The organism is Streptomyces lomondensis, from assembly GCF_014651035.1.
Lineage (GTDB): Bacteria > Actinomycetota > Actinomycetes > Streptomycetales > Streptomycetaceae > Streptomyces > Streptomyces lomondensis.
Window position 1 is genome coordinate 1 of sequence record NZ_BMWC01000021.1, and the last position, 56,421, is coordinate 56,421.

At 72.9% G+C, this 56,421-nt stretch carries 47 protein-coding genes and 2 pseudogenes (1 of these 49 only partly in view); 17 read left to right on the forward strand and 32 right to left on the reverse strand.

The genetic code is table 11. The features are described 5' to 3' along the window. Positions 1 to 106 precede the first annotated feature (106 nt). A complete protein-coding gene (locus IE255_RS37420) occupies positions 107 to 565 on the forward strand; it encodes a pyridoxamine 5'-phosphate oxidase family protein (protein WP_190054897.1) in 459 nt (152 codons plus the stop codon). Between the two features lie 194 nt (positions 566 to 759). On the opposite strand, the gene IE255_RS37425 is transcribed toward IE255_RS37420, so the two are convergent. From IE255_RS37425 to IE255_RS37435, 3 genes are all read right to left on the reverse strand, one after another. Further along, entirely contained in the window at positions 760 to 1,668 is a 909-nt protein-coding gene (locus IE255_RS37425) for an oxidoreductase (RefSeq protein WP_190054898.1), read from the reverse strand. Positions 1,669 to 1,730: 62 nt separating this feature from the next. Then, positions 1,731 to 2,621: a glycoside hydrolase family 19 protein gene (locus IE255_RS37430; protein WP_190054899.1), complete on the reverse strand. Its 891-nt coding sequence runs from the start codon at positions 2,619 to 2,621 to the stop codon at positions 1,731 to 1,733. A 198-nt stretch (positions 2,622 to 2,819) separates the two neighbouring features. Beyond that, complete coding sequence (locus IE255_RS37435; protein WP_190054900.1) at positions 2,820 to 3,257, reverse strand: MarR family winged helix-turn-helix transcriptional regulator; 438 nt, start codon at positions 3,255 to 3,257, stop codon at positions 2,820 to 2,822. A gap of 80 nt (positions 3,258 to 3,337) precedes the next feature. On the opposite strand from IE255_RS37435, the gene IE255_RS37440 reads away from it, so the two are divergent. Further along, the gene (locus IE255_RS37440) at positions 3,338 to 4,441 is read left to right on the forward strand and encodes a substrate-binding domain-containing protein (RefSeq protein ID WP_190054901.1); all 1,104 of its coding nucleotides are present in this window, start codon (positions 3,338 to 3,340) and stop codon (positions 4,439 to 4,441) included. Here IE255_RS37440 and IE255_RS37445 read toward each other — a convergent pair. Further along, complete coding sequence (locus tag IE255_RS37445; RefSeq protein WP_190054902.1) at positions 4,416 to 5,645, reverse strand: RNA polymerase sigma factor; 1,230 nt, start codon at positions 5,643 to 5,645, stop codon at positions 4,416 to 4,418. The genes IE255_RS37440 and IE255_RS37445 overlap by 26 nt on opposite strands. Continuing rightward, the gene (locus IE255_RS37450) at positions 5,645 to 5,995 is read right to left on the reverse strand and encodes a YciI family protein (protein WP_190054903.1); all 351 of its coding nucleotides are present in this window, start codon (positions 5,993 to 5,995) and stop codon (positions 5,645 to 5,647) included. Before IE255_RS37450 ends, IE255_RS37445 begins: the two co-directional genes overlap by 1 nt. 106 nt (positions 5,996 to 6,101) lie before the next feature. On the opposite strand from IE255_RS37450, the gene IE255_RS37455 reads away from it, so the two are divergent. Next, positions 6,102 to 7,151: an acyl-CoA dehydrogenase family protein gene (locus IE255_RS37455; RefSeq protein WP_190054904.1), complete on the forward strand. Its 1,050-nt coding sequence runs from the start codon at positions 6,102 to 6,104 to the stop codon at positions 7,149 to 7,151. Here IE255_RS37455 and IE255_RS37460 read toward each other — a convergent pair. From IE255_RS37460 to IE255_RS37475, 5 genes are all read right to left on the reverse strand, one after another. Further along, positions 7,148 to 8,347 carry a serine hydrolase domain-containing protein gene (locus tag IE255_RS37460; RefSeq protein WP_190054905.1) on the reverse strand — a complete coding sequence of 400 codons (1,200 nt, stop codon included), beginning with the start codon at positions 8,345 to 8,347 and terminating at the stop codon, positions 7,148 to 7,150. The genes IE255_RS37455 and IE255_RS37460 overlap by 4 nt on opposite strands. Positions 8,348 to 8,446: 99 nt before the next feature. Beyond that, on the reverse strand, positions 8,447 to 9,595 hold the full coding sequence (locus IE255_RS37465; RefSeq protein ID WP_190054906.1) for an LLM class flavin-dependent oxidoreductase: 1,149 nt from the start codon (positions 9,593 to 9,595) through the stop codon (positions 8,447 to 8,449). Positions 9,596 to 9,648: 53 nt separating this feature from the next. After that, positions 9,649 to 10,203 carry an NADPH-dependent FMN reductase gene (ssuE, locus tag IE255_RS37470; protein ID WP_190054907.1) on the reverse strand — a complete coding sequence of 185 codons (555 nt, stop codon included), beginning with the start codon at positions 10,201 to 10,203 and terminating at the stop codon, positions 9,649 to 9,651. A gap of 224 nt (positions 10,204 to 10,427) precedes the next feature. Beyond that, entirely contained in the window at positions 10,428 to 10,511 is an 84-nt protein-coding gene (locus tag IE255_RS40520; RefSeq protein WP_350710819.1) for a putative leader peptide, read from the reverse strand. Positions 10,512 to 10,666: 155 nt separating this feature from the next. Further along, the gene (locus tag IE255_RS37475; protein WP_505016486.1) at positions 10,667 to 10,831 is read right to left on the reverse strand and encodes a DUF8839 family protein; all 165 of its coding nucleotides are present in this window, start codon (positions 10,829 to 10,831) and stop codon (positions 10,667 to 10,669) included. 259 nt (positions 10,832 to 11,090) lie between these two features. On the opposite strand from IE255_RS37475, the gene IE255_RS37480 reads away from it, so the two are divergent. Together IE255_RS37480 and IE255_RS37485 are read left to right on the forward strand one after the other, a co-directional pair. Then, positions 11,091 to 11,528, forward strand: a complete 438-nt coding sequence (locus tag IE255_RS37480; RefSeq protein ID WP_190054908.1) for an SPW repeat protein — start codon at positions 11,091 to 11,093, stop codon at positions 11,526 to 11,528. Positions 11,529 to 11,686: 158 nt separating this feature from the next. Further along, complete coding sequence (locus IE255_RS37485) at positions 11,687 to 11,950, forward strand: GlsB/YeaQ/YmgE family stress response membrane protein (RefSeq protein ID WP_190054909.1); 264 nt, start codon at positions 11,687 to 11,689, stop codon at positions 11,948 to 11,950. Positions 11,951 to 12,089: 139 nt separating this feature from the next. On the opposite strand, the gene IE255_RS37490 is transcribed toward IE255_RS37485, so the two are convergent. Then, positions 12,090 to 12,866: a GNAT family N-acetyltransferase gene (locus IE255_RS37490; RefSeq protein ID WP_190054941.1), complete on the reverse strand. Its 777-nt coding sequence runs from the start codon at positions 12,864 to 12,866 to the stop codon at positions 12,090 to 12,092. Between the two features lie 158 nt (positions 12,867 to 13,024). Here IE255_RS37490 and IE255_RS37495 point away from each other — a divergent pair, with 158 nt between their 5' ends. The 3 genes from IE255_RS37495 (at position 13,025) to IE255_RS37505 (ending at position 18,691) form a co-directional block, all read left to right on the forward strand. Beyond that, positions 13,025 to 13,510 carry a nucleoside deaminase gene (locus IE255_RS37495; RefSeq protein ID WP_190054910.1) on the forward strand — a complete coding sequence of 162 codons (486 nt, stop codon included), beginning with the start codon at positions 13,025 to 13,027 and terminating at the stop codon, positions 13,508 to 13,510. A gap of 162 nt (positions 13,511 to 13,672) precedes the next feature. Next, a complete protein-coding gene (locus IE255_RS37500; RefSeq protein WP_190054942.1) occupies positions 13,673 to 17,950 on the forward strand; it encodes an aminotransferase class I/II-fold pyridoxal phosphate-dependent enzyme in 4,278 nt (1,425 codons plus the stop codon). Between the two features lie 6 nt (positions 17,951 to 17,956). Further along, positions 17,957 to 18,691 carry a class I SAM-dependent methyltransferase gene (locus IE255_RS37505; protein WP_190054911.1) on the forward strand — a complete coding sequence of 245 codons (735 nt, stop codon included), beginning with the start codon at positions 17,957 to 17,959 and terminating at the stop codon, positions 18,689 to 18,691. 313 nt (positions 18,692 to 19,004) lie between these two features. Here the strand turns inward: IE255_RS37505 and IE255_RS37510 are convergent, their stop codons facing one another. Further along, positions 19,005 to 19,667 (reverse strand): chaplin, encoded by a 663-nt coding sequence (locus tag IE255_RS37510; RefSeq protein ID WP_190054912.1) that lies wholly within the window; start codon positions 19,665 to 19,667, stop codon positions 19,005 to 19,007. Between the two features lie 259 nt (positions 19,668 to 19,926). Here IE255_RS37510 and IE255_RS37515 point away from each other — a divergent pair, with 259 nt between their 5' ends. Continuing rightward, on the forward strand, positions 19,927 to 21,498 hold the full coding sequence (locus tag IE255_RS37515) for an alpha/beta hydrolase (RefSeq protein WP_190054913.1): 1,572 nt from the start codon (positions 19,927 to 19,929) through the stop codon (positions 21,496 to 21,498). Positions 21,499 to 21,575: 77 nt separating this feature from the next. On the opposite strand, the gene IE255_RS37520 is transcribed toward IE255_RS37515, so the two are convergent. After that, complete coding sequence (locus IE255_RS37520; protein WP_190054914.1) at positions 21,576 to 21,932, reverse strand: hypothetical protein; 357 nt, start codon at positions 21,930 to 21,932, stop codon at positions 21,576 to 21,578. 112 nt (positions 21,933 to 22,044) lie between these two features. On the opposite strand from IE255_RS37520, the gene IE255_RS37525 reads away from it, so the two are divergent. Together IE255_RS37525 and IE255_RS37530 are read left to right on the forward strand one after the other, a co-directional pair. Next, a complete protein-coding gene (locus IE255_RS37525; RefSeq protein ID WP_190054915.1) occupies positions 22,045 to 23,139 on the forward strand; it encodes a baeRF3 domain-containing protein in 1,095 nt (364 codons plus the stop codon). A 272-nt stretch (positions 23,140 to 23,411) separates the two neighbouring features. After that, positions 23,412 to 24,821: a PP2C family protein-serine/threonine phosphatase gene (locus IE255_RS37530; protein ID WP_190054916.1), complete on the forward strand. Its 1,410-nt coding sequence runs from the start codon at positions 23,412 to 23,414 to the stop codon at positions 24,819 to 24,821. A 5-nt stretch (positions 24,822 to 24,826) separates the two neighbouring features. Here the strand turns inward: IE255_RS37530 and IE255_RS37535 are convergent, their stop codons facing one another. Further along, a complete protein-coding gene (locus IE255_RS37535; protein ID WP_190054917.1) occupies positions 24,827 to 26,320 on the reverse strand; it encodes a DNA-binding protein NsdB in 1,494 nt (497 codons plus the stop codon). 234 nt (positions 26,321 to 26,554) lie between these two features. Between IE255_RS37535 and IE255_RS37540 the strand changes: the two genes are divergently transcribed. Then, entirely contained in the window at positions 26,555 to 27,694 is a 1,140-nt protein-coding gene (locus tag IE255_RS37540) for an aminoglycoside phosphotransferase family protein (protein WP_190054918.1), read from the forward strand. Between the two features lie 65 nt (positions 27,695 to 27,759). Here the strand turns inward: IE255_RS37540 and IE255_RS37545 are convergent, their stop codons facing one another. From IE255_RS37545 to IE255_RS37580, 8 genes are all read right to left on the reverse strand, one after another. Continuing rightward, positions 27,760 to 28,257, reverse strand: coding sequence for a hypothetical protein (locus IE255_RS37545; protein WP_190054919.1), 498 nt, complete (start codon positions 28,255 to 28,257; stop codon positions 27,760 to 27,762). 92 nt (positions 28,258 to 28,349) lie between these two features. Continuing rightward, positions 28,350 to 28,949: a CGNR zinc finger domain-containing protein gene (locus IE255_RS37550; protein WP_190054920.1), complete on the reverse strand. Its 600-nt coding sequence runs from the start codon at positions 28,947 to 28,949 to the stop codon at positions 28,350 to 28,352. A gap of 53 nt (positions 28,950 to 29,002) precedes the next feature. Then, complete coding sequence (locus tag IE255_RS37555) at positions 29,003 to 29,905, reverse strand: universal stress protein (protein WP_190054921.1); 903 nt, start codon at positions 29,903 to 29,905, stop codon at positions 29,003 to 29,005. A 163-nt stretch (positions 29,906 to 30,068) separates the two neighbouring features. After that, positions 30,069 to 30,311, reverse strand: a complete 243-nt coding sequence (locus IE255_RS37560; RefSeq protein WP_031118613.1) for a DUF397 domain-containing protein — start codon at positions 30,309 to 30,311, stop codon at positions 30,069 to 30,071. A gap of 83 nt (positions 30,312 to 30,394) precedes the next feature. After that, the gene (locus IE255_RS37565) at positions 30,395 to 31,561 is read right to left on the reverse strand and encodes a thiolase family protein (protein WP_190054922.1); all 1,167 of its coding nucleotides are present in this window, start codon (positions 31,559 to 31,561) and stop codon (positions 30,395 to 30,397) included. Then, a complete protein-coding gene (locus tag IE255_RS37570) occupies positions 31,558 to 32,622 on the reverse strand; it encodes a thiolase family protein (protein ID WP_190054923.1) in 1,065 nt (354 codons plus the stop codon). The genes IE255_RS37565 and IE255_RS37570 overlap by 4 nt, the downstream gene beginning before the upstream one ends. Continuing rightward, the gene (locus tag IE255_RS37575) at positions 32,619 to 33,560 is read right to left on the reverse strand and encodes a Zn-ribbon domain-containing OB-fold protein (protein ID WP_190054924.1); all 942 of its coding nucleotides are present in this window, start codon (positions 33,558 to 33,560) and stop codon (positions 32,619 to 32,621) included. The genes IE255_RS37570 and IE255_RS37575 overlap by 4 nt, the downstream gene beginning before the upstream one ends. 18 nt (positions 33,561 to 33,578) lie before the next feature. Next, positions 33,579 to 34,379 (reverse strand): crotonase/enoyl-CoA hydratase family protein, encoded by an 801-nt coding sequence (locus tag IE255_RS37580; protein WP_190054925.1) that lies wholly within the window; start codon positions 34,377 to 34,379, stop codon positions 33,579 to 33,581. A gap of 176 nt (positions 34,380 to 34,555) precedes the next feature. Here IE255_RS37580 and IE255_RS37585 point away from each other — a divergent pair, with 176 nt between their 5' ends. Next, the gene (locus tag IE255_RS37585) at positions 34,556 to 36,175 is read left to right on the forward strand and encodes an acyl-CoA synthetase (protein WP_190054926.1); all 1,620 of its coding nucleotides are present in this window, start codon (positions 34,556 to 34,558) and stop codon (positions 36,173 to 36,175) included. Positions 36,176 to 36,806: 631 nt separating this feature from the next. Next, complete coding sequence (locus IE255_RS37590) at positions 36,807 to 38,705, forward strand: alkaline phosphatase family protein (protein WP_229906779.1); 1,899 nt, start codon at positions 36,807 to 36,809, stop codon at positions 38,703 to 38,705. Positions 38,706 to 38,857: 152 nt separating this feature from the next. Here the strand turns inward: IE255_RS37590 and IE255_RS37595 are convergent. The 3 genes and pseudogenes from IE255_RS37595 to IE255_RS37605 all read right to left on the reverse strand — a co-directional run. Continuing rightward, positions 38,858 to 39,259: pseudogene (locus IE255_RS37595) on the reverse strand (alpha/beta fold hydrolase); the annotation flags it as partial. A 72-nt stretch (positions 39,260 to 39,331) separates the two neighbouring features. Beyond that, positions 39,332 to 39,937, reverse strand: a pseudogene (locus IE255_RS37600) (alpha/beta fold hydrolase); the annotation flags it as partial. Then, on the reverse strand, positions 39,936 to 41,453 hold the full coding sequence (locus IE255_RS37605) for an acyl-CoA synthetase (RefSeq protein WP_190054927.1): 1,518 nt from the start codon (positions 41,451 to 41,453) through the stop codon (positions 39,936 to 39,938). The pseudogene IE255_RS37600 and the gene IE255_RS37605, both read right to left, overlap by 2 nt. 168 nt (positions 41,454 to 41,621) lie before the next feature. Between IE255_RS37605 and IE255_RS37610 the strand changes: the two genes are divergently transcribed. Further along, a complete protein-coding gene (locus IE255_RS37610) occupies positions 41,622 to 44,084 on the forward strand; it encodes a penicillin acylase family protein (RefSeq protein ID WP_190054928.1) in 2,463 nt (820 codons plus the stop codon). A gap of 42 nt (positions 44,085 to 44,126) precedes the next feature. Here IE255_RS37610 and IE255_RS37615 read toward each other — a convergent pair whose 3' ends face one another. The 3 genes from IE255_RS37615 to IE255_RS37625 all read right to left on the reverse strand — a co-directional run bounded on the left by IE255_RS37615 (position 44,127) and on the right by IE255_RS37625 (position 48,155). Then, on the reverse strand, positions 44,127 to 45,383 hold the full coding sequence (locus IE255_RS37615; RefSeq protein ID WP_190054929.1) for a DUF418 domain-containing protein: 1,257 nt from the start codon (positions 45,381 to 45,383) through the stop codon (positions 44,127 to 44,129). Positions 45,384 to 45,495: 112 nt separating this feature from the next. Then, on the reverse strand, positions 45,496 to 47,049 hold the full coding sequence (locus tag IE255_RS37620) for an acyl-CoA synthetase (protein WP_190054930.1): 1,554 nt from the start codon (positions 47,047 to 47,049) through the stop codon (positions 45,496 to 45,498). Further along, the gene (locus IE255_RS37625; RefSeq protein ID WP_190054931.1) at positions 47,046 to 48,155 is read right to left on the reverse strand and encodes an NAD(P)H-dependent flavin oxidoreductase; all 1,110 of its coding nucleotides are present in this window, start codon (positions 48,153 to 48,155) and stop codon (positions 47,046 to 47,048) included. Before IE255_RS37625 ends, IE255_RS37620 begins: the two co-directional genes overlap by 4 nt. Before the next feature lie 126 nt (positions 48,156 to 48,281). On the opposite strand from IE255_RS37625, the gene IE255_RS37630 reads away from it, so the two are divergent. Continuing rightward, the gene (locus IE255_RS37630) at positions 48,282 to 50,051 is read left to right on the forward strand and encodes a serine hydrolase domain-containing protein (RefSeq protein ID WP_190054932.1); all 1,770 of its coding nucleotides are present in this window, start codon (positions 48,282 to 48,284) and stop codon (positions 50,049 to 50,051) included. Between the two features lie 10 nt (positions 50,052 to 50,061). Here the strand turns inward: IE255_RS37630 and IE255_RS37635 are convergent, their stop codons facing one another. From IE255_RS37635 to IE255_RS37650, 4 genes are all read right to left on the reverse strand, one after another. Then, positions 50,062 to 50,253 carry a DUF2795 domain-containing protein gene (locus tag IE255_RS37635; protein WP_190054933.1) on the reverse strand — a complete coding sequence of 64 codons (192 nt, stop codon included), beginning with the start codon at positions 50,251 to 50,253 and terminating at the stop codon, positions 50,062 to 50,064. Between the two features lie 83 nt (positions 50,254 to 50,336). Continuing rightward, positions 50,337 to 51,929 (reverse strand): phytoene desaturase family protein, encoded by a 1,593-nt coding sequence (locus IE255_RS37640; protein WP_190054934.1) that lies wholly within the window; start codon positions 51,927 to 51,929, stop codon positions 50,337 to 50,339. 131 nt (positions 51,930 to 52,060) lie between these two features. After that, entirely contained in the window at positions 52,061 to 54,289 is a 2,229-nt protein-coding gene (locus IE255_RS37645; RefSeq protein ID WP_190054935.1) for a serine/threonine-protein kinase, read from the reverse strand. A gap of 65 nt (positions 54,290 to 54,354) precedes the next feature. Further along, positions 54,355 to 55,203, reverse strand: a complete 849-nt coding sequence (locus tag IE255_RS37650; RefSeq protein WP_190054936.1) for an oxygenase MpaB family protein — start codon at positions 55,201 to 55,203, stop codon at positions 54,355 to 54,357. A gap of 207 nt (positions 55,204 to 55,410) precedes the next feature. On the opposite strand from IE255_RS37650, the gene IE255_RS37655 reads away from it, so the two are divergent. Then, positions 55,411 to 56,421, forward strand: partial view of an ABC transporter substrate-binding protein gene (locus IE255_RS37655; protein WP_190054937.1) — the 5' portion only. It continues 513 nt past the right edge of the window; only the first 1,011 of its 1,524 coding nucleotides appear in the window; the start codon lies at positions 55,411 to 55,413; its stop codon lies beyond the right edge, outside the window.

Sequence of the window (56,421 nt, forward strand, 5' to 3'; positions counted from 1 at the left end):
ATGGTCACCCTCGCCTGCCTACAACTCTGGCTCCCCTGACATTGCGGACACGACCTAGGCCCACAGCCCGAGGCGCGATGCCCGGCCGCCCGCTAGCGTCCCGGGCATGAAGATCACCGAGCCACCTCGCACCCCCGCGCAGCGCAAGACGGACCTGCTGGCGCGTCTGGAGCGGGAGATCGACATCTGGGTCGCCACGGCGGACGCCGACGGGGTGCCGTGTCTGGTCCCTCTGTGGTTCGTCTGGCACGAGGAGGCCGTGTGGCTGTGCACCCGGCTGACCAACCCCACCGGCCGGAACCTGCGGGACGGCCGACGTGCCCGGCTGGCCTTCGGGGACACCCGGGACGTCGCGCTCGTCGACGGTGACGTGGAGACCTTCACGGCCCGGCAGGTGCCGCCCGCGGCGGCCGAGGCGTTCCGCGCGAAGACCGGCTGGGATCCGCGCGAGGACCACGCGTCGTACGCCTTCTTCCGGGTGCGGCCGCGGGCGGTCCAGGCGTGGTGCGAGGAGCACGAGCTGCCGCGCAGGCACCTCATGCGGGACGGGGTCTGGGCGGTCTAGGGGGCTGTCGTTTGGATCAGGTCGCAGGGAAGTGACGGTACTTTTCAGCGCCGGTGAGCGGGGTCTGGTGCGTGCAGCTGCAAGGCGGAGGAGGGCGTCGACGCGGAGCGTCGGCAACCGACGACAACGCGGCAGATGTGCGTGCCAGACCCCGCGTCTGCGGCGTGATCCAAACGACAGCCCCTAGGCCTCGCTCAGCCGGCCTTCTCCCGCAGCTTGCCGAGCCGTTCCAGTTCCTCGGTGGTGAGGCGGATCGCGCCCGCGGCGACGTTCTCCGTGAGGTGGTCGGGGTTGCCGGTGCCGGGGATGGCGAGGACGTGGGGGCCCTGGTGCAGGGTCCAGGCGATGCGGATCTGGGCGGGGCTCGCGCCGTGCGCCCGGGCCACCGCGCGGACCTCCTCGTCGTGGGCGGCGGTGGCGCCGTGCTCACCGGCCTCGCCGGCGACGGCGTAGAACGGCACGAAGGCGATGCCCTGTGCGCCGCAGACGCGGAGGAGTTCGTCGCTGTCGGGGTCGGGCCGGTCGATGGCGTACCGGTTCTGCACGCAGACCACGGGCGCGATGGCCTGGGCCTCGGCGAGATGCCGGGCTGTGACGTTGGAGATGCCGAGGTGCCGGATCAGGCCCGCCTCGCGCAGTTCCGCGAGGGCGCCGAAGTGCTCGGCGATCGAGTCGTACTTCGGCATCCGGCGCAGGTTGACCACGTCCAGGTGGTCGCGGCCGAGCTGGCGCAGGTTCTCCTCGACGTGGCCGCGCAGTTCGTCGGGGCGGGCCGAAGTGCCCCACTCCCCCGCCCAGTTCCGGTACGGGCCCACCTTGGTGACGATGACCAGGTCGTCGGGGTAGGGCGCCAGCGCCCTGTTGATGAGTTCGTTGGCGGAGCGCAGCGACGAGAAGTAGAAGGCGGCCGTGTCGATGTGGTTCACGCCGAGGTCGATCGCCTTGCGCAGGACGGCGATCGACCGGTGGCGGTCGCCGGGTGTGCCCTGGTGGAAGGCGGCGCTGCCCGTCAGCCGCATCGCGCCGAAGCCGAGGCGGTGGACGGGCAGGTCGCCGAGTTTCCAGGTGCCCGCGGCGTCCGCGGTGATCGTCTGTGAGGTCATCGAGGGAGTCTCACACACGCCGCGCGGACCGGTGCGGTGGTTTTACGGAAACGCGCACGAGGTCAGCAGTAGAGATTGCCGCCGGGTGACGTCCCCAGGATCTGCGTGAACCGCTGGTAGTTGTTCACGCGGCTCTGCACCTGCGCCGGGTTCTTGCCGTCGCACTCCAGGGAGCCGTTGATGCTGCGGATGGTCTGGCCGAAACCGGCGCCGTTCACCATGGCGTGGTGCGGGGTCATGGTGCCGGGGCCGGTCTGGGTGTTCCAGTACCACAGGGCGGTCTTCCAGGCGACGGCGGAGTCGTTCTGGACCAGCCAGGGGTTGTTCAGCAGGTCGATGCCGAGCGCGTCGCCCGCGGCCTTGTAGTTGAAGTTCCAGCTCAGCTGGATCGGGCCGCGCCCGTAGTAGGCGGCCTGGCCGGCCGGACAGCCGTAGGGGCGGCTCCAGTCGCAGTAGTGCGGGTAGTTGGCGGTGTTCTGCTCCACCACGTGCACCAGGCCGCCGGTCTCATGGCTGACGTTGGCGAGGAAGGCGGCGGCCTCCTGCTTCTTCACCGTGTCGCTGCCGGTGTCGGCGAAGCCGGGGTAGGCGCTGAGGGCCGCGGTGAGCCCGCTGTAGGTGTAGAAGGGATTCCGGTTCGGGAACATCTGGTGGAACTGCGCCTCGGTGACGACGAAGCGGGCGTCGGGCGTACCGGGACCGCTGTCACAGGCGTACGGCTCCCAGTACCAGGTGCTGATGACCGGGTCGTAGCCCGGGTTGGCGTGCTCGGCGATGTACGTCTTGCCGTCGGTGTAGCGGACGATGTCGCCGGCGGCGTATGCCTTTCCCGCCACCCAGTTCGGGTAGCTGGAGCACGCGGCGGCGGAGGCGTTCGAGGCCGGCAGGAGCACCGGCGCGGTGCCCGCGAGGGCGAGGGCGGCCAGGACGGCGGAGACTCGGCGTCTCGACACGGGGTCAACTCCTTTGCTGAGCACGGCCGCACCCTGCCGAGGGCAGGGCTGGGCAGAGCCTGCACCGCACGCACCGGTGGACCGGTCACGGCGTGGGCGCGGCCGTGGTGGGGGGTTGTGGAGGCACACTCAACCGCTTTGGTCTGTACCAGTCAAGGGTGTAGACCAGTCATCCGTGCGCGGGGTCCCGCTCCGGGCTCACACGTGTGCCTGCTGCTCCAGCGTCGCCGCGAGCCGGTCCAGCAGGGACCGCAGCAGCTCGTCGTCGCCCGCGCCGAGCGGGGGCCAGCCGGCGCGGACCGCGCGGTCGACGCGCTGCCAGTACTCCTGGCCGCGCGGGGTGAGGTGGGCGAGGACGCGGCGGCGGTCGAACGGGTCGACCCGGCGGTGCACGAGGTTCTGGTCGACGAGCTGGTCGACCAGCTTCGTCAGGGTCGGAGGCGGCAGGAAGGCGGCCTCCGCGATCGCCGTCATGTGCTGCCCCTCGCCGTCGGACAGCAGCGCCAGCACCCGCCACGCGTCGAGCGAGCAGCCCTCTTCCGCCAGGACGGCCTGGAGCCGGCGGGCCGCGAGCCGCTCGGCCCGCGTCAGCAGCTGCACCAGGTCGTCGGGCCGACGCGGGGTGGGGGTGGGCATTCCCTGCTCCTAGGTCACGGGGGGTGTCCATCGTAGGAGACGCACTGGAGTTCGTCCGACGGAGCCGGAATCATGACGCCATGTTCCGGCACGACCTCCCCGCGCCCGAGTGGTTCACGGCCGACGACTCCGTGCTCGGCGTGGCCCTCGTCTTCCCCCTCCAGGGGCCGGCCGGGATCTTCGGGCCGACCTGCGAGCTGTGCGCGCGGCTGGCCGCCGAGGAGGTCAACCGGGACGGCGGCGTGCTGGGCAGGGAGCTGCGGCTACTGCCGGTCGACGGCTCGGGCGCGCCGGGCCGGATCGCCGACCAGGTCGAGACGCTGGTGGACCTCGGTGTCGTGCAGGGCGTCACCGGCTGGCACATCTCGTCGGTGCGCCAGGCGCTGGCGCCGCGGATCGCGCACCGCGTCCCGTACGTGTACACCGCGCTGTACGAGGGCGGGGAGGACACGGCGGGCGTGTTCCTGACCAGCGAGACGCCGCGCGACCAGCTGCGGCCCGCGATGGACCTGCTGGCGCGCGAGCGCGGGGTGCGGCGGTGGTTCGTGGTGGGCAACGACTACGTGTGGCCGCGGCACACGGCTCGCTCGGCCCGGGCGTACGCCCGCGCGTCCGGCGGGTGTGTCGCCGGTGAGGCCTATCTCCCGCTCGGCACCCACGACTTCGAGCCGGTACTGCGCCGGGTCGAGCGCTCGGACGCGGACGCGGTGCTGATGCTGCTCGTCGGCAGCGACGCGGTGCGCTTCAACCGGGCCTTCGCGGCGTACGGCCTGCACGCGCGCTGTCTGCGGCTGAGCACCCTGATGGACGAGAACATGCTGATGGCGAGCGGCCCGGCGGCCACCGAGGACCTCTACAGCACGGCCGGCTTCTTCGCCTCGCTGGCCAACCGGGACACCCTCGACTTCCATGGGCAGTACGCGGCCCGCTACGGCGTCCAGGCGCCCGCCCTCGGCAGTCTCGGCGAGTCCTGCTACGAGGGGGTGCTGCTGCTGGCCGCGTTGCTGAAGCGCGCCGGGTCGCTGGACGTGACGGCGATCGGCGCGGCGGCGGGCGCGGTGTCGTACGAGGGCCCGCGCGGCCTGCTGCACCTGCGCGACGCCCATGTGCGCCAGCGGATCTACCTGGCGCGCGCCGACGGGCTCGACTTCGACGTGCTCACGGAGCTGGATTCCCGTCCCTGACGGGGCTGTCGGGCCCGCGCCGGGTGAGCGCCCGCCTGCGGCGGTCGAGGAACGCGCGTTCCGCCGGGTTCTCGGCGAGCGCGACGGCCGCCTCGTACGCCCGGACGGCCTCGGTGCCGCGGCCCAGGCGGCGCAGCAGGTCGGCGCGGACGGCGTGCAGGACGTGGTAGCGGTCGAGGCCCAGGGTGTCCACGAGGGCGAGGGCCTGCTCGGGGCCGTCGGTCTCGGCGACGGCGACGGCCCGGTTCAGTGCCACGACCGGGCTGGGGGCGATCGCCATGTGCTGGTCGTACAGCTGCCGGATCTGCGCCCAGTCGGTGGCGTCCGCGGTGGGCGCGTCGCTGTGGACGGCCTGGATGGCGGCCTGGATCTGGTAGGGCCCGGGCCGGTTCCGGCGCAGGCAGCGGCGGACGAGGTCCTCGCCCTCGGTGATCAGGCCGCGGTCCCAGCGGGTCCGGTCCTGCTCGGGGAGCGGCACGAGCTCGCCCCGTTCGTTCACGCGGGCGTCCCGGCGCGACTCGACGAGGAGCATCAGCGCGAGCAGGCCGGTCACCTCGGGCTCGTCCGGCATGAGTTCCTCCAGCAGCCGGCCGAGCCGTACGGCTTCGGCGCACAGGCCGGGCGAGCCCTCGTACCCCTGGTTGAAGATCAGGTAGACGACGGCGAGGACCCCGCCGAGCCGGTCGGGCAGGTCGGCGTCGCGGGGCACCCGGTACGGGATGCCGGCGTCGCGGATCTTCGCCTTGGCGCGGACCAGTCGCTGCGCCATGGTCGCTTCCGGCACGAGGAAGGCGCGGGCGATCTGGGCCGTGGTGAGGCCGCCGAGCAGCCGCAGGGTCAGGGCGACCCGGGCCTGGAGGGCGAGCGCGGGGTGGCAGCAGGTGAAGATCAGGCGGAGCCGGTCGTCGCGCACGGGGCCCTCCTCGGGCGGTGCGTCGGGGGCGTGCAGCAGGGCGGCTTCGGCGTGCCGGGCCGGCCGGGCGGACTCGCGGCGCAGGCGGTCGATCGCCCGGTTGCGCGCGGTGGTGATGATCCAGCCCGCCGGGCTCGGCGGGACGCCGGTCTCCGGCCAGCGCTGCAGGGCGGTGGTGAAGGCGTCCTGGACCGCTTCCTCGGCGAGGTCGATGTCGCCCAGGAAGCGGACCAGGACGGCGACCGCGCGGCCGTACTCCGCGCGGAAGACCGCCTCGACGTCCACGCCCATCAGCCGGCGTCCCCCATGAAGGGGCGCACCTCGATCGGCAGGGTGGTGGCCAGGGCCGCCTTGCGCCCCCACTCCAGGGCCGCGTCCAGATCGGGCGCCTTGACGAGGCAGATGCCGCCGAGCATCTCCTTGCCCTCGGCGTACGGGCCGTCGGTGATCAGGACGTCACCGTCGCGGGGCCGCAGCACGGTGGAGGACTCCGGGCCGTGCAGCCCGCCGGCGAAGACCCAGGCGCCCGCCTCGCGCAGCTCCCGGTGGAAGGCGTCGAGGTTCCTGCCGATCTCCGCCAGCACCTCGGGGGCGGGCGGGTCGCCGACCGGCTGCATCACGCTGAGCAGGTAGTACTTCATGACGGCCTCCTCGGCCTCTCGGTGTCCGGGTGTCCCTGCACCTCCTACACGAACGACACACCCCCGGATCGACACCCCGCGCCGCGCGACCGCGAGAATTTCTCCCATGACCTCGACGCCCCACCCCCTCGTCACCCGCGCCCGACGACTGGCGCACGACCTCCTCGTCCCGCACGCCGAGCGCGTCGACCAGGAGGGTGTGCCGGAGAGCCATGTCGAGGCGGTGAAGCGGTCGGGGCTGCTCGGGGTGGGCGCGCCGCGGGAGTACGGCGGTGCGGACGCGCCGGTCGCCGTGGCGCGGGAGACCGCGGAGATCCTGGCCGGGGCGTGCTGCTCCACATGGTTCGTACAGACACAGCACCACACACCGGTGAAGCTGCTCGCCACCTACGACTCGCCCGCCCGGGAGAAGTGGCTGCGTCCGCTGGCGTCGGGAGAACTGCTGGCCGGCATCGCCTTCGCCCACGTCCGCGCCTTCCCCCGGGTCCCGGTGCGGGCCGTGCCCGAGCGGGGCGGCTGGCGCTTCGCGGGGACGGTGCCCTGGTACACGGGCTGGGGTCTGAACGACGTGCTGCTGCTGGCCGGGGTGACGGACACGGCCGAGGTGGTGTTCGTGGTCGCCGAGGCCCGTGCGCAGCCGGGCCTGTCCGCGTCGGAACCGATGCGGCTCGCGGCCCTCACCGCCGCCCGTACGGTCTCCCTGGAGCTGGACGGCCTGTGGGTGCCGGAGGAGGCCGTCGTGCTGCGCGCCTCGCAGGAGGAGTACGCCCTGGTCGATCTTCCCAGGGCCGCCAACGCCAGTCCGGCCGTGTTCGGGGTGGCGGACGCGGCGCTGGACCTGGTGGCCGGGTCCCCGGACGGCGAGGAGACGGCGCGGTCGCTGCGGGCCCGGCTCGACCGGGTCCGGCGCGAGGCCTACGCGCTGGCCGACCACCCCGTCCCGCAGGAGTGCGTCCCGGAGCGTCTGGCGGTGAAGACACGGGCGTACGACCTGATGCGCGCGGCCACGACCGCGGCGATCGTGGCCGGGGGCGGCCGGTCCATGGGCCTGGGCAGCCGGGCGCAGCGGCTGGCGCGCGAGGGGATGTTCCTGCTGGTGCAGGGCCAGACGGCCGAGGCGCGCCGCACGCACCTCGGCGCGCTGGCGTCCGGCTAGCCGAGCTCGGGCAGGTCCGGCTTGCCGGTCCGGGAGGGGGCCTTGCCGCAGAACTCCGCCTCGATCACGCCGATGTAGAGCGACGGGTCGGGGAGCCAGTCGCCGTTGACGTTGAAGGTCAGCTGGTGCTTCCCGTCCCGGGTGCCGAACATGGCGGACAGGGAGCCGTTCGTCCGGCCGGTCTTGCCCACCACCCCCACCCCGCAGGACAGCGTCGCGACCTCGACTCCGAGTCCGAACCCGAGCCCGTCCCCCGTCGGGACCTCGTCGAGCATCGCCTTCATCTGCTTCGGGGGCAGCAACTCGCCCTGGATCAACGCCCGTTGGAAGCGGTTGAGGTCGCCGCTGGTGGAGATGACGTCGCCGGCCGCGCCCAGCCAGGTCATGTTCTGCTCGGTGGCGTCGTGGATCGGGGCGTCCGGCGCGCCCTGGTGGAGCCGGGAGTAGCCGACAGGATGTGGCTTCGGCATGTGGGGTGACGTGCCGGGGAACGAGGTCCCGCGCAGCTTCAGCGGCCGCAGGATGCGGCGGGTGACCTCCTGCGCGTAGAAACGGCCCGTCGCCTTCTCGATGACCATCCCGGCGAGCACGAAGTTGGTGTTGGAATACGAGGCTGCCGCCCCCGGCTCGTTCACGGGCGGGTGCTTCAGCGCGATCGCCACGAGGTCCTCGGGCGTGTGCGTGTCGTACCGGTGCTCGGGGAACCCGGGGCCGGCGGCGTTGTGGAGGAAAGCGGGGTCGTCGGTGTAGTTCGCGATGCCGCTGGTGTGGTTGAGGAGCCCGCGCAGAGTGATCCGGTTGCCGTCGTAGCCGTTGCCCCGCACCAGGCCGGGCAGCCAGCGCTCGACCGTGTCGTCCAGGCTCAGTCTCCCCTCCGCCTCCAGCTGGAGCAGGACGGTGGCGACGAACGTCTTGGTGATGCTGGCGCCGCGGAAGTGGTCGCCCGGGGAGCGCTTGCGGCCGGTTCCGGTGTCCGCGTGACCGGCCTCCGCGAACCAACTTCCCTCACTGTCCCGGACCTTGGCGGCCACTCCGGGCAGGCCGCCCTTCTCGACCAGGTCGCGCAGGGCGGCCCGGGTCGCTTCGTGGCCGTGCTCCGGCCGCGCCGCGTGCGCGGGCGGAGCGACGGCCACGGCTCCGGTCGACAACGCCACCGCCAGTGCGTACGAGACGGTCCGTGCGGCCCGCTGCTCCATAGGGTCTGTGCCTCCCGTTCACCGAGGGGCGGGGTCGCCCCTTGGTGCGGATGACGCCGAACTCGGGCCGGGAGGTTGATCGTTGACGCCCGGAGCGGTCTAACTGGCGAAGGGCACGGGCGTGGAGGCCGGAGCGGCGGCGTCCTGGCCGGAGGGGTGCCGCCACAGTCCCGCCGCGGCCAGGCGCGGCAGGACGCCCTCGCCGAACCAGTACGCCTCCTCCAGGTGCGGATAGCCGGAGAGGATGAACTCCTCGATGCCGAGGGCGTGGTACTCCCTGATCCGCTCGGCGACCTCGTCGTGGCTGCCGACCAGGGCGGTGCCCGCGCCGCCGCGCACCAGGCCGATACCGGCCCACAGGTTGGGGTGGATCTCCAGGCGGTCGCGCCGGCCGCCGTGCAGGGCGAGCATGCGCCGCTGTCCCTCGGACTCGCTGCGGGCGAGTCCGGCCTGCACCGACGCCACGGTCTCCGGGTCGAATCCGTCCAGGAGGCGGTCGGCCTCGGCCCAGGCCTGCCCGGCGGTGTCGCGGGTGATGACGTGCAGCCGGATGCCGAAGCGGAGGGTGCGGCCCTGCCCGGCGGCCAGCGACCGGATCCGGGCGATCTTCTCGGCGACCTGGGCGGGCGGTTCGCCCCAGGTGAGGTAGACATCAGCGTGCCGGGCGGCGATCTCGCCGGCGACGGGTGAGGAACCGCCGAAGTACACCTGGGGGACGGGGTCGGGCACGCGGGCGAGCCTCGCGTCCTGCACCCGGAGGTGCTCGCCGTGCAGGTCGACGGAGTCGCCCGCCCACAACGCCCGTACGATCTCCAGGAATTCGCCGGTCCGCCGGTACCGGCTGTCCTTGTCGAGGAAGTCGCCGAAGGCGCGCTGCTCCTGGTTCTCGCCGCCGGTGACGACGTTGAGCAGCAGTCGTCCGCCGGTCTGGCGCTGGAAGGTGGCGGCCATCTGCGCGGCGAGCGTGGGCGAGATCAGTCCCGGCCGGAAGGCGACGAGGAACTTCAGGCGTTCGGTGTGCCGGCTGACCATCGCGGTGGTGAGCCACGCGTCCTCGCACCAGGCGCCGGTGGGCGTGAGGGCGCCGGCGAAGCCCACCTGCTCGGCGGCGCGGGCGATCTGGCTCAGATAGGCGACCGTCGGCGGCCGGTCCCGCCCGGACGCGGTGGCCGGGGTGCCGTGGCCGCCGCCGACGACATGGCGGCTGTCGCCGTTGGTGGGCAGGAACCAGTGGAAGGTGAGGGACACGGGGATCTCCGATCGATGGGGAACGTCCGCGGGTGCGGCGGGGGTGGGAGGGGTCAGCCCGCCACGGCCAGCAGCGGGGTGCGGCCGAGCGCCGCGGAGAACTGGTCGACCACCTGGGTGAGCGCCTCGGCGGCGGCCGGCGCGATGCTCAGGGAGCCGTCGTCGTGGACGGTGATGTCCTTGTCGAGGGTGAACCAGCCCGGCACGGTGTGGGCCGCGCCCATGGAGGTGAGCACCGGGCGCAGGGCGTAGTCGATGGCCAGGACATGGGCGATGCTGCCACCGGTGGCGAGCGGCAGCACCGTCTTGCCGGTGAGGGCGTACTGCGGGAGCAGGTCCAGCAGGGCCTTGAGGACGCCGGAGTAGGAGGCCTTGTAGACGGGCGTGCCGACGACGACGCCGTCGGCACGGGCGACCAGCTCGGTGGCCTCGACGATCGCGGGGTGCCGGAAGTCCCCGCCGAGCAGGGCCTCGGCGGGCAGGGTGCGGACGTCCAGGGGGATCACGTCGTGGCCCTGGGCGACCAGCCGTTGATCCAGGTGGCGCAGCAGTCGGCTGGTGCGGGAGGAGGCGGAGGGGCTGCCGGAGACGGACAGGACGGTGGCCATGGGCTCTCTTTTCCGGAAGAAGGCGCGACTGCGCGCGGACAAAGCCGAATTCGCGGGCTCCTTGCTCAACAGGTGTGACTGAGCGCCGAATTCAGGCGTGGGGAAACAGCACCGCGCGGGGCGAAGGGCAATTCACCGCGTGACGTCCGTCGGCGCGAAACGGCGCAACAGGGCGCGGCCGAAGGCGGATACGGCGGTGTGGGAGGGGCGGCGAGCCGGAGGGCTCAGGCTGCGGCGCGACAGGAGGCGCTGGATACGCGTGCGAGGTCGACGTGGCGTCGCCGCGTGAGATCCAGTCGCATGGTCATGCCATGGATCGTGGCAGCGGGAGCCGAGGGCCGTCAAGGAAATCGCGGCTCATCTCGTATCCCGGACCACGGATTTCGGAATGCGTGCCCCGGATCGTGGTGCGTCCGGTTCAGAGGCCCTTGTGCGTCCGGTTCGCAGGCCTGGTGCGTCCGGTTCAGTCGTCGTCCGACGGAACCACCACGAGGAAGGCGTCCGACTCCAGGTCCATCACGACGGTGGCGTCCTGTCCCTCGGCGCGGCGTCGAGCCGCGTACTCCTCCGCCGGCCACGATCCGCGCGGAGCTCCCGCCGGGAACCGCTCCAACACCTTCGCGCTCATGGCCGTGGACACGTCCGCTGCCCTCCCCTGTCCTGCGCCGCCTCCCGGGCGGCGACGGTCGGTCATTGTCGTACCCATCCGGTTGCCCCCGATCCATCCGGACATGTACGGCAGGGCGAAACGTCCTGCTTGTCCCGACCTCTACGCATAAACCCGACCTCTACACATAAAGAAGAAATAAGCGCAAAATGAGCCTTACGCGGCGCTTACCGCATACCCCACCAGACGCGGTCGCCCTGCAAGACGAAGGAGACGAGTCATGGCCAACGTCTCGCCCACCAGAGGTGACATCACCAGCCATCCCGATGCCTCCGAAATGCGGGCTCGGTACGCCCGCATGCTCGGTGGTCGCGATGTGGCGCTCGTGGACGGACCGGTGTTCCTGCTCGGTCTGTACTGTGCCGCCTCGCCGTGGATAGTCCACTACACGACCAGTCAGCCGCCGCTCGTGACCCACAACCTGATCATGGGCATCGCGATCGGCCTGCTGGCGCTCGGGTTCACTCGCGCTCCGGAGCGTATGTACGGCCTGAGCTGGGCCATGTGCGCCCTCGGGGTGTGGTTGATCATCTCGCCGTGGGTCGTCGGCGAAAGCCCGGACGCCGGCGTCGCCTGGAACAACATCATCATCGGCGCACTGGCCGTGATCCTGGGGCTGGTGTGCGCCGGCACGGCGGCGAAGGCCTCGAAGCCGTAGCCCCGCCGGAAAGGAAACCGAAGGCCGGTCCGCGCCCCGGACCGGCCTTTCCCTGTCCGCACCGGGCCGCGAGCGGCGGCCGAAGCCCGGAACCGGAGTGTCCCGGCCGCAAGGGGGCACCCGCACTGCAGCGGAGATCCTGAAGAGAAGGGGCGGAGATGGAGATCGACGGGATCATCAGTGCGATCGTGATCGGTATCGTCATCGGCATCCTGGGCCGGCTCGTGGTCCCGGGCCGTCAGCGGATCGGCATCCTGTGGACGATCGTCGTCGGCATCATCGCCGCGCTGATCGGTTCCGCGCTCGCCGCCGCGTTCGGCGTGGCCGACACCAAGGGCGTCGACTGGGTCGAGTGGCTCATCCAGATCGGTCTCGCCGCACTCGGCGTCATCGCGCTGGACCGCTCGAAGGCAGGCCGCTGACGGCGTACCGAAGTACGGCACCGCACCACCTGGTCCGCGCGGCCGGCCGGCCGCGCGGCCTCATGCCCGGGTCCGGCGGCGTCCGCCGGCGGCGGGCACGGTGCCGCGGGCGGCCGGGGCAGGGCGGCGCCGTGGCCGGTCACGGCGTGTACACGTACGGCGTCGTCGTGGTCAGCGGCAGGAAGCCGAGGCGTTCCAGGATGGGGCGGCTCTGGCCGGAGGCGTCGACCTGGAGGTAGCGGAAGCCGCGGGCCGCCGCGGCACGGGCGCGGTGGGCCACCAGGGCGCGGTAGATGCCGCGGCCGCGCCAGGCCTCGACGGTGCCCCCGCCCCACAGGCCGGCGAACCGCGTGCCGGGCACGAGTTCCATGCGGGCCGCGCTCACCGGCTCGTCGCCGGCCATCGCCACGACGGCGACGACGGTGTCCGGGTCCGCCGCCAGCCGGGCGAGAAGCTGATCGCGCAGCCAGGAGCTGTCCTCGCCGAACGCCTTCTCGTGGACGTCGGTCACGAGGTCGACGCCCGGCGCGTCGGTGACCGGCACGACGCGGACACCCTCCGGCGGTTCGGCGTCCAGGATCTGCCCGCCGGCCTCGCCGATCATCAGCGTCTCCTGAGGCCCGGGCGTGAACCCCGCCGCGCGCAGCCGCCGCCCGAGGTCCGCCGGCCGGTCGTGTCCGTACAGCTTCCACTCGAAGGCCAGGCCGAGCCCGGTGTAGTGGCGGATCTGCTCGGCGATCGCCGCCTCCGCTCCGGCCTCGTCGAGGTCGGACCACACGACGCCGTTCCAGCCCTGCCCGGTGGCGACCTGACGGACCACGTCGCCGGTTCGCTCGACGCGGGCGCCGGGGCCGTCCGGCCGCGCCCCCGCACGCAGGTCGCGGTCGAACAGGGCGAGCAGCGCGGCATGATCCAGATGTTCCATGGGTGCACTCCAGCATCAACCGGCCGGTCCGGCAACGCCTTTTCCCGGTACGGCAACACCCCTCGGCGCCCGGCCACGCCGTTCCTTCCCCCATGGGGGCCGGGGCCATAGGGTCCTGGTGATCACACCGTCACGGGAAGGCGCACACCATGGTCGTGAAGGACACGGAACTGCCGTATCTGCGCCGCTGTGTGGAACTCGCCGCCGAGGCACTGCGGGCCGGGGACGAACCGTTCGGATCGGTCCTGGTCGGCGGGGACGGCACGGTCCTCGGCGAGGACCACAACCGGGTGGCGTCCGGCGATCGCACCCGGCACCCCGAGTTCGAACTGGCCCGCTGGTCGGCGGCCCGCCTCACCCCCGAGGAGCGGGCGGCGGCCACGGTCTACACCTCCGGCGAGCACTGCCCGATGTGTGCGGCCGCGCACGCCTGGGTCGGTCTGGGACGCATCGTCTACGTCGCCTCCTCCGCGCAACTCGCATCCTGGCTGAGCGAGTTGCGGGTCCCCGCGCCACCGGTCCGGACACTCCCCGTCCACGAGGTCGCACCCGGTGTAGTCGTGGACGGACCCGTGCCCGAACTCGCGGAACAGGTGCGGGAGTTGCACGTCCGGTTCCATCGCGGACGCCGCTGAGGCACGGGACGCCCCGGCCGGGCGGGCTCCGTCGGACGCCCGTGGCCGGGCCGCCCGAGATGCAGGGCCACACTGGCGAACGTACGATCGAATTCAACCAAACCAGACGCCCCGGTCCCCGATGGGGGGAGGCGCATATCCTTGCTGCCGGCGCGGCGGCTGATGGCCGCCTACATCGCCCTGGTCACGGCCGTCACGATCGTGTACATGACCATCCCGGTGGTGGCTCCCGCGCTGTGGGCCGTCATCGGGCTGGCCGGCGTCACCGCCGTACTGGCCGGCGTGCGCGTGCACCGGCCCGCCCACCAGTGGCCCTGGTGGTTCCTGGCCGGTGGGCTGCTCACCTTCATCGCGGGCGACACGTACTACAACGTGATGGAGGAGTACTTCGACGCCTCCAACCCCTTCCCGTCCCCCGCCGACGCCTGCTACCTGGCCACCTATCCGCTTTTCGCGATCGGCCTGTCGGGGCTGGTGCGCCACCGGTGGGCCGACCGCGACCTGCCGAGCCTGCTCGACGCGCTGATCGTCACCGCGGGCCTCGCGCTGCCCGTGTGGGTGTACCTGGTCCAGCCGCTGACCGTGGTGGAGGGGCTGACCTGGGAGCAGCGCGCCTTCAGCATCGCCTATCCCCTCGGCGACGTCCTCGTGCTGGCCCTGCTGGCCCGGCTGCTGACCCCGAGCCCGGTCAACGGGCTTAACCGCGCCGTGCAGCTGCTGGTCGTCGGCACCGTGACGCTGCTCGGCTTCGACATCGCCTACGGGATCCTCCAGCTGAACGCCATGTGGCAGACGGGCACCCTGCTCGACACCGGGTGGATCGCCTTCTACACCGCCTGGGGCCTGGCCGCCCTGCACCCCTCGATGGTCGAACTGACCGCCTCCGTACCGCAGCGTGAGTCCCTGCTCCCGCCGCCGCGCCGGCTGGTCATGCTCGCCGTGGCCACGCTCATCGCACCGGGGATCCTGCTGTACGAGGGGCTGAGCAACCAGCCGCGGGACGCCGCCGTGATCGCGGCCTTCTCCGGGGTGCTGTTCCTGCTGGTGATCCTCCGGCTGGCGGGGATGGTCGTGGCCCATCGCCGGGCCGTGACCCGGGAGCTCGCGCTGCGCGGGGCGGCTGCCTCACTGGTCTCGGCGTTCCGGCAGGAGGAGGTCGACCAGTCTTGCCGCACGGCGGTCGACCGGCTGATGGGGCCCGACATACCGCACCGGACGATGCTGCTGCCGGCGGAGCGCGGGGCGGACCTCGGCGCGCGCGGCACCCACCTGGTGAGCCCGGCCGCCCTCGACCCGGGCATCGCCGCCGGCCTCGACGCTCTGCCCTCCGTCCTGGTGTGCCCCATGACCCAGCCGGACCGTCCGGCGGGAGCGGTCCCGGGCGTCCTGCTGGTCGGCGGCCCGGAGCGGCAGCTCACCGAGACCTGGGGCTCCCTGGAGATCCTGGCGTCGCACGCGGGCCTGGCCATGGAGCGGGTCAAGCTGCGCCAGGAGGTGGTCCGGCGGGAGAACGAGGCGTACTTCCGCACCCTGGTCCGCAACGCCTCCGACGTGATCCTCATCCTGGAGGACGACGACACCATCCGGTACTCCAGCCCGTCCGCGCGGTCCGTGTTCGGCACCGACGACCTCGTCGGCGTGTCCCTGCCGGAACTGGTCGACCCCGGGGACCGGGAGCGGGCCGCGCGGGAGCTGGCCGCCGTACGGGAGAGGGGGGCGCGGGCCGGGCACGACCACTGGTGGGTACGGCGTGGAGAAGGGCGCGTCGAGGTCGAGGTGCGGTGCAGCGACTTCCGGGACGAGCGGACCGTGTCCGGCCTGGTGGTGACCCTGCGGGACGTGACCGAGCAGCGGCGGCTGGAGCAGGAGCTGACGCAGCGGGCCTTCCACGACTCGCTGACCGGTCTGCCCAACCGGACGCTGCTGCTGGAGCGGATCGAACGCGCGCTGCTGCGCGGCCGCCGCGAGTCCTCGCTGACCTGTCTGCTCTTCATCGACCTGGACGACTTCAAGCTGGTCAACGACACGATGGGGCACCGGGCGGGCGACCATCTGCTGGTCGCCGTCGGCAACCGGCTCTCCCGGACGCTGCGGCGCTCCGACACCGCGGCCCGGCTCGGCGGTGACGAGTTCGCCGTCCTGATGGAGGACGCCAAGCAGCCGCTCGACGCGGAGCTGCTGGCGGCCCAGGTGATCCAGACGCTGAGCAGGCCGTTCGACCTGGCCGACGAGTCGGTGACGGTGTCCGCCAGCGTGGGCGTGGCCACGGCGCGCGACAGCACGGACGCGGAGGAGCTGCTGAGCCACGCCGACCTCGCGCTGTACGCGGCGAAGGCGGCGGGCAAGCGGCAGTGGCGCCGTTTCCGGCCGCTGCTGCGCAGCCGCATGGTCGAGCGGCACGACCTCCAGTCCCAGCTGGCCCAGGCGGTCGCCGACAAGGCGTTCGCGCTGCGCTACCAGCCCGTCGTGGACATCACGGCGGAGGATGTCGTGGGGTTCGAGGCGCTGGTCCGCTGGCCGCACGAGCAGCGGCCGTCCGTCGCGCCGGAGGAGTTCATCAGCCTGGCCGAGGAGACCGGGCACATCGCCCCGCTGGGGTCGTGGGTGCTGGAGAACGCGGTCAGCGACATCGTGGGCCTGCAACGGCTGCCGGGGCCGTCTCGTCCGCCGTACGTGAGTGTGAACGTCTCCGCCCGCCAGTTCCGCGACGCGGGGTTCGTCGAGCAGGTCGGCCAGGCGCTGAGCACGCCGGGGCTGGAGCCGGGGTCGCTTCAGCTGGAGCTGACGGAGACGGTGCTGCTGCACCGCGACGACCGTCTCCAGACGGTGCTGCACACGCTGAAGGAACTCGGCGTGCACATCGCGGTCGACGACTTCGGCACCGGTTTCTCCTCGCTGCGCTATCTGCGGGACTTCCCCATCGACGTGCTGAAGATCGACAAGTCGTTCATCGACGACATCGCGCGCGACGCCCAGCAGGTCGCCCTGGTCGAGGGCATCGTGCGGATCGCCGACACCCTGGGCCTCCAGGTCATCGCGGAGGGCATCGAGGACACGGCGCAGCGGGACCTGCTGGCCGGGATGGGATGCCGGTTCGGGCAGGGCTACCTGTTCGCCCGGCCCATGACGGTGGAGCAGAGCGCGCACGTGCTGCGGCAGCCGAGCGCCCGCCCCTTCGCGCCGCCCCGTGCGCGGCGGCCGCGCGTGGACGCCGCCCGGGGACGCCGGGAGGCGCGCTGGGCGGACCTGGAGCATCTGCGGCGCACCAGCCCCATGAGCGACGCGGTCCTCGACGAGGTGCGCGGCCGGCACATCCGCAGCGGCGACCACTGGCTGATCGACTTCGCGTCCTGCAACTACCTGGGCTTCGACTGGGACCCGGAGATCATGGAGGCCGTCGATCCCGCGGTACGCGCGTGGGGCACGCACCCCAGCTGGTCGCGGCTGCTGGGCAGTCCCCGGCTGTACCCCGAGATCGAGGAGCGGCTCGCCGCGCTGCTGGGCGCGCCGGACACGCTGCTGCTGCCCACGCTGACGCTGGTGCACGCGTCGGTGATCCCGGCCATCGCCGAGGACGGGCACGTCTTCGTCGAGGCGACCGCGCACCGGACGGTGTACGACGGCTGCGTGGTGGCCCGTGCGCAGGGCGCCACCCTGCACCGCTTCCACGGCGGGCGGCTCGACGAACTGCGTGCCCTGCTGTCCGGGGTGCCGCCGGGCACACCCCGGCTGGTGTGCCTGGACGGCGTCAACAGCATGACCGGCAACATCCCCGACCTGCCCGCGCTGGCGGCGGTGTGCCGCGCCGAGGGCGCGACGCTGTACGTCGACGACGCGCACGGCTTCGGCGTGATCGGGGAGCGCGGGCCGGGCGAGACGTCCCCGTACGGCATGCGCGGCAACTGCGTGGTGCGGCACACCGGGGAGTCGTACGACGGGATCGTGCTGGTCGGCGGCTTCTCCAAGGCGTACTCGTCCCTGCTGGCGTTCCTCGCGCTGCCGTCGGAGCTGAAGAACCGCCTGAAGACCGCGGCGGCTCCGTATCTGTACTCGGGACCGTCCCCGACGGCCTCGCTGGCCACCGCGCTGGCCGGGCTGGACGTCAACGAGAGCCGGGGAGATGTCATCCGGGCCGACCTGTACCGCAAGACGGTGCGGGTGCTCGATCACCTGGACGGCCTGGGGGTGAGCACCCTCAACACGGACCGGCTGCCCATCGTGGAGGTTCCGCTGTCGAACCCGGCGGACCTGGACGCGGTCGCCGCGTTCCTGTGGGAGGAGGGCATCTACGTGACGCTGGCCGCCTACCCCCTGGTCCCCCGCGACAGGGTGGGCTTCCGCGTCCAGCTCACCGCGCTCAACTCGGACGAGGACATCGACCGCCTGAACGGGACCCTGACCCGGCTGTCCGAACGCTTCCCGCTGCGGCTGAAGGGCTAGACGGCCATGACGACGCACAACGACGACGTGGACTGGGACCGCTGGCCGGTCGCCGACTACCTGGCGGAGAACTACCGCGAGGTGCACCCCTCGGACGCGGCGGTCATCGCGCACCACTCCGCCTTCTACCGGCGCCTGCCGCCCGGTGGCGTCGCCCGCTCGGTGGAGTTCGGTGCGGGCCCGAACCTCTACCCGCTCATTCTGGCGTCCGCCGTGAGCCGCAGGATCGACGCGGTGGAGGCGGGGTCGAGCAACGTCGCCTACCTCCAGGAGCAGATCTGTGACCGCCCCGACGCGAGCTGGCTGCCCTTCCACGCGCTGTGCCGGCGGCTCAACCCCGCCGTGCCCGCGACCCTGGCGGGGGCGCTGGCCCCGGTGAACGTCGTCCACGCCGATGTCCGGACCCTGCGGCCGGGCACGTACGAACTGGCCTCCATGCACTTCGTCGCCGAGGGCGCCACGGAGGACTTCGCCGAGTTCGCGGACTTCTGCCGCACCTTCGTCCGGACGGTCGTCCCGGGCGGTCATCTGGTGGCCGCCTTCATGGAGAACATGCCGACGTACCGCATCGGCCCGGCCTCCCGCTGGCCCGGCTGCCCGGTGAACCCGGCCACGATCACGGAGGTCTTCACACCCCTGACCCGCGACCTGGACGTCACCCACATCGACACGGACCCGACCCTGCCGGACTACGGCGACTCGGGGATGGTGCTGCTCACGGGGGTGGCGGAGGCGGTCTGAGGACACCGGTTGCCCAGGATGGGGCACCCACCGGCCGGCCTTCGCCGACACCGAGGCCCGCACGATGCCGGGCCGGGCCCCACCGGCCAGGACTTGCCGCCTACTGCCGCTGACCGCCTACGAGCGCCACGCCGCGGGTTCGCTGCTGCCCGATGCCCGGCATGCGCCGAGCAGCCGGAAAGCCGCCACCGGCGGCGACTGGGCCGCCGAGCGACTGGCATGTCGCCGACGGCCCTCTGGCACCGGCCCGGCCGGTTGGCTCGGGCCGGCTGAGGCCCCGCCGCCGGGGGCCCTGGCATGGCCGGGCGGCCGCTCAGTCGTCCGCGCCGGGGCGGAAACGCCGGCGCAGGACCACTCCCCCGAGCACGAGCGCCGCGCTCGCCGCGACGGCCGGGAGGGTGTGGTCGGTGCCCGTGTGGGCGAGGGCGCCCTGGGCCTGCTGCGGGGTGTGCGGGGCCGGCTTCGGGGCCGCCGGGTGCGCCCGCGGCGGGGTGGAGGGCTTCGGGGCCGGCTCCGGTGGGTGGTGGGGGCGGACCGGGCGTCCGCCGGGGGTGTTCGAGGACTCGTTGCCGGTCGAGGCGTTGCCGATGCCGACCACGTTCACCGAGTTGCCGGTGACGTTGACCGGCAGGTCGACCGGCAGCTGGACGCCGTTGCCGGAGACCACGCCCGGTGAATCCTTTCCGCCGCCCTCGGCGACCGCGCCACCGGGCTTGTCCGGCCGTTCCGCGGGCCCGCTCTTGTTGGCGCAGCTGTTGCCCGCGGCGGGGTTCAGGACCCCCACCACGTTCACGGTGTTCCCGCACACGTTCACCGGGACGTGCACCGGCAGCTGGATGGTGTTGCCGGAGACCACCCCGGGCGAACCGGCCGCGGAGCCGTCCGCCCCGGAACCGGCGTACGCGGGGACGGTCACGGCCATCACGCCAGAAGCGGCGGCGACGGCGATCACACCGTTTCGGGTAACCCGTCTCATAGGTTCCCTGCCTTCCAGACATCGTCGCGGGCACTCACCCGCACGAGACAAAACGCGAAGCACCCGATCCGAGTTATGGCTAATCGGGCTTTCACTCCATCGAGCGGCCCGGTTGTCGAACTAGCGGTAAAGCCCTTCGTATGCGCGATGCGGCGGCGCAGGGTAAGGCACTTCGCCCGGCCCCGCTCGTCCGGAGGCGCGGCCCCAGGGGCCCGCTTATCGTGGGCGAGGGCGCCGTGGGGCGCCCCTGGAGGCATCGATGCTGGCCAAGCTGTCCACGCGCCCGTCGCTCCGGCGCTGCGCGGTCACCGGCACCGCCGGGCTGGCCCTGCTGGGTACGGGGCTGCCGGCCGCCGACGACCCCCCGCCCGGCCTGACGCGCTTCTACGACCAGAAGGTCCGCTGGTCGGCCTGCGCGGGCGCCGACATGCCGAAGGACCTGCAGTGCGGCAAGGTCACCGTCCCGCTCGACTACTCCCGGCCGGAGAAGGGCACCCTCGATCTCGCCCTGGCCCGCTACCGGGCCACGGGCGAGTCCCGGGGTTCGGTGCTGCTGAACTTCGGCGGCCCGGGCGGCCAGGGCGTGGCCCAACTCGCCATGGACAGCAAGGACTTCATGGGCCTGACGGACGGCTACGACGTGGTCTCCTTCGACCCTCGCGGCGTCGGCCGCTCCTCACCGGTCAGCTGCGGAAACGCCTCCGACGACGCCCTGGACGCCACCGACGGCAACGCCGACCTGGCCGATCCGCAGGCCGTGCTCGGCAAGCTGCGCGAGGCGGCGGCCGAGTGCGCCGAGCACTCGGGCCCCGTCCTGCCCCACATCGGCACCGTGAACGCCGCCCGCGACCTGGACGTCATGCGCGACGCGCTCGGCGACGACAAGCTCAACTACCTGGGCTTCTCCTACGGAAGCCGGCTCGGTGCGGTGTACGCGGCGCAGTTCCCCGGAAAGGTCGGCAGGATGGTGCTGGACGGCGTCGACACGCTCACCGAGCCGCTGGCCGAGCAGGGTGTGGTGAGCGCGCAGGGACAGCAGACGGCGCTGGAGAACTTCCTCACCTGGTGCACGGACGACATCGCCTGCCCGTTCGGCCGGAACCCGCGGGAGGCCCGGGAACACGTCGTCCAGGTGGTCGAGTCGCTCGACGAGGAGCCAGTCCCGACGGACTTCGGCGAGGAGTTCTCCGGGCAGGACTTCGCGGGCGCGCTGGCCCAGGGGCTGTACAGCCGGGAGCTGTGGCCCTCGCTGCAGCGGGCCATCGCACAGCTGCTCGAGGACGGGGACACGCGCGGCCTGGAGGCCTTCCTGTCCGGCGGCTTCCTCCTCCCGCCGCTGCGGGCTCCGCACGCCGGACTCACCGACCCGGAGGACGTGCCCCTGGACAACCTGCCGGCGGCGCTGATGGCGGTCAACTGCGCGGACGATCCCGACCGCCCCGCCGCCGCGCAGGTCGGCCGGGACCTCGGCCGGCTGCGCGCCCGCTACGAGCGCGCGTCACCGGTCTTCGGCCGGTACCGGCTCACCCAGGTGCTGATGTGCTACGGCCGCCCCAAGGGCACCGACTACATCCGCGACGAGGTCAAGGACGTCGACACGCCGAGGATGCTGCTCGTCGGCACCCGGGGCGACCCCGCCACGCCGTACCGCTGGACGATGGAGACGGCCGAGCGGCTCGGGTCGTCGGCCGTGGTGCTCGACAACCGGGGCGAGGGCCACACCGGCTACGGCTCGTCCAGGTGCGTGCACCGCAAGGTCGACGCCTTCCTGCTGTACGGCACGCTCCCGCCGGACGGCAGCTCCTGCGGCTCGGACCACGACGCCGAGTGAGCCGGCGGGGCCACTGGCCCGGCCTCGGCCGAGTGGGACCTAGGGGTCGTAGCGCGTGTCGCGGTGCGCGCCCTCCCTCAAGCCCGCAGCCGCCCCCGAACGCTCTCGGCGGCCTGCCCGGCGTCCGCGACGGAGACGGCGAGGCGGGTGAACGGCACCGGCCGCCACAGATCCAGGACCACGACGGGCACCCCCGCCCGGACGACGACGAAATCCCGGCCCAGGGGGTGGATCCGCTCCCCGACGCACCACCGGCCGGGCCGGCAGCGGCCGCCGAGCGGCGCGCCCCGCAGCACGCGCCACCAGTCCGGCTCGACCCGCACGGCGCGCACGTGCGCGGACCGCACCCGCACCTCGCGGCGCCGGGTCGGCAGCGCTTCCCGCGGCGCGAGCCGGATCACGACGTCCTCGCCGTCCACCACCAGGCGTGCCATCGGCAGCCACCTCCTCCCCCAGCCTGCACCCGCGAAGGCCCCCACGAGCACGCGAGCCGTCAGGCCGATTGCCCCAAATGCCCTAAGGGCGAATCCGCTCTATCGTTCTGTCATGGAGCACGTTCTGAGTCCCGCGACCCTTGCCGAGCTGCGGCGCCCGCGCCCCTACCCCGCGGTCTCCGTGCTGACGCCGACACACCGGCGCGAGCCCTACAACGCCCAGGACCAGGTCCGGCTGCGCAACGCGGTGGCCGAGGCCAAGAGGCAGCTGGAGGCGGATCCGGCGGTCAGCCGCGACCGGCGCACCGAGGTCTGCCGGCACCTCGACCGGGCCCTGTCCGAGGTCGACCTGACGCACGCCGAGGACGGCCTGGTGATCTTCGCCGCTCCGGGCGAGCACCAGGTGTGGTCGCTGGCCCGGCCCGTGCCCGAACGGGTGGTGCTCTCGGACACCTTCCTCACCCGCAACCTCGTCTCCGCGCAGACGGCCGAGCGGCCCTTCTGGGTGCTGTCCCTCGCCGCCGACCGCGTCACGCTGTGGAACGGCGGCGTCGACCGCGTCGCCGAGGCCCGCCTCGGCGGCTTCCCGCTGACCCGGCGCGTGGAGAACTTCGACCCGGAGCGGCAGCAGCGGATCGGCGACCTGCCGAGCGCCTTCCGGGAGGAGCGCACCCGCCAGTTCCTGCGCGAGACCGACATTGCGATGAGCGCCGTCCTGCGCGACCACCCGCGCCGGCTGTACGTCACCGGCGAGCCGGCCGCCCTGTCCCTGCTGGACGAGGTCGGCGGCGCCACCAGGGGCGCCGTGCACGTCCCGCACGGCGGACTCGCGCACGGGACGCCCGAGGCGGTGTGGCAGGCCCTGCGCCCGGTGGTCGAGGAGGAGGCCCGCCGGAGCACGGAAGCCGTCACCCGCGCCCTCGAAACGGCCCGCGGGCGGCGGGAGTTCGCCGCCGGTGTCGACGAGCTGTGGCAGAGCGCCCGGGACGGCCGCGTCCGGCTGCTGGCCGTCGAGGAGAACTACCGCGTGACCGTCCAGGACGCCGGGGACCATCTGGTCCTCGCCGGGAACGGCGACCTCGACTCCCGCGAGGACATCGTGGACGAGATCGTCGAGCAGTGCCTGGAGACCGGAGCCGACGTCCGCTTCGTACCGGACGGCACGCTCGGGGAGGCGGACGGCATCGCCGGGGTGCTGCGGTACTGACCAAGGCATCGAACACAGGGTCGTCGAACACGCGAAGGGGCCCGACACCGATGTTCGACGGAGCGTCAAATTCCCTGTGTAATCTACGACTTGGGCCTCCGAGGGCACGCTTCACAACTACCTCGGAGTAACTCCGGGAGACTGTGGCATATGCCGGAAGCACCACCGTATCGTGTGGTGCCAAATCCCTTACAGGGCGTCGCGGGCTGTGCGACAGTCGTAACGGTCCCTCCGTCAGCCTTGGTCGTACCGTCCCCGCATCGGAGTGCGTCATGCCGTCCCACCTCTCCGCGGACCGCCCAGCCGCCCAGCCGCCCGGACGCGGCTCGGTCGACGCGCTCATATCGCAGACGCGGCGGCTCAAGGGCGACGTGGACGCGGTGCGCCGCGACGCCGAGGAGGAGGGATCCGACCATCCGCGCGGACGCTGGCAGCGCGCCCTGTGCGACCTGGCCCTGCACCAGCTCAACGACCTCGACGAGCACCTGGCCCAGCTGCGGGACGGCCCCCTGCCCACGGCGGCGGTCCCGGAGCCGGCCACGCCCCCGCAGGGCTCGCTGCTCAGCCGGGTCGGCAGCGCCGAGTGGAACCTCCAGACGGACGAGGCCAGTTGGTCCGGAGAGCTCTACCAGATCCTCGGCCGCGACCCCGCCGCTCCCCCGCTCACCCTCGACGAGCTGCCGTCCCTGGTGCTCGACGAGGACCGGCCGAAGCTGACCGCGATGGTCACGAACTGCCTCGTGGACGCCCGGCCCATCGACGGCGAGTTCCGCATCGCACGCCCGGACGGTGACGTCCGGACCGTGCACATGATGGGCGAACCGGTGCTCGACACTGACGGCAGCACGGCCTCGATGTGGGCCGTGCTGCGGGACGTCAGCGAACTGCGCCGCAGCCAGCGGGCGGTGAGCGAGACCCGTGACTCGCTCCACCACCAGCGGGAGGCCGCGCGGACCGAGCACCGGCTCGCGGTCGAGCTGCAGGAAGCCGTGCTGCCGCCGTGGCGCGGCTCCCTGCGGCTCCCGCACCGGGGCCCGAGGACCCTGGACATCGCGGCCCGGTGCCTCCAGGCGTCCACACGCACCCTGATCGGCGGCGACTGGTACGACGCGCTGGAACTGACCGACGGCGAGACCCTCCTCAGCGTCGGCGACCTCACCGGGCAGGGCGTCGGCGTCACGTCGAACATGACCATGCTGCTCGGTGCCGTGCGCGGCATGGCGATGGCGGGGGCCCAGCCCGGACAGCTGATGGCCTGGCTGAACCAGTTACTCGACGCCACCGTGCAACCCGCCCTCGGCAGCGCCGTCTGCTGCCGCTACCGGCCCGGGACCCGCACGCTGGTGTGGGCGCAGGCCGGGCACCCCGCGCCGCTGCTGTTCCGCGACGGGACGGGACGCGTGCTGAACGCACCCCACGGCGTCCTGCTGGGCGCCACCTCGGGCCCGGTCTACGGGCAGGCCGAGGAGACCCTCGAGGTGGGCGACCTGCTGCTCCTGCACACCGACGGGCTGGTGCCCGGGCACACCGGAACGGCGGCCGCGAACCTCCTCCTCGACCTGGCCCCGCGCCTGGCCGGGAACGGCACGGCGGAGGACTGCGCACAGACGGTCGTCCAGGAGTTCGGCGGGAGCGAGCGCGAGGACAACACCTGTCTGCTCGTCGCCAAGGTGACGTCATAGGAATCTCAGGCCCGTGCGCTGTTGCCGCCCCTGCCCTTCGTCTTCGGCAGAGCGAGCTTGATCTCCTCCCGCAGCTCCTGGATCTTCGGGTATCCGGCGTACTCGGCGGTGAGCCGGTACATCTGGCGCAGCCGGTCCCAGGTGCGGTGGGAGGAGTTGGATCCCATCGACACCAGGGCGAGGCGGGCGTACCGGTCGGCCTGTTCGGGGTCGTCCGCGATGAAACAGGCCGACGCCATCGACAGGTAGTCGAAGATCTTCGAGCGCTGCCGGCCGTCGACCCGGAGGGCCAGCGCCTTCTCCGCATAGTGCTGGGCGTGCGCGGCCGCGCCCGGCTCGAACTCGGCGAGCGTACGGTAGGCCAGCGCCTGCATGCCGTAGAGGTCCTCCTCCTTGAACGTCTGCATCCAGTCCGGCGGCGGTACGTCGGCCTTGTCGGAGACGAAGAGGTCCTCCGCCTGCCCGAGCGTGCGGCGCATGGCCTGGCCCTTGCCCATGGAGGCCTGTGCCCAGGCCTCGATGGTGTAGAGCATCGCCCGGGTGCGGGGCAGCACCTCGTCGCCCGAGCCGGACGTGGCGAGCTTCATCAGGTCCAGGGCGTCGTCCGGCCTGCCCAGGTGCACCATCTGGCGGGCCGCGCGGGAGAGTGCCTCACCCGCGCGGGGCCGGTCCCCGCCCTCTCTGGCCGCGTGCGCGGCGATGACGAAGTACTTCTGGGCCGTGGGCTCCAGGCCGACGTCGTGCGACATCCAGCCCGCGAGGACGGCCAGGTTGGCGGCGACGCCCCACAGGCGCCGCTGGAGATGGGGTGGGTGACGGTAGGCGAGCATGCCGCCCACCTCGTTGAGCTGGCCCACCACGGCCTTGCGCTGGAGCCCGCCGCCGCGGGCCGCGTCCCAGGCGCGGAACACCTCGACCGAACGCTCCAGTTCCTCGATCTCCTGCGACCCGATGGGGGCGGCCTCGTAGCGGTCGTACCCAGCGGGGTCGGCGTGCAGGGGATGGTCGAGGTCGGGGGCGTCGGCAGCCAGGGCAGGGTCGGTGTGCAGCCAGTCGTACATGGCGCTGCTGAGTGCGGATCCCGCGGCGAGCGCGGCGCCCGCGCCCACCAAGCCGCGTCGGTTGAGCATGAGGTCCATTCCCGTGAATTCGGTGAGGACCGCGGCGGTCCGCTCGGGCGCCCACGGCACTCCGTCGGGAGGCTCCGCGCTCCCGCCGCCCTGCCGTTTCCCCGCACGCCCGTGCCGGACCAGACCGAGGTCCTCGATGGTCACGACACGGCCGAGACGCTCGGTGAACAGAGCCGCCAGCACCCGCGGCACCGGATCGCGCGGGATCTCTCCCGTGTCGATCCACCGCCGCACCCGGGAGGTGTCGGTCGCCAGCTGGGGATGGCCCATGGCCGCCGCCTGCCGGTTGACCAGCCTCGCGAGTTCGCCCTTGGACCAGCCGGCCAGGCCGAACAGGTCCGCGAGCCGGGTGTTGGGTTGTCCGCTCACGTCAAGCCCCCAGGTTCTCGGCTGAGTTGACAGTAGCCCGGCCAGACATGCCGGGCGACTATTCGCCAGGGTTCGCCAGGGTGCGCCAGATGGTGTGCCACTGGTCATCGGGTGTCAGGTAGGAACGCGCCACCCCGACCCGGTCGCCGCAGGGACATTCCCCAGGGTGCTCCCGGGAGTCCGGGCCGGGTGGTGCGCTGTCGTCGCAGGCACACGAAGGGATCTGTCTCGCCCATGTACGCAGCATCGTCCTCCGTGTCCGCACCGCCCCGGCCGCTGCACCCCCGTCCCACGGACAGCGGCCCCTACCTCGCCCCCGCGCGGCCGGCGGCCCCCGTGCTCGGTGCGGGCAGGGCACGGCGCGGCGCGGCCCTCGGCACCCAACCGCTCAGCGGGAGACTCGACTTGTCCGGCCCCCAGGGCGCGCAGCTGCGCACGGCCATCGCGGCGGTGCACCGCATCTGCCCGGAGTTCGCCCCGGTGCAGGTCCTGCGCCGCACCGGCCGGTCCGTGCTCCTGGTCGGCACGACCGGTCGCAGCTCGGCCGTCGCCAAGTGTTTACTGGACCACTCCCCCGCCTGGTCCGAGCGGATCCGCCACGAGATAGCGGCGTACCGCTCGTTCGTCCGGCACCGCCCTCCCGTGCGCGTGCCGCGACTGATCGCGGCGGACCCGGACAACTGCACCCTGGTGATCGAGCGGATGCCCGGGCGGGTGGCGGCGCTCCAGCGGCACCCGGCCGAGGCACCGCCCCGGGCGGACATCAGGGCGGCGCTCGGCGCGATCTGCCGGCTGAACGCGTGGCGACCGCCGGCGGGCACGTTCGACGCCCCGCTGGACTACGCGGCCCGGATCTCCCGGTACCACGAGCTGGGGCTGCTCACCGACCGGGACCTGGGCGACCTCCAGAAGCTGCTGCACGGCATCGCGCAGGCGGCCGGGCGGCAGGGCATGGGCCAGTTCTGCCACGGCGACGCACTGCTGTCGAACATCCTCCTGTCACCGGCCGGTCCAGTGCTGGTGGACTGGGAGCACGCGGGCTGGTACCTGCCGGGTTACGACCTGGCGACGCTGTGGTCGGTGCTCGGGGACGCACCGGTGGCCCGTCGCCAGATCAGCCAGATCGCCCAGTCGGCGGGCCTGGCGTCCAGGGATGCCTTCCTGGTGAACCTGATGCTGGTGCTGACGCGGGAGATCCGGCGGTACGAGACGGCCGTGCAGCGTTCGATGCACGACGCGACCCCGGCGGCACCGGGCACGGCCCACCCTGGTGCTGCGCCGTCCGGCGAGGAGCAGCGGCTGCTGCTGCGGCGGCTGCATGACGACTGCCAGATGGCCCGGCGGGCCGTGCGCGCGGCGGTCGGCACTCGCTGACGGGGACGAAGAGGCCGCTGTGCGCCGGGTCGGCGTACAGCGGCCCTTTCGTGTGCGGGGCTGGTTCAGCCCTGCTGGAACAGCTCCGCGGGCAGCGGCTTGAGGAGGGCGTACAGGTCGTCCGTGATGGGGCGGTCCCAGGCGGCGATGGTCACCAGGACGTTGTCGCTGCGGTCGAACTGGACGCAGGAGATCCGGTCCTCGGAGAGCTTGACGCGGCGGACGATCAGGAGGTTGTCGCCCTGCATCACCGGGACGTCCTCGGTGCCGACGACGGTGACCTCCTCGTCGTTCTCCAGCGCCAGGAGCAGCTGGGCCACCTCGAAGGGGACCTCTCCCTCGGGGACCTCGCGGGCCGGTGATCCCTCGGGCAGGTTGCCGATGATCATCGCGGGGCCGCGGCCGCCGAACAGGTCGTAGCGCAGGAAGACGCCCTGGCAGGTGCCGTCGGGCGCGGGCAGCAGTCCCGCACCGAGGTTGCCGGGCCAGTCGCCCGGGTCCATGGCCAGTACGTCGAAGTCGGGCCCGGCGGGAGTGGCGCTGCGGCGGCGGAGGAACGACATGTCGCCCATGGTACGTGCCCCGGCCTGCGAAGTGCCGGGCGGGCGGCGGACCCGTGGGGCCGGATTGCCGCCCTGCCGCTGGGGAGTGTCCGCTAGGCCGTCGCCTTGTGCCGCTGGTGGTGGCGGGCCACCCGGGCGCGGTTGCCGCAGGACGGCCTGCACCACTCCTGGCGCGGGTGCTCCTTGAGGAAGTACCGCACGCAGCGCGGCGCGTGGCAGGCCCGCAGCCGGTCGCGGTCGGGGCTCGCGAGGAACGCGATCACGGCGTGCGCGAGGGACGCCGTCAGTGCGTCGCCGGCGCGGACGGGCTGCCGGTGCACGACGGGGGCGGCGCCCTCGGGCCAGTCCAGGACCGGCACGGTGGGGGTGCGGGCCGCCGCCTCGTTCAGGTGCCGTACGGCGTCCGGGACGGGCATCAGGCGGGCCGCGTCGGCGGGGCTCGGGTCGCCGGGGCGCACGGCACGGGCGAAGAGCGCGCGGACGGCGGCACGCAGCTCGCGGACGGCGGTGAGCTGCGCGGCGCCGACGGCGAAACGGCCGGTGTCCGGCAGGACCTCGGGGTGGGCCCGGACCCAGGCGGTCAGGCCCGCCGGGTCGGCCAGGTCGTCGGCGACGCCGCCGCTCCCGTCGTGCCGGATGGTGAGAGCCAGGTCGAGGGCGAGCCGGGCGTCCCTGCTGATCGGTTCCCGCATGCGGCTAATGATAGGCCCGACGGTATCCATTACAGGTATCGCTTACGGCCAGGTCAGTCCTCCGGCGGCGCGGGCGGGACCACCGCGACGGGGCAGGCGGCGTGCAGCAGGACGGCGTGGGTGACCGAGCCCATCATGCGGGCGGGTGCCAGCAGGTGCCGCCGGTGGCGGCCCACGACGACGAGGTCGGCGTCCCGGGAGGCCGCCACGAGGTGTCCGGCCGCGTCGCCCGGCGCGGGGAGCGGCTCGGTCGGGACGTCGGGGTGCCGTTCGCGGTGCGGGGCGAGGAAGCCCTCGGCGAGGATGCGGGTCTCGTCCTCGATCACGTCCTGGTCGACGATCGGCGGCGGCAGTTCGCCGGGCAGCATCCAGGGCTGTGCGGGCCAGGGGTAGGCGGCGACCGCCTGGAGTCGGGCGCCGCGCCGGGCGGCCTCGGCGAAGGCGAACTCGAGCGTGGCCTCGTCGGGGCCGTCCACCTTCAGGCCGACGACGACCCGCGGGCCGGGGCCGGCCGGTGCCTCGCCGGGGACCTCGCGGCCGGGCCGGGGCACCACGACGACGGGGCACTCGGCGTCGCGGGCGGCGGCCATGCTGGTCGAGCCGAGCAACAGGCCGACGAAGCCGCCGCGGCCGCGGGAGCCCAGGACCAGCAGCTGGGCGGTGGCGCCCAGTTCGGGCAGGACCGCGGCGGTCGCGCCCTCCAGGCCGACGTACTCGGTGGCCGGCAGGTCGGCACGGCCCGCCAGGTGGGCACGGACCCGGTCGAGGACGGGGTCGTCCTGCGGAAGCACCGGCCCGGCGGCGAGGAGTTCGGGCGGGGCCCAATGGGCGTACTGACGGACGTGCGCCACGCGCAGGGGCGCCGAGCGCCGGCGAGCGGCGTCGACGGCCCATTCCAGGGCGCGCAGGCTGTCGTCCGAACCGTCGACCGCCACGACGACCGGCAGGGTGCTCATGGGTTCCTCACCTCCGGGGGATACGACCGTTGTCTCCCGGGGGCCAGCCTGGCTCAGGTGCCGGTCCCGGGGCGGTGCCTCGGGTCGCGTGTCCGGAAATGCGGGCGGAACACCCCCGGATCGGCCGTTCGGCCACGGCCGGCCGGGAGGGTCGCGGCCGGCCCTAGGTGAGGTCGAACTCCCCTTCCCGCGCTCCCGAGACGAACGCGCCCCACTCGGCGGGCGTGAAGATCAGGGAAGGGCTCTCCGGGCGGCCACTGTTCCGCATGGCGATGAAGCCCTCCACGAAGGCGATCTGCACATCCCCCAGGCCGCGGCTGCTGGACTGCCACTGTGCGTTGGTGAGGTCCAGGTCCGGCTTGTCCCAGCCCGTGAGCGGGCGCTGCTGGGTGGTGGTCTCGGCCACGTCCGTGCTCCTCCCGATTGCGTCGTCCGCGGCCAGCCTAGCGATCGTGTCCCACGGCCAACAGGGCACGTGAGCGGGACCTTTCAGGAGTCCGGGGGCTCGGCTCCCACGAGCCACATGGAGAAGAACTGCGAGCCGCCGCCGTAGGCGTGTCCGAGGACCCTGCGGGCGCCGTCCACCTGGTGTTCTCCGGCCTGTCCGCGCACCTGGAGCGCCGCCTCGGCGAAGCGGATCATGCCGGAGGCACCGATGGGGTTGGCGGACAGCACGCCGCCCGACATGTTGACGGGCAGGTCCCCGTCCAGTTCGGTGACGCCCGCCTCGGTGAGCTTCCATCCTTCGCCCTCGCCGGCGAAGCCGAGGTTCTCCAGCCACATGGGCTCGTACCAGGAGAACGGGACGTAGATCTCGGCGCCGTCGATCTCGCGGCGGGGGTCGGTGATCCCGGCCTGCCGGTAGACGTCGGCCGCGCAGTCCTGGCCGGCCCGCGGGGAGACGAAGTCCTTGCCGGCGAAGAGGGTCGGTTCGCTGCGCATCGCGCCGCCGAGCATCCAGGCGGGCGGTCGCGGTGCCCGGGCGGCTCCTGCCCGGTCGGTGAGGATCATGGCGCAGGCGCCGTCGGAGGAGGGGCAGGTCTCCGAGTAGCGGACGGGGTCCCACAGCATGGGCGAGGCCATGACCTTGTCGAGGGTGATGTCGTGCTCGTGCAGGTGGGCGTAGGGGTTCTTCAGCGCGTTGCGCCGGTCCTTGTAGGCGACCAGGGCGCCGACCGTCTCGGGCGCCCCGCTGCGCCGCATGTAGGCGCGGATGTGCGGGGCGAAGAACCCGCCGGCCCCGGCGAGCAGGGGCTGCTGGAAGGGGATGGGCAGGGACAGGCCCCACATGGCGTTCGACTCGGACTGCTTTTCGAAGGCGAGGGTGAGGACGGTGCCGTGGACGCGGGCGGCGACGAGGTTCGCGGCGACGAGGGCGGTGGAGCCGCCGACGGAGCCCGCGGTGTGCACCCGGAGCATGGGTTTGCCGACGGCGCCGAGGGCGTCGGCGAGGTAGAGCTCCGGCATCATGACGCCCTCGAAGAAGTCGGGCGCCTTGCCGATCACGACGGCGTCGATGTCGGCCCAGGTCAGCTCGGCGTCGTCCAGGGCCCGGCGGGCCGCCTCCCGGACGAGCCCCGCGATCGACACATCCCGGCGTGCCGCGACGTGCTTGGTCTGGCCGACGCCGACGACGGCCACGGGCTCCTTGCTCATCGGGGCTCCCCTTCGAGGACGGCGACCAGGTTCTGCTGGAGGCAGGGGCCGGACGTGGCGTGGGCGAGGGCGCGGTCGGACGCGCCGAGGTGGACGCGGGCGGCGGCCTCTCCGACGCGGATGAGGCCGGCGGCCATGACCGGGTTGGCGGCGAGGGCGCCGCCGGAGGGGTTGACGTGTACGTCGTCGCCGAGCCGGAGGGCCTTGCGCAGGACGATCTCCTGGGCGGTGAAGGGCGCGTGCAGCTCGGCGGTGTCGACGGGCCGTTCGAAGGCGCCGGCCCGTTCGGCGGCCAGGCGGGTGGAGGGCGAGTCGGTCAGGTCGCGCACGCCGAGGCTGTGGGCTTCCGTGCGGTGGTCGATGCCGCGGATCCAGGCGGGGCGTGCGCACAGCTCACGGGCCCGGTCGCCCGCGGCGAGGATCACGGCGGCGGCCCCGTCGCCGATGGGCGGGCAGTCGCCGGTGCGCAGGGGCTGTACGAGGTAGTCGCCCTGCGGCACGGCTCCCTGCAGCTGAGCGTGGGGATTGGCCGTCGCCGACTCCCGGTTGCGGGCGGCGACGGCGGCGAGCGCCGGTTCGTCGGTGTCGCCCGCGTCGATGAGGGCCTGCGCCTGGAGGGCGGCGAGCGCCACGGAGTCGGGCCACAGGGGTGCGACGTAGTACGGGTCGAGCTGGCGGGTGAGGACGTCGCGGACCGAGCCGGGCGAGGACTTGCCGTACGAGTAGACGAGGGCGGTGTCGGCGTCGCCGGTGAGGAGTTTGGTCCAGGCCTCGTACAGGGCCCACGCGCCGTCCATCTCGACGTGGGACTCGGAGATCGGCGGCCAGGCGCCGACGCCGTCGAGGGCGAGGGTGAAGGAGAAGGCGCGGCCGGCGAGGTAGTCGCTGGATCCGGAGCAGGTGAAGTCGATGTCGGCGGTCTTCAGGCCGGTGCGGTCGAGGACCTCGTGCAGCACCGGCATGAGCATCTCCACCTCGGAGAGTTCGTCGCTGGTGCGCCGGTGGGCGGTCTGGGCGAAGGCGACGACGGCGATCTCGCGGCCCCCGGGTGCGCTCGTCACAGCAGCTCCTTGTAGGTGTCGTAGTCCGCGTCGGGTTCGCCCGTGGGCCGGTAGTGGTCGGGGTAGCGGGCGCCCTCGGTCCACACGGGTTCGACGCGCAGCCCCATGCGGACCTCGTCGTACGGGATGCCGCCGATCCGGCCGTGCAGCGCGAGGTCGGCGCCGTCGAGGGCGATGTGGGCGTAGACGTACGGCACCGCGATGTCGAGGTTCTTCGCCTTGATGTTGACGATGCAGAACGTGGTGACGGTGCCGCGCGGCCCGACCTCGACCTGTTCGGATGTGGCCACCCCACATGTGGGGCACGCACCTCTCGGGGGGACGTACACCTTCCGGCAGGCCGGGCAGCGCTCGCCGACGGTCCGGCGGCCGGTGAGGGCGTTGATGTAGGCGGTCTGGGCGCGGCCGGGTGCGTAGGTGTAGTCGAGGCGGGCGGCGGCGACGATGCCGGTGACCGGGTCCGCGAACGCGCCGGTGTGCCTCGCCGGTTCGCCCGGGGGGCCGTCGTACGGCTCGAAGCAGGCGATGTCCGTGATGGCGCCGGTGCGTTCCGCCGCCCAGCGGACGCGGACGCGCATGCCGGTGTGCACGGTGTCGGGGCCGGGGGCGTCGAGGGCGTGCAGGAGGGCGGTGTCGGCGCCGTCGAGGCGGACCAGGGCCCAGGCGAAGGGGGTGGTGAGGGGCTGGCCGCGGCGGGGGGCGTGGTTCCAGGCCCAGGTGGTGACCGTGCCGGTGGGGGCGACCTCGACCAGGTCGCGGATCTCCTCGGCGGTGACGGGGTCGTACTCGACGGGCGGGACGAGGACGCGGCCGTCGCCGGTCCGGACGCCGAGGACGACGCGTTCGCGCAGGCCGGTCAGGAAGGCGCTCTGGACGGGGCCGAGGGAGCGGGTGAAGGGGAACTCGACGACGAGGGGGGCTTTGAGGACTTCGGGCATGCCGCGGGGCTCCTTCGGTCAGGCGCGCTTGTAGACGGGCGGTCGTTTCTCCGCGAAGGCGCGGGCGCCCTCCTTGGCGTCGGCGGTGTCGAAGACCGGCCGGCCGCGGGCGAGTTCGGCGGCGAGGCCGTCCGGCTCGGTCATCTCGGCGGTCTCGTAAACGGAGGCCTTGACGGCCTCGACGGCCAGCGGGCCGCAGGCGTTGATCTGCTCGGCGATCTCCAGCGCCTTGTCGAGGGCGGTGCCGTCGGGCACGACGTGTCCGATCAGGCCGATGGCGGCGGCCTCGCGGGCGCTGTAGGGGCGGCCGGTGAGGAGCATCTCCAGGGCGTGGGTGCGCGGGATCTGGCGTTGCAGGCGGACCGTGGAGCCGCCGATGGGGAACAGGCCGCGCTTCACCTCGAACAGGCCGAAGGTCGCGGACTCGCCGGCGACGCGGATGTCGGTGCCCTGGAGCATCTCGGTGCCGCCCGCGACGCAGTGGCCCTCGACGGCGGCGATCACCGGCTTGCGCGGGCGGTGGTGGCGCAGCATCGCCTTCCAGTGCAGGTCGGGGTCGGCCTTGAGCCGGTCGCGGTACTCCTCCCCCGCCATGCCGTTCCCGGCGAGGGCCTTGAGGTCCATGCCGGAGCAGAACGAGCCGCCCGCGCCGGTGAACACGATCGAGCGGACCGAGTCGTCCGCGTCGGCTTCGAGCCAGCCGTCGTACAGGCCGACGAGCATCGGCAGCGAGAGCGCGTTCCTGGCCTCCGGCCGGTTGAGCGTGAGCACCAGTGTGGCGCCTTCGCGCTGCATGGTGAGGTGTTCCGTCCCACCCATGGCGAACTCCCCTCTCCTGGAACGAGAACAGGTTGCAGTAGGGCGGGAGGCACTTCAAGGGTTTTCTGACAGGGAGTCAGATTTATTCGCGCGGACCCTTCACAGTTGGACCGCCCTTTGCTCTGATGACCGGCGAACCGTCCGATGCCAGGCACGTCCCGGGGTCAGGAGGAGCGGTGGAGTACAACCTTGCCGACCTGTTCGAGTCGGTCGTCGACGTCGTTCCCGGCCGTGAGGCGCTCGTCCACGTCGACCATCCCGGTACGGGCGCGGAGCGCCGGCTGACGTACGCGGAGCTGGACGCGGCGGCCAACCGCGTCGGCCACCATCTACTCGACAGCGGGATACGGCCCGGTGAGCACCTCGGGCTCCACCTCTACAACGGCGTGGAGTACCTCCAGACGGTGCTGGGCTGCCTGAAGGCGCGGATCGTCCCGGTCAACGTCAACTACCGGTATGTCGAAGACGAGTTGGTGTACCTCTACCGGGACGCGGATCTGGTGGCGCTGGTGTTCGACGCGGAGTTCACGGACCGGGTGGCGGCGGCGCGGCCCCGGGCGGAGAAGCTGCGGCATCTGATCCGGGTGGGCACTCCGCCGCCGGGGGCCGGAGCCCTGCCCTGTGTGGAGTTCGCACATGTGGAGGCCGCCGGGTCGCCCGAGCGGGGCTTCCCGGCGCGCTCGGGCGACGACCAGTTCATCATCTACACCGGCGGTACGACCGGGATGCCCAAGGGTGTGATGTGGCGGCAGGAGGATCTGTTCTTCGCGGGTCTCGGCGGGGGCGCGCCGACCGGTGAGCCGGTGAAGAAGCCGGAGGAGCTGGCCGAGCGGGTCGCGGCCGGCGGTGCGGGGATCACTTTCTTCCCGACGGCCCCGCTGATGCACGGCACCTCCACGCTCACGGCGTTCATCGGTTTCAACTTCGGGCAGCGGGTGGTGATCCACCGCAAGTTCGTGCCCGAGGAGGTGCTGCGGACGGTGGAGAAGGAGAAGGTCAGCAGCATCTCACTGGTGGGCGACGCGATGCTGCGGCCGCTGATCGACGCGCTGAGCGGCCCGTTGCAGCACATCGACCGTTCGTCGCTGTTCAGTGTGTCGTCGTCCGGCGCGATCATGTCGGACACGGTGCGCCGGCAGTTCCAGGAGCTGGTGCCGAACGCCATGGTGCTGAACAACTTCGGCTCCTCGGAGTCCGGCTTCAACGGCACGGCGACCGAGGACTCGGGCCCGGAACGGGGCTTCCGGGTCCGTGTCAACGCCCGTACGCAGGTGGTCGACCCGGCCACGTACGAGCCGGTGGCGGCCGGTGAGGTGGGCCGGATCGCCCAGTGCGGACATGTGCCGCTCGGCTACTACAACGACCCGGCCAAGACCGCCGCGACCTTCTTCGAGAAGGACGGCGAGCGGTGGGTGTTGCTCGGCGACATGGCCACCGTCGACGAGGAGGGTGTGGTCACCGTCCTCGGCCGGGGCTCGCAGTGCATCAACACGGGCGGCGAGAAGGTGTACCCGGAGGAGGTCGAGCAGGCCCTCAAGTCCCACCCGGACGTCTACGACGCGCTGGTGGCCGGGGTGCCGGACCCCCAGTGGGGTCACCATGTGGCGGCGGTGGTGCAACTGCGCGAGGGGGCGGCGCGGCTGTCGCTGGAGGATGTGCGGACGCACTGCCGTGACCGGCTCGCCGGTTACAAGATCCCGCGTCAGCTGGTGATCACGGAGTCGGTGCGGCGGTCGCCGAGCGGCAAGGCGGACTACCGGTGGGCGCGGGAGGTGGCGGTGGCCGCGGACGGGTGAATCTCCGGCCCGTCGATTGAACCGGAGGTGACGTGCGGACGTACTGGTGGTGGCAGGCTCGGTCACTGGGCTGTGTTTGCCATGCCATCGCAAGACCGCACGGAAGGACCACCGGGTGTCGCTCTTCACTCGCTCCCACCAGCAGTCGGACACGACCGGGGGTGGGGCGGAACCGGATGACGACACCGGGGTAGCGGGACAGGACAGTGACCCGGGCGCGGAGGACCCGGAGGGCGGCACGGACACGGCAGAGTCGGCGGGGGACGCCGCCGACCGCACCGAGGCCCCCGAGGGGACTCGCTCGGCCGGCGGCACGGCGGGGCCGGGGGTCCCGGCCCGGGGCCCGCAGAGCGACATCAAGGCGACTCGCTCGGACGGCGGCACGGCGGCGCCGGCGGTCCCAGCCCAGGGCTCGGAGAGCGACATCAAGGCGACGGGCCGGGGCGGCAGCGCCGGCGCGGCGGACCCGGGCGACGACGTCAATGCGGCGGATGACGATGGCGGCACCGGCGTAGCGAATGACGGCGGCGGCACCGGCACCGCGGATGACGACGACACCGACGCGGCGGGTGACGATGGCGGCACCGGCGCCGCGGCCCAAGGCGGCGATCTCGCTGCGGCGGACCGGGGCTTGAGCGCCACCCGACCAGGCCCCGGCAGCGATCCCGCTGCGCCGGACCGGGGCGCGAGCGCCGCTCCGCACGCCCCCGGCAGCGATCCCGCCGCGGCGAACCGAGGCCCGAGCGCCACCCCACCAGCCCCAGACAACGGCACCGCCACGGCGAACCAAGGCGCCAGCGACCCCGCAGCCCGTGACGAGGGCGACGCGCGGCACGTAGGCGTCGAGGACGCCCGGGGCGCGGCAGCAGGCGTGGCCCGGCGCGGCTGGTTCGGCCGGTGGCGTCGCCACCCCCGTGCCGCACGCGGTGTCTCCGTCGGGACGACCGTTCTGGCCGGTGTGCTCGTGCTGTGCGCGCTGCTCCTGCCGAACCGGATCGAACGGATCGAGTTCGGCTCGTTCGTCCGCATCCCCGCCGAGGGCGTGCTGCTCGCGGGCCTGCTGCTCGCGCTGCCGCCGAGGCCCCGGCGGATCACGGCGGTCGTCGCGGGCGTGTTCCTGGGGCTGGTCACGGTCCTGAAGTTCGTCGACATGGGCTTCTACCAGGTGCTGGCCCGGCCGTTCGATCTGGTCCTGGACTGGATCCTCATCGAGCACGCCACGGACTTCCTCCGGGAGACCTTCGGCCGTACCGGCCAGGTGCTGGCCGTGATCGGGGTGATCGTGCTGTTCGTCGCGGTGCTGGTCCTCACGACGCTCGCCGTGCTGCGGCTGACGAACCTGATGGCCGGTCACCGCCCCGTCGCGGCACGTACGACGGTGATCCTCGGCACGGCGTGGATGACGTGTATGACGCTGGGCGTGCAGATCGGCGGCGTGCCGATCGCCACCAAGGGCAACGCCGAGTTCCTCGGCAACCGGGTGGAGCAGGTGCGGGCGGGGCTGAGGGACGCCCGGGTCTTCGAGAAGCAGGCCGCCGTGGACGCCTTCGCGAAGACGCCGCCGGACCAGTTGCTGACGGGCCTGCGCGGCAAGGACGTCCTGTTCACCTTCATCGAGAGCTACGGCCGGGTCGCGATCGACGACCCGGCGATGGCGCCGCAGATCGACGCGGTGCTCAAGGAGGAGACGAGCTCGCTGAAGGCGGCCGGATTCGCGTCGCGCAGCGCCTGGCTCCGGTCGCCGGTGACGGGCGCGGGCAGCTGGCTCGCCCACTCGACCTTCCTGTCCGGACTGTGGATCAAGAACCAGCAGCGGTACCGCAGCCTGACCACGAGCGACCGCATGACGCTGACCAAGTACTTCGGCAAGACGGGCGCCTGGCGGACCGTCGGCATCGTGCCGGGCGTGCGCCGGGCCTGGCCGGAGGGGAAGTTCTTCGGCCTGGACCACATCTACGACTCCGAGCACCTCGGCTACCACGGCCCCTACTTCAGCTGGACGCCCGTGCCCGACCAGTTCAGCATGGAGGCCTTCCAGCGCCTGGAGCACGGCAAGAAGGACCGTCAACCGATCATGGCGGAGATCATCCTGGCCTCCAGCCACAACCCCTGGTCCCCACTCGCCCGCATGATCGACTGGGAGGACCTCGGCGACGGCTCGGTGTTCCACCGGATCAAGAAGGAGGGCACCGATCCGACGGAGGTCTGGAAGGACCCGGAGAAGGTGCGCACCGAGTACCGGAAGGCCATCGAGTACTCGATCCGCAGCCTGACCGAGTGGGTCGAACGCTACGGCGACGAGGACACGGTCCTCGTCTTCCTGGGCGACCACCAGCCGGTGCCGACCGTCACCGCCGGGGACACCGGCAAGGACGTGCCGGTCACGATCGTCGCCCACGACAGGAAGGTCCTGGACCGGGTCGCCGACTGGGGCTGGACCGACGGGCTCAAGCCGGCCCCGGATGCGCCTCGGTGGGGCATGGACAAGTTCCGCGACCGCTTCATGACGGCGTACGGTCCGCAGGGCTGAGGAACTCCTCCACGGCCGAGAGGAACTCCTCCGGCCGGGCCCGGTGCACCAGATGCCCCGCGTCGATGGTTCGGGGTGTTGCGCTGTTCGTCGGTGGCGAGGATCATCGCCCAGTCGTACGGCAGGTCCCCGTCGGGACGTTCGGCGGGCGGTCTCGGCGGGTCCGGCGGGACGGGCGCGGGCACGTCCTCCAGGACGAGCCGCCGTACCAGCCGCGGACTGTGCTGGGCGAGCAGGCAGGCGACGGCGCCGCCGAGCGAGTGGCCCACGACGTCGGCGCGGCGGATGCCGAGCACGCGCAGGAAGGCGTGGACGTCGTCGCGCATGGTCTCGTAGGCGTAGTCGCCGGGCCTGTCGCTGCGGCCGTGCCCGCGCAGGTCAGGGGCGTACACCCGGCGGGGACCGGCGGCCGGCTTCGGGGCGATCTCCGCCCAGTCGGCGCCGTCGGCGCCGTGGGCGTGGAGGAGCACGACGGGCGGTGCGTCCTGCGGCCCCCAGACGCGGTAGGCCAGGCTGATGCCGTTCGCCGGTACGGTGCGCGGTGCTGTGTCCATGCCGGGGACGGTAGGCGACGGGCCGGGCCGAGATCGGACGCTCTGCCGGCAGCAGAGGGCCTGCCGCGCCCGTCAGGAGACGAAGGCGGCCACGCGCCGTGTGAACCACACCGGGTCGTCCAGCCACGGGTAGTGACCCGCGCCCGGTTGCACCACGAACTCGGCCGCCCGGAAGGCGTCGGCGGCCCGGCGGGCGAGAGCCGGGCTCGGCCCACCGTCCACCGCACCGGCCAGGACGAGCACGGGGGCCGTGACACCAGCGAGGGCGGCCCGCGTCCCGGCCGGGTCGCAGGCGCCGGCCGCGCCGTAGACATCCGCCGCGTCGTCGTTCGCCTCGTCCTCTTCCCGGTCGGCGTGAGCCTGCGCGGTGTCGTCCCAACGGCCGTAGAAGGACGGGACGAACACGGGGTCGAAGTCACCGGTGCCCGACAGCCAGGCCTCGAACGCCGGGAAGCCCTGGGAGAACCAGGGCTCCGGCTCCCGCAGCCGGGCCGCCGCGAGCCGCTGCTCCGCCGTCGCCGGCAGACCCAGCGCCCACGGGGTGGCCGTGATGAGCGCCGGCCGGGACAGCCGCTCCGGGTACCGGGCCGCGTACAGCATGGCGAGGCTCCCGCCCGCCGAGTGCGCGAGCAGGTCCAGCCGCTCCAGGCCCAGGTGGAGCCGCAGCGCCTCGACGTCATGCGCCGGATGCCGTGAAACGCTTCCTCAGCTCCCGCTTGAGAATCTTCCCGCTGGCGTTCCGCGGCAGTTCGTCGACGAACACCACCCGCTTCGGCGCCTTGAAGGGGGCGAGCCGCGCGCGGACGTGGTCGATCAGTTCCGCCTCCGTGACCTCCGTGACCTCGCCGCGCGGGACGACGACGGCCGTGACGGCCTCGATCCAGCGGTCGTCGGGCAGGCCCACGACCGCCGCCTCGGCGACCCCGGGGTGGGTGTACAGGGCGTCCTCGACCTGGCGTGAGGCGACCAGGACGCCGCCGGAGTTGATGACGTCCTTCACCCGGTCGACGATCGTGAAGTAGCCCTGGGCGTCGCGTACGGCGAGGTCGCCCGAGCGGAACCAGCCGTCGCGGAAGGCCTCGGCGGTCTCCTCGGGCTTGTCCCAGTAGCCCTCGCACAGTTGCGGGGAGCGGTAGACGATCTCGCCGGGGGTGCCGTCCGGTACGTCCTCGCCGTTCTCGTCGACCACGCGCGCGTCGACGAACAGCACGGGACGGCCGCAGGAGTCCATGCGGCCCTTGTGCTCCTCGGGGGCGAGGACCGTGGCCAGGGGGCCGATCTCGCTCTGGCCGAAGCAGTTGTAGAAGGCCAGCTCCGGGAGGCGTTCCGTCAGCCGTTCGAGCACGGGGACCGGCATGACCGACGCGCCGTAGTAGGCCTTGCGCAGGCCGCTCAGGTCGCGGGTCGCGAAGTCGGGGCGCTGGGACAGGTCGATCCAGACGGTGGGCGGGGCGAACAGGCTGTCCACACGGCCCGCCTCGATCAGGTCGAAGAGCCGGCCGCCGTCGGGTGCGTCGAGGATCAGGTTGGTCGCGCCGACCGCGAGGTAGGGCAGCAGGAAGACGTGCATCTGCGCCGAGTGGTAGAGCGGCAGCGCGTGCGCGGGGCGGTCGCCCGCACCCAGGTCGAGGGCGGTGATCGCGCTCAGGTACTCGTGCACCAGGGCCCGGTGCGTCATCATCGCGCCCTTGGGCAGGGCGGTCGTCCCGGAGGTGTACAGCAGCTGCACGAGGTCCTCGCCGCGCGGCTCGGGGCCGTCGTGGGCGGGCGCCTGGGCCAGTCGCGCGAGCAGCGAGTCGACGGCGTCGCGCAGGGGCAACGTCCTTACCCCGTCCGGGAGTTGTCCGGCGAGGTCCGGGTCGGCGAGGACCAGGGAGCTGCCCGACTGGCCGACGATGTAGGCGAGGTCGTCGCCGGTCAGGTGCTGGTTGACCGGTACGTGGACCAGGCCCGCCCGGGCGCAGGCGAGGAAGGCGATCAGATAGGCGTCGGAGTTGTGGCCGTAGGCGCCGACCCGGTCGCCCGGGGAGAGCCCCTCGGCGAGGAGGACGCTCGCCGCGCGGGAGACGGCGGTGTCGAGTTCGTCGTACGTCCAGGTGCGCTCGCCGTACTCCAGCGCGACGCGCGCCGGGGTGCGCCGGGCGCTGCGCCGCAGGACTCCGTCGACCGTGCTGCCGTGTCCGGGCGTCGTCATGGGAGTCGATCCTCGGTGGGCGTCCGGGGGAGGTCAAGTAGCCCCGCTGCTCAACCTCACGGCAGTCACAGGCGTCACATGTCAGGGAACTGACATGGAACTGACTTCCGGGTGGGCCGATCCGCGCGCGCTCGGTCGCCCCTTTGCCCGACGAAGCCGGGAGGCACGATGCGCACCCGCTGGAGACGACTCGTTCTCGGGGCCACGGCCCTGTTCACGGCCGCGTCCGCGTTACCCGCGGCCGCCGCCCCGGGCCAGGGACGGGCGGAGCACCATCCGTCCCGCGACGGTCTGTCCGCCGTCATCCGCTACACCGAGTACGGCATTCCGCACATCCTCGCGAAGGACTACGCCGACCTGGGATTCGGCACGGGCTGGGCCCAGGCCGCCGACGAGGTCTGCACGCTCGCCGACGGGTTCGTGACCCTGCGCGGCGAGCGGTCCCGGTACTTCGGCGCCGACGCGGCCGCCGGCGGCGAACTCTCGGCGGCCGGCACGAACCTGGCCAGCGACCTGTACTTCCGGGGGGTGCGCCAGGCCCGCACGGTGGAGAAGCTGCTCGCCGAGCCCGCTCCCGTGGGCCCGAGCCGCGAGGTCCGGGAGATGATGCGGGGCTGGGCGGCCGGCTACAACGCCTGGCTGAAGCAGCGGAAGATCACGGATCCCGGCTGCGCGGGCGCCTCCTGGGTCCGGCCGGTCACCGAGTTCGACGTGGCCGCCCGCGGCCTGGCCGTCGCCGCGATCTCCGGTGAGGGGCGCTTCGTGAACACGATCACGGCCGCGCAGCCGCCGGCCGGGCCGGCCGAGGCCGCCGGCACCCCGTCCGCCCCGTCGGCCGTGTCCGCCCCGTCGGCCCGGTCCGCCCGCACGCCGGACGCGAAGGCCGTGGTGGAGGCGGCCGACGAGCTGTGGGGCGACCCCGGCATGGGCTCCAACGCGGTCGCCTTCCACGGCGACACGACGGCGAACGGCCGCGGCCTGCTGCTCGGCAACCCGCACTACCCGTGGCAGGGCGGGCGCCGGTTCTGGCAGTCGCAGCAGACGATCCCCGGCGAGCTGAACGTCTCCGGTGCCTCGCTGCTCGGCACTCCGGCGATCTCGATCGGGTTCAACGCACATGTGGCGTGGAGCCATACCGTCTCGACCGGCATACCGGCCAACTTCCACCGGCTGACGCTGGATCCGGCCGATCCCACGACGTACCTGGTGGACGGCCGGCCGGAGCGCATGACGAAGCGGACCGTGACGGTCGCCGTGAAGGACGGCGCGCCGGTGACCCGCTCCCAGTGGTGGACCCGCTACGGACCGGTCGTCACCTCGCTCAGCAACCAGGTGCCGCTGCCCTGGACCAGCACGACGGCGTACGCCCTGCACGACCCGAACGCCGCGAACCTCCGCTTCGCCGACACCTCGCTCGGCTTCGGCAAGGCGCGCGGCACGGGCGACGTCCTCGCCTCCCTCGCACGGCACCAGGGCCTCCCCTGGGTGAACACGATCGCCGCCGACCGCGCGGGGCACTCCCTCTTCACGCAGTCCCAGGTACTCCCCCGCATCACCGACGAGTTGGCGGAGCGCTGCTCGACGGAGCTGGGCAGGACCACGTACCCGGCGTCCGGGATCGCGATCCTCGACGGCTCGCGCGGCGACTGCGCCCTCGGCAGCGACCCCGACGCCGTCCAGCCGGGGATCTTCGGGCCGGCGAGGATGCCGACGCTCCAGGACGCCCCGTACGTGGAGAACTCGAACGGCACCGCGTGGATGACCAACGCCGACCGGCCGATCACCGGCTACGAGCGGGTCTTCGGCACGGTGGGCACGCAGCTCGGCCTGCGCACCCGCGGCGGCATCGAGGACGTGGCGGCGATGGCGGACAAGGGCGGTCTGACCGTAGGGGACCTGCAGCGGCAGCAGTTCGCCAACCGGGTGCCCGCGGCCGATCTCACGGCCGACGACGTGGCGCGGGCGTGTGCCGCGCTGCCCGGTGGCACGGCTACCGGCACCGACGGCAGGGCAGTCGACGTGTCGGAGGCCTGCGGGGTGCTGAAGGTGTGGGACCGCACCATGGACACCGGCAGCCGGGGCGCGCTGCTCTTCGACCGGTTCTGGCGGAAACTGGAACAGGCGGTGCCCGCGGACCGGTTGTGGAAGGTGCCGTTCTCGGCGGCCGACCCGGTCCGTACCCCGCACACGCTCGACACCGACGCACCCGGCTTCGCCACGGCCCTCGCGGACGCGGTGGCGGAACTGCGGGCCGCCGGTATCGCGCTCGACGCGCCGCTCGGCGCCCACCAGTTCGTCGTCCGCGGCGGCGAGCGCATCCCGGTATCGGGCGGCTCGGGCCGGCTCGGCGTGTGGAACGTGCTGGAGCCGACGTGGAACGCGGCGGGCGGCGGCTACACCGAGGTGCCGTTCGGCTCCAGCCACCTCCAGGCGGTGGGCTGGGACGACAGTCGGTGCCCGGTGGCCCGTACGCTCCTGGCGTACTCGCAGTCCTCGAACCCCGGCTCGCCCCACTACAGCGACCAGACCCGGCTGTACTCCGGCGAGAAGTGGGTGACGTCCCGGTTCTGCGAGCAGGACATCCAGTCCTCGCCGCGGCTCAGGGTGGTGCGGGTGAGCCAACACCGCTGACCGCACCGGCGGGGTGCCGTCCCTGTGCCGACGGCACCCCGCTCATCGACGAGCCCGGTACATCAGCCGCCGCAGCACCGCCTCGGCCGGGCCCCGGCGGCCGGCCCGTTCCAGTGCGTACGCTCCGGCCACCGTGACCAGCCAGACCCCGAGCGCGAAGAGCACCATGGTGGCGCTGCCCAGCTGCTCGCCGAGGCCCAGCCCCCAAGCGGCCAGCACCGGGGCGAAGAGCAGCGAGTGGGCGAGGTAGCAGGACAGCGACCGCTTGCCGACCGCGGACACCGCCGCCACCGCCGTGGCACCGCGCCGGGGTGTGCGGGTGGTCCACCAGTGCGCGAAGAGGGCGACGGCGGCGACATAGCCGAGCCCGGCGGCGTTGCCGGTGACGTCCCGGAGCACCCCGAGCGCCCCGGCCTCGCTCTGTACGTCGTCCGGTACGTCCAGGGCGCCCACGTGGGCGAGTGCCATGGGCAGCCCGCCGAGCCAGCCGGTCGCGATGCCGATGACGGCCGTACGGCGCAGCAGTGTGCGATGGCGGCCGGGTTCCTCAAGGACGCGGCGCCGCGCGGCCCAGAAGCCGAGCAGGAAGAGCACGTATCCGCCGCCGACCAGGGTCAGCGGAGCGGCCACGAAGGTGACGAACAGGCCCGTCTCCAGCCGGATGCCCGCCGCGGTGAGCCAGTTCTCCTCGTCTGGCGCGAACGACTTGAAACCCGGTTCCGACCAGGCGTCACCGAACGTGCCCAGCTCGCCCCGCAGCAGGGCGGCCACGACGGGCCCGGCGGAGACGAGCACGAGGAGGGCGACGCCGATCCGGATCCACCACTTCAGTGCGCGTTCGCCGCGCCGCAGGAAGGCCAGGCCCAGGACGAGGCTCAGCACTCCGTAGAAACCGATGATGTCGCCCGCCATCAGCAAGGTGGCGTGCGCCAGGCCGATGACGATCAGCCACAGACTGCGCCTGCGCAGGATCCGCGCGGCGTCGCGGCCGTCGGTGCCGGCGGTGGTCTGCCGGAGGTAGAGCTGCATCATGCCGTAGCCGAAGAGGAAGGCGAAGAGCGGATAGATCCGCAGGTCCAGCACCATGATCATGGTGAACTGCACGGCGTGGTCGAGCCAGGAGCCGTCCACGGGCTGCCATCCGGAGGGCCCGCGCGGGGCCGCCCACAGGTGGAAGGCGGTGTTGGACAGCACGATGCCCAGCAGCATGATCCCGCGGGCGAGATCGGGGGCGAGGGCCCGCTCGCCCGGCCGTACGGCCCCCCGCTTGAGCGGTCCCTCGGTGGTCGCGATGGTCATGACGCCACGCTAGGAAGGCGGGGCCCGGCCGGACATCGGCCGGAGGGCGAGAAGGGGCCGACCAAAGTCTGACGTCCGCCCTGCTCCGAGCGACCAAAGCCGCCGCGTCCCCTCACACCGGTCGGGTGCGGCCCTCCCAGTACGGCTCCCGCAGCCGCCGCTTGTACAGCTTGCCGTTGGGGTCGCGGGGCATCTCGGTGATGAAGTCGACGCTCCTGGGCCGCTTGTACCCGGCGAGCAGGTGCGCGCAGTGGTCGAGGAGGTCGGCCGCGAGGGCGGGTCCGGGCCGGTGTCCGGGGGCCGGTTCGACGACCGCCTTGACCTCCTCGCCCCAGTCGTCGTGCGGGATGCCGAAGACGGCGGCGTCCGCGACGGCGGGGTGGGCGAGCAGGGCCGACTCGATCTCGGCCGGGTAGATGTTGACGCCGCCGGAGATGATCAGGTCGATCTTGCGGTCGCGCAGGAAGAGGTAGCCGTCCTCGTCGAGGTGGCCGAGGTCGCCGACGGTGAAGAAGTCGCCGATGCGGTTCTTGCGGGTCTTGGCCTCGTCCTTGTGGTACGAGAAGCCGCCGGTGTTCATCTTCATGTAGACGGTGCCGAGTTGACCGGGCGGCAGCCGGTTGCCGTCGTCGTCGAAGATCGCTAGCTCGCTGATGGGCCAGGCCTTGCCGACCGTGCCGGGCTTCTTCAGCCAGTCCTCGGCGGTGGCGAAGGCGCCGCCGCCCTCGCTGGCCGCGTAGTACTCCTCCACACAGGGCCCCCACCAGTCGAGCATGGCCCGCTTCACATGGTCGGGGCAGGGCGCGGCGCCGTGGATGGCGTGCCGCATGGAGGAGACGTCGTAGCGGTCCTTCACCTCGTCGGGCAGGGCCAGCAGCCGGTGGAACTGGGTGGGGACCATATGGGTGTGGGTGCAGCGGTGGCGGTCGATGAGGCGGAGCATCTCCTCGGGTGTCCACTTGTCCATCACGACCAGCCGGTGGCCGATGTGCAGGGACGCGCCGGCGAACTGGAGGACGGCCGTGTGGTACAGCGGCGAGCACACCAGGTGGACGTTGTCGTCGAACGGCCGGATGCCGAAGATGCCGAGGAAGCCGCCGAGGTACGCCTCCTCCGGCGGTTTGCCGGGCAGCGGGCGGCGGATGCCCCGGGGGCGGCCGGTGGTGCCGGAGGTGTAGTTCATGACCCAGCCGAGCGTGCGGTCCGCGGGGGGCGACTCGGGCTGTCCGTCGAGGAGTTCGGCGTACGGCCGGAAGCCGTCGACCGTGCCGACGGCGTACCGGTGGGTGCCCGGCAGGCCCGCTTCGCCGGCGGCGTGGCGGGCCGCGTCACCGTACCGCTCGTGGGCGAGGAGGACCTTGGCGCCGGAGTCGGAGACGATCCAGGCGATCTCCGGACCGACCAGGTGGTGGTTGACGGGCACGAGGTAGAACCCGGCCTGGCTGGCGGCGAGGTAGGCGGCGAGGAACTCGACGCCGTTGGGCAGGACGACCGCGAAGGTGTCGCCGCGTTCCAGCCCGGCCGCGCGCAGGCCGTGCACGAGCCGGTTGGCGGCGGCGTGCAGGCGTCCGGCGGTCCACTCCTCGCCGTCGGGGGCGACCAGGACCGTGCGGTCGGGGTCGGCGGTGGCCTGGGCCCAGAAGCCTGCGGGAACGCTGGTGTTCACTGGCCGCTCCTTCCGGCGATGCGGTTGATGCGGTCCACGGCCTGTTCGAAGCCGCGGGTGAGGTCGTCGAAGACGGCCTGGACGCTGCGTTCGGTGTTCATCCGGCCGACGATCTGCCCGACCGGGGTGCCGAGCAGGGGTTCCACCTCGTGCTTCTGGATGCGCGAGACGGCCTCGGCGACCAGCAGGCCCTGCAGCGGCATGGGCAGCGGACCGGGTCCGGCCGGGTCGTCCCAGGCGTCGGTCCACTCGGTGCGCAGCTGGCGTGCGGGCTTGCCGGTCAGGGCGCGGGAGCGGACGGTGTCGCCGGAGCCGGCCGCGAGCAGCTTGCGTGTGAGGGCGGGCGAGTGGAGGTCCGCTTCTGTGGTGGTCAGCCATATGGAGCCCAGCCACACACCTTGGGCGCCCAGGGCGAGTGCAGCGGCTACCTGTTGTCCGCTGCCGATGCCGCCGGCGGCCAGGACGGGCAGCGGGGCGACGGCGTCGACGACCTCGGGGGTGAGCACCATGGAGGCGATCTCGCCGGTGTGGCCGCCCGCTTCGTAGCCCTGCGCCACGACGATGTCGATCCCGGCGTCCTGGTGCTTGCGGGCGTGCCGGGCGCTGCCGGCGAGGGCCGCCACGAGGACGTCCTGAGCGTGGGCCCGGGCGATGACGTCGGCGGGCGGGGAGCCGAGGGCGTTGGCGAGGAGCCTGATCGGGTAGTCGAAGGCGACGTCGAGCTGGCTGCGGGCGACCTGCTCCATCCAGCCGGTGATGCGCCAGCCGGACGCCTCACCCTCGGCGAGCTCCGGCACGCCGTGCTTGGCGAGGGTGTCCCGGACGAACTGCCGGTGCCCCTCGGGGATCATCGCCTCGACGTCGGCCTCCGTGACGCCCTCGACCTTCTTCGCGGGCATGACGACGTCCAGGCCGTACGGCCTGCCCTCGGCATGCGCCTCGATCCAGTCCAGGTCGCGTTTGAGGTCGTCGGGGGCGGTGTAGCGGACCGCGCCGAGCACGCCGAAGCCGCCGGCCCGGCTGATGGCCGCGGCGACGGCGGGGAACGGCGTGAAGCCGAAGACGGCGTGCTCGACTCCCAGGTGTTGGCTCAGCTCCGTCTGCATGGGCGCAGGATGCCGGACTCCTCCGGAGGACGGAAGGGGTTTTCTGATACACCGTCAGATTTATGGGCGGTGCCCGGGGGACATACTGTCCGGGACGTCCGGGGCGGTTCGGCGGGAGGATGCGCGGTGACCGAAGGCACGGCAGACAGAGCGACGACGAACGGCGGGCTGACGCGCAGGCGTGCCCTGGTCCTGGGCGGCGCCCTGGCCCTCGCCCCCTTACCCGCCGAGGCCGCCCCGGTCACGGGGCGCCCCACGCTGCGGCACGGCTCCGCCGCCCGCGCCGGGCTGCTCCCCGCCCCTCTGCGGCAACTGGTCACCGACGCCGAGGCGTTCCTGCGCCCCTCCCCCGCGCACCCCTGGTACGCGGGCGCCGTCCTGCTCGCCGGACGCGGCGGCACCGTCGCGCTGCACCGGCCCATCGGCATGGCGGTGCGCTACCGGGCGTACGACGGGAAGACCGACTCCGGTGTGGAGTTCCCGCCGGACGAGCAGATCCCGATGGCCGAGGACACCGTCTTCGATCTGGCGTCGGTGTCGAAGCTGTTCACCTCGATCCTCGCCGTACAGCAGATGGAGCGGGGCGCACTGGAGCTGGAGGCGACGGTCGCCTCGTACCTGCCCGACTTCGGCCGTGCGGGCAAGCAGGACATCACGATCCGTCAGCTGCTCACGCACACCTCGGGGTTCCGCGCCTGGATCCCGCTGTACAGCGCGCCGACGTACGAGGAGAAGCTCCAGCGCATCTGGGACGAGGCGCCGGTCAGCGCGCCGGGCACGGCGTACCTGTACTCGGATCTGAACCTCATCTCGCTCCAGCTGGTGCTGGAACGGATCACGGGCCGCTCCCTGGACACCCTCCTCCGCGACGAGGTCACCGCGCCGCTCGGCCTGCGCCGTACCCGCTACAACCCGCCCGCCTCCTGGCGGCCGAAGATCGCGGCCACGGAGGACGCCCGCCCGCCGTGGTCCGGGCTGGACCGGGGTCTGGTGTGGGGCGAGGTGCACGACGAGAACGCCTTCGGCCTGGGCGGGGTCGCGGGCCACGCGGGCGTGTTCTCCGACGCGTGGGACCTGGCGGTCCTCGGCCGTACGCTGCTCAACGGCGGTGTCTACGGGAGGGCGCGGATCCTGCGGCCGGAGTCGGTGGAGCTGATGTTCACCGACTTCAACACCGCGTTCCCCGGGGACGAGCACGGGCTCGGCTTCGAGCTCTACCAGCACTGGTACATGGGCGCGATGGCCACGCCGCGCAGCGCCGGGCATACCGGCTTCACCGGCACCTCGCTGGTGCTGGACCCGACGACCGACTCGTTCCTCGTCGTTCTCGGCAACTCCGTGCATCCCGTGCGGAGTTGGCGTTCCGGATCCGCTCCCCGGGTGGCCGCCGCGAATCACCTGGCACGGGCCGTGCCGGTCTGGCCGGCCCGGGGGCGCACGGCCTGGTTCTCCGGGATGGCGGTCTCCGCGACGGCGACGCTCACCCTCCCGGCGCTCGACACGTCGTCGGGCGGGGCGCGGCTGCGCTGCGCGCTGTGGTGGGACACCGAGCCGAAGGCCGACGTCCTGGTCCTGGAGGCCACGACCGACGGCGGTACGTCCTGGCAGCCGGTGCCCTTCACGACGTCCCGCCTGGGTGAGGAGCCCCGGCTGCACCCGTCGGGCTCGGTCACCGGCTGGTCCGGCCGCGTCTGGCACCGGCTCACCGCCGACGTGCCCGCCGCGCGGGGGCTGGCCCTGCGCTGGCGGTACGCGACGGACCGGCTGTACGTCGGCCGCGGGGCCTACGTGGACGGGCTGCGGGTGGAGGCGGCCGACGGCGTCCTGTTCGACGAGGCGCGCCCGGCGGACGCGTCGCGCGTCGAAGCGGTGGGATGGGCGCCGTCGGCCGACTGAGGCGGACGCGTCACTGGTTGAAGACGGCCTTCTGCACCTCGTTCGGGCCGTCGAAGCGGTCCTCCTTCAGGCCGTCGAGCGTGCGGACGACCTTCTCGTCGGCGTGGTTGCTGCGGGCACGCTCCACCAGGTGCTTCTTGTCCGTGGGGTAGTCCATGCCCTTCAGGGCCTTCTGGAGGTCGGTCGGGCTGAGCTCGGCCATGGGAGCCTCCTCCCGTGGGTCGTGCGACCGTCCGCGCGGGGCGGCCGGCTGGTACGGATACCTTCGTCCTGTCGGAGTGCCCCTCAGGAGGGCAGTGATTCAGCCGGCCCGTCCTCCAGGACCGCCATGGCCGCGTTGTGCCCCGGCACCCCGCTCACCCCGCCCCCGCGCACGGCTCCGGCCCCGCACAGCAGCACGTTCGCGTGCCGCGTCTCCACCCCCCAGCGGCCGGTGCCGTCCTGGGCGTGGGGCCAGCTCAGCTCGCGGTGGAAGATGTTCCCGCCGGGCAGCCCGAGGTCCCGCTCCAGGTCGAGCGGGGTCCTGGCCTCGATGCAGGGCCACCCCTCCGCGTCGGTGGCCAGGCACTCGGCGAGGGGTTCGGCCAGGTGGGCGTCGAGCTGGGCGAGCGTCGCCTTGAGGAGTTCCTCGCGTACGGCGTCGTTGTCCCGCTCGAACAGGCGGGCCGGGGTGTGCAGGCCGAAGAGGGTGAGCGTCTGGTAGCCCTGCTCGGCCAGGGCGGGGCCGAGGATGCTCGGGTCGGTGAGCGAGTGGCAGTAGATCTCGGAGGGCGGCGCGGCGGGCAGGTCACCGGCGGCGGCCTGGGCGTGGGCGGTGGCCAGTTGTTCGTAGCCCTCGGCGATGTGGAAGGTGCCGGCGAACGCCTCGCGCGGGTCGACGGAGCTGTCGCGCAGCCGCGGCAGCCTCTTGAGCAGCATGTTCACCTTCAGCTGGGCGCCTTCCGCGGGGCTGGGGGGCGCGTCGCCGGTCAGGTCCGCCAGGGCCTGCGGGGAGGCGTTGACCAGGACGTGCCGGGCGGCGACGGTGCCCTCGCCGTCGGCCGTGCGAAACGCGACCTCGGCCGTACGGCCGTCCGTGGCGATGCGCAGCGCCTCGTGGCCGGTGGCGAGGACGGCGCCCGCCGCGCGTGCGGCGTCGGCCAGCGCGTCGGTGAGGGCGCCCATGCCGCCGACGGGCACGTCCCAGGCGCCGGTGCCGCCGCCGATCACGTGGTAGAGGAAGCAGCGGTTCTGCTTCAGCGAGGGGTCGTGGGCGTCGGCGAAGGTGCCGATGAGCGCGTCGGTGAGGACCACGCCGCGCACCAGGTCGTCGGCGAAGTGCTGCTCGACGGCGACCCCGATCGGCTCCTCGAACAGCATCCGCCAGGCCTCCTCGTCGTCGAGGCGGCGGCGCAGCTCCTCGCGCGTGGGCAGCGGCTCGGTGAGCGTCGGGAAGACCCGCTGGGCGACGCGGCCGGTCATGCCGTAGAAGCGCTGCCAGGCCCGGTACTCGTGGTCGGAGCCGGTGAGCCGGGCGAAGGCCTCCCTGGTCCGCCGTTCGCCGCCGCCGACGAGGAGCCCGGTGGGCCGGCCGTCGCGTTCGGCGGGCGTGTAGGAGGAGACGGTGCGGGCGCGTACCCGGAAGTCGAGGCCGAGGTCCCGGACGATCTTCTTCGGCAGCAGGCTGACCAGGTAGGAGTAGCGGGAGAGCCGGGCGTCGACCCCGGCGAAGGGCCGCGTGGACACGGCCGCGCCGCCGGTGTGGTCCAGCCGCTCCAGCACCAGCACGGAGCGGCCGGCCCGGGCCAGGTAGGCGGCGGCGACCAGGCCGTTGTGGCCGCCGCCGACGATGACGGCGTCGTACGTCCGGTGTGCGCGGGGTCCCAGGGGTGCGGTCATGGTTCTTCGTAACACGGGGTGATCCGGGTCGGCCACAGGCCCTGTCCGCCCGAAGGCCGCACGGCCCGCCGGACACGCTGTCCGCCGGAAGGCCGCACTCCCCGCCGGACGCGCTGTGCGCCGTCAGGGGCTCACGGCCCGCCTAACGCCCGCTCCTGGCGCAGGGCCGCCACCCTGCGGTACAGCGCCGCGGCCTCGGCGCTGCGGCCCAGCTGCTGGAGGCAGTGCGCCTCGTCGTTGCGGCTGGCGAGGGTGTCGGGGTGGTCGGCGCCGAGGACGCGTTCGCGGGCGGCGGCGACCCGGCGGTACTCGGTGAGCGCGTCGGCCCAGCGGCCCAGCCAGCCCAGTCCCACGGCGACCTCGCGGCGGCTGACCAGGGTGTCCGGGTGGTCGGCGCCCAGGGCCCGCTCGCGCAGGGCGCTGACGTCGCGGGACTCGGTGAGGGCCTCCTCCCAGCGGCCGAGGCGTCCGAGGTTGACGCAGCGGCCGTGCCGGGCGCGCAGGGTCTCGGGGTGGGTGGGACCCTGGACGCGGGCGCGGTCCTCGGCGAGGGCGGTGTAGAGGTCCAGGGCCTCCGCACCGCGGCCGAGCCGGCCCAGACTGATGCCGATCTCGTGCCGGGCGGCGAGCGTGTCGGGGTGGTCGGGGCCGAGGGCGCGGGCGCGAGCCTCGGCGACCTCGCGGTAGGTCTCCAGGGCCTCGGGCCAGCGGCCCAGCTGGCCCAGGGCGTAGGCGACCTCGTAGCGGGTGACGAGGGTGTCGGGGTGGTCCGGGCCGAGCACCCGGGCGCGGGCTCCGGCCACCTCGCGGGCCATGCGGTAGGAGTCCTCCAGCCGGCCGAGGCGGCTGAGGTTGAAGGCGAGGTTGTGCCGGCAGCGCAGGGTGTCGGGGTGGTCCGGGCCCATGGTGCGCTCCCGGGCGGCGAGCACCGACGTGTAGACGCGGTGGGCGTCGAAGGGGCGGCCCAGCTGGCCGAGCACGTAGGCCATCTCCTGGCGGGCCGCGAGGGTGTCCGGGTGGTCGGCGCCGAGCGTGCGGATCCTGGCCTCGGCGACGTGCTTGTACTCGCGCAGGGCGTCCGGGGCACGGCCGGTGCGGCTGAGGGTGAAGGCGACCTCGTAGCGGCTGGCGAGGGTGTCGGGGTGATCGGGGCCGAGGAGGTGCTCGCGTTCGGCGGCGACCGCCCGGTGCACCTCCCCCGCCTCCGCCCAGCGGCCGAGCCGGCCGAGGCTCAGGCCCGCGTTGTGCCGGCCGGCCAGGGCGGTCAGGACCTCCGGGGACGGCGTGGGCCGCTCCTCGGGGACGGACTCCTCGACGGGGCCGGTGGCGGGCCGTGCGATCCACTCGCCGGACAGTCCGGCCGCCGGGTCCGGCGGCGTGGTGCGCAGCCCGGCGCCCGCCGCCTTGTGGCCGGTGGTCATGCCGCGGGTCCAGGACGGCAGCCGTCCCGCCCGCACCGGCGCCCCGGGAGCGGGCCCGGCCGCCACCACGGCCGGCACGTACGCCGGCGCGGCCCGGTGCCCGCTGATCCTGCGCGCCAGCTCGCGGGCGTCACCGGGGCGTTCCTCCGGTTCCTTGGCCAGCAGGTCCAGGACGATCCGCTCCAGGTACGCGGGCAGTTCGGGGCGGTGCTCGCGCGGTGGGCGGGGCGGGGTGTCGCGGTGGCCGACGAGGATCGCCCAGGCGTCGTCGAGGTCGAACGGCGGTACGCCGGTGGCGATCTCGTACAGCACGCACCCGAACGAGTACAGGTCGCTGCGCTGGTCGACCTCGGTGCCGCTGATCTGCTCCGGGGACATGTAGTGCGGGGTGCCCATGGCGATGCCGGTGCCGGTCAGCCGGGACGTGAAGCCGATGTCGTGGCCGAGGCGGGCGATGCCGAAGTCGCAGATCTTCACCGTGCCGTCGCCGAGCCGGACGATGTTGGCGGGCTTCAGGTCCCGGTGGACGATGCCCTGTTCGTGGCAGTACGCGAGGGCGGCGGCGACCTGCTCGGCGATCTCCACCACGTCGGCGACGGGCAGCGGGTGCTGCTTGTTGTCCTCCAGGAGCTGGCTGAGGTTGCGGCCGTCCAGCAGCTCCATGACGAGGTAGAGGACGCCGTCGGACTCGCCGAAGTCGTGCACGACGGTGATGCCCCGGTGCTGGAGCGCGGCGGCCACCCGGGCCTCGCGACGGAACCGTTCCCGCAGCACGCGGGTGAACGCGTGGTCGTGGTTGGGGCCCAGTGGCTTGAGGCACTTGACGGCGACGTGCCGGCCCAGGGACTCGTCCCGGGCCCGCCACACCTCGCCCATGCCGCCGCGCCCGATCAGATCGAGCAGCCGGTAACGGCCGTGAATGAGCCTGCTGTCCCCCATCTCGCGCGACGCTCCCCCCGGTAGCTGTTCGCCCGCCCCTCCCCTTGGCCCCTCAGTATGGCGGCCTACCGTCCGAGTTTGTACGGTGCCGGACGCGTGTGCGGGCCGAGCCTCGCCATGGCGCGCAGGATGTGTTTGGGCGGGAGTTGCCACCGCAGACGTGCGGGAACACGGCGCAGCACGAGGCCGGTGAGGCGCAGTTGCCGGGTGACGGTGGCGGGTGCGGGGGCCGGTCTGCCGTACAGCTCGTGGGCGTACGGCGGCAGGGAGGCGTACGCCAGTTGTGCCACGCGCCGCCACAGCACCTCGCGCGCCGGTACGAGAAGCGGGTGCGTCGGCGGGCGGAGGAGGAAGTCGTCCACCTCGCGTGCCTCGGGTCCGGCGGCCAGGTCGGGGCGCACCTTCTCGAAGTACTCCGCCAACTCGGCCCGGTTGGCGGGTACGGCGCCGGGGTCGAGGCCCACCAGGCGTGCGCTCTGCCGGTGTTCGCCGATGTAGCGGTCGGCCTCGGCGTCGGTGAGGCGGAAGCCGGACCTGCGCAGGACGTGCAGGTAGGAGTCGATCTCGGCGCAGTGCACCCACAGGAGCAGCCCGGGTTCGTCGACGGGGTAGCGCTCGCCGGTGTCCGGGTCGGTCGCCGACAGCATGCTGTGGATCTTCCGGACCCGGGCGCCGGCCCGCTCGGCGGCCTCGGTGGTGCCGTACGTCGTGGTGCCGACGAAGTTGGCGGTGCGCAGCAGGCGGCCCCAGGCGTCGCGGCGGAAGTCGGAGTTCTGGAGGACTCCGCGTACCGCGCGCGGGTGCAGGGCCTGGAGGTAGAGCGCCCGGACGCCGGCGATCCACATCATCGGGTCGCCGTGCGCCTGCCAAGTCACCGATTTCGGGCCGAACAGCCCCGGGTCCGCGCCGGTCATGCGACTCACCTCCGCCCGGCGCCCACCATGACACAACTCGAACAGCCGGTCGATACCGCCGGGTTCGCCACCCGGATGTCCAGTCGTTGAGATTTCATCCACCCGGCGAAAGGTTTGGTAAGCCTCCCCTTATATGCTGACGTAGCCGATCAAGCCCCAGCCCGGGCCGCAGCGGCATGCCCGACCTCCCGCACGACAGGAACCGACATGCGCACCACTTCCCGCGGCCTCATAGCGGCGCTCGCCCTCACCCCTCTGCTGGCCGGCTGCTTCGCACCGGGCGACAGCGACGACGCCACGGGCGCCGGGGCGGGATCGGGCGGGCGGCTGCGCGTCGCGCTCGCCGTGCCGCCGGTTCAGGCACTGTCCCCGTACAGCAACGACGCCACCGTACTGAGCAAGCTGTCCGTCGCCGAGGGCCTCACCGCCCTGGACAGGAACGGCACGGCCAAGCCCGCCCTGGCGAAGTCCTGGAAGCAGGACGACGACACCACCTGGACCTTCGAGCTGCGCGAGGCAGAGTTCCAGGACGGCACGAAGCTCACCGCCCAGTCCGTCGTCAACGCGCTCGACCACGCCGGCGCGGCCAAGCCCAAGCCCCGGGTCCTCAGTGACGTGACCCTCACCGCCAAGGCCGAGGACGCCGACACCGTCACCCTCACCACCAAGTCGCCCGACCCGGTGCTGCCGCTGCGGCTGGCCAGCCCGGCGCTGGCGATCCTGTCGGCGAAGGCGTACGCGAAGGACGGCGCCGTCAGCCCCGTCGGCACCGGCACCGGACCGTTCGAGATCACCAAGCTCAGCGGCAAGACGAAGGCGACACTGAACCGCTTCGACGGTTACTGGGGCGGCAAGGCGAAGGCCCCGGGCATCGACGTCAGCTGGATCGCGGACGGCACGGCCCGCGCCAACGCGCTGCGCGGCGGCCAGGCCGACATCGCCGAGTGGATCCCCACCGCCCAGGCGAAGCTGCTCGACGAGGGCACCCGGCACGAGGTTCCGTCGGTGCGCACCGACAGCCTGATCCTCAACACCCGCAGCGGCCTGTTCGCCGACGCCGGTCTGCGCGCCGCCGCCCGTGAGGCCGTCGACGGCTCCGCGCTGGTCGACTCCGTCTTCGGCGGCTACGCCGACCCCGCCCAGGGCCTGTTCGGGCCCGCCGTCCCCTGGGCCGCCGACAAGCGGGTGCAGGTGACCGGCCGCGCCGAGGCCGCGACC

Excerpts from the sequence above, each read along its gene's own strand:
- IE255_RS37520 (WP_190054914.1), bottom strand. The coding sequence starts at position 21,932 with ATGGCACGCCTGGTGGTGGACGGCGAGGACGTCGTGATCCGGCTCGCG.
- IE255_RS37450 (WP_190054903.1), bottom strand. The coding sequence starts at position 5,995 with ATGAAGTACTACCTGCTCAGCGTGATGCAGCCGGTCGGCGACCCGCCC.
- IE255_RS37475 (WP_505016486.1), bottom strand. The coding sequence starts at position 10,831 with ATGAGCGCGAAGGTGTTGGAGCGGTTCCCGGCGGGAGCTCCGCGCGGA.
- IE255_RS37420 (WP_190054897.1), top strand. The coding sequence starts at position 107 with ATGAAGATCACCGAGCCACCTCGCACCCCCGCGCAGCGCAAGACGGAC.
- IE255_RS37540 (WP_190054918.1), top strand. The coding sequence starts at position 26,555 with ATGTACGCAGCATCGTCCTCCGTGTCCGCACCGCCCCGGCCGCTGCAC.
- IE255_RS37555 (WP_190054921.1), bottom strand. The coding sequence starts at position 29,905 with ATGAGCACCCTGCCGGTCGTCGTGGCGGTCGACGGTTCGGACGACAGC.
- IE255_RS37575 (WP_190054924.1), bottom strand. The coding sequence starts at position 33,560 with ATGCCCGAAGTCCTCAAAGCCCCCCTCGTCGTCGAGTTCCCCTTCACC.
- IE255_RS37480 (WP_190054908.1), top strand. The coding sequence starts at position 11,091 with ATGGCCAACGTCTCGCCCACCAGAGGTGACATCACCAGCCATCCCGAT.
- IE255_RS37615 (WP_190054929.1), bottom strand. The coding sequence starts at position 45,383 with ATGACCATCGCGACCACCGAGGGACCGCTCAAGCGGGGGGCCGTACGG.
- IE255_RS37525 (WP_190054915.1), top strand. The coding sequence starts at position 22,045 with ATGGAGCACGTTCTGAGTCCCGCGACCCTTGCCGAGCTGCGGCGCCCG.
- IE255_RS37425 (WP_190054898.1), bottom strand. The coding sequence starts at position 1,668 with ATGACCTCACAGACGATCACCGCGGACGCCGCGGGCACCTGGAAACTC.
- IE255_RS37550 (WP_190054920.1), bottom strand. The coding sequence starts at position 28,949 with ATGCGGGAACCGATCAGCAGGGACGCCCGGCTCGCCCTCGACCTGGCT.
- IE255_RS37530 (WP_190054916.1), top strand. The coding sequence starts at position 23,412 with ATGCCGTCCCACCTCTCCGCGGACCGCCCAGCCGCCCAGCCGCCCGGA.
- IE255_RS37485 (WP_190054909.1), top strand. The coding sequence starts at position 11,687 with ATGGAGATCGACGGGATCATCAGTGCGATCGTGATCGGTATCGTCATC.
- IE255_RS37455 (WP_190054904.1), top strand. The coding sequence starts at position 6,102 with ATGACCTCGACGCCCCACCCCCTCGTCACCCGCGCCCGACGACTGGCG.
- ssuE (WP_190054907.1), bottom strand. The coding sequence starts at position 10,203 with ATGGCCACCGTCCTGTCCGTCTCCGGCAGCCCCTCCGCCTCCTCCCGC.
- IE255_RS37505 (WP_190054911.1), top strand. The coding sequence starts at position 17,957 with ATGACGACGCACAACGACGACGTGGACTGGGACCGCTGGCCGGTCGCC.
- IE255_RS37565 (WP_190054922.1), bottom strand. The coding sequence starts at position 31,561 with ATGAGCAAGGAGCCCGTGGCCGTCGTCGGCGTCGGCCAGACCAAGCAC.
- IE255_RS37510 (WP_190054912.1), bottom strand. The coding sequence starts at position 19,667 with ATGAGACGGGTTACCCGAAACGGTGTGATCGCCGTCGCCGCCGCTTCT.
- IE255_RS37495 (WP_190054910.1), top strand. The coding sequence starts at position 13,025 with ATGGTCGTGAAGGACACGGAACTGCCGTATCTGCGCCGCTGTGTGGAA.
- IE255_RS37460 (WP_190054905.1), bottom strand. The coding sequence starts at position 8,347 with ATGGAGCAGCGGGCCGCACGGACCGTCTCGTACGCACTGGCGGTGGCG.
- IE255_RS37625 (WP_190054931.1), bottom strand. The coding sequence starts at position 48,155 with ATGCAGACGGAGCTGAGCCAACACCTGGGAGTCGAGCACGCCGTCTTC.
- IE255_RS37610 (WP_190054928.1), top strand. The coding sequence starts at position 41,622 with ATGCGCACCCGCTGGAGACGACTCGTTCTCGGGGCCACGGCCCTGTTC.
- IE255_RS37500 (WP_190054942.1), top strand. The coding sequence starts at position 13,673 with ATGGCCGCCTACATCGCCCTGGTCACGGCCGTCACGATCGTGTACATG.
- IE255_RS40520 (WP_350710819.1), bottom strand. The coding sequence starts at position 10,511 with ATGACCATGCGACTGGATCTCACGCGGCGACGCCACGTCGACCTCGCA.
- IE255_RS37445 (WP_190054902.1), bottom strand. The coding sequence starts at position 5,645 with ATGGGCGTGGACGTCGAGGCGGTCTTCCGCGCGGAGTACGGCCGCGCG.
- IE255_RS37645 (WP_190054935.1), bottom strand. The coding sequence starts at position 54,289 with ATGGGGGACAGCAGGCTCATTCACGGCCGTTACCGGCTGCTCGATCTG.
- IE255_RS37515 (WP_190054913.1), top strand. The coding sequence starts at position 19,927 with ATGCTGGCCAAGCTGTCCACGCGCCCGTCGCTCCGGCGCTGCGCGGTC.
- IE255_RS37640 (WP_190054934.1), bottom strand. The coding sequence starts at position 51,929 with ATGACCGCACCCCTGGGACCCCGCGCACACCGGACGTACGACGCCGTC.
- IE255_RS37435 (WP_190054900.1), bottom strand. The coding sequence starts at position 3,257 with ATGCCCACCCCCACCCCGCGTCGGCCCGACGACCTGGTGCAGCTGCTG.
- IE255_RS37440 (WP_190054901.1), top strand. The coding sequence starts at position 3,338 with ATGTTCCGGCACGACCTCCCCGCGCCCGAGTGGTTCACGGCCGACGAC.
- IE255_RS37580 (WP_190054925.1), bottom strand. The coding sequence starts at position 34,379 with ATGGGTGGGACGGAACACCTCACCATGCAGCGCGAAGGCGCCACACTG.
- IE255_RS37545 (WP_190054919.1), bottom strand. The coding sequence starts at position 28,257 with ATGTCGTTCCTCCGCCGCCGCAGCGCCACTCCCGCCGGGCCCGACTTC.
- IE255_RS37635 (WP_190054933.1), bottom strand. The coding sequence starts at position 50,253 with ATGGCCGAGCTCAGCCCGACCGACCTCCAGAAGGCCCTGAAGGGCATG.
- IE255_RS37650 (WP_190054936.1), bottom strand. The coding sequence starts at position 55,203 with ATGACCGGCGCGGACCCGGGGCTGTTCGGCCCGAAATCGGTGACTTGG.
- IE255_RS37605 (WP_190054927.1), bottom strand. The coding sequence starts at position 41,453 with ATGACGACGCCCGGACACGGCAGCACGGTCGACGGAGTCCTGCGGCGC.